This window comes from Pilimelia terevasa (assembly GCF_014647915.1).
GTDB classification, from domain to species: domain Bacteria; phylum Actinomycetota; class Actinomycetes; order Mycobacteriales; family Micromonosporaceae; genus Pilimelia; species Pilimelia terevasa.
The window spans coordinates 1-56,075 of record NZ_BMQC01000012.1; the positions used below are offsets into that span (position 1 = coordinate 1).

Annotated in this window: 55 protein-coding genes, 1 tRNA gene, 1 rRNA gene and 2 pseudogenes (1 of these 59 running past the window's edge); 44 read left to right on the plus strand and 15 right to left on the minus strand. The window is 75.4% G+C overall.

Annotation, left to right across the window (positions count from 1 at the left end; translation table 11 throughout):
- The first annotated feature begins 8 nt into the window (after positions 1-8).
- A 5S ribosomal RNA gene (rrf, locus tag IEY75_RS15840) occupies positions 9-125 on the plus strand.
- A gap of 66 nt (positions 126-191) precedes the next feature.
- Here rrf and IEY75_RS15845 read toward each other — a convergent pair.
- Positions 192-1,943: a hypothetical protein gene (locus IEY75_RS15845; protein ID WP_189115143.1), complete on the minus strand. Its 1,752-nt coding sequence runs from the start codon at positions 1,941-1,943 to the stop codon at positions 192-194.
- A gap of 165 nt (positions 1,944-2,108) precedes the next feature.
- Here IEY75_RS15845 and IEY75_RS15850 point away from each other — a divergent pair.
- The 26 genes and pseudogenes from IEY75_RS15850 to IEY75_RS15980 all read left to right on the plus strand — a co-directional run.
- Positions 2,109-2,975: pseudogene (locus IEY75_RS15850) on the plus strand (hypothetical protein); the annotation flags it as partial.
- Between the two features lie 245 nt (positions 2,976-3,220).
- Positions 3,221-4,024: pseudogene (locus tag IEY75_RS15855) on the plus strand (HAD-IIA family hydrolase); the annotation flags it as partial.
- A 123-nt stretch (positions 4,025-4,147) separates the two neighbouring features.
- Complete coding sequence (locus IEY75_RS15860) at positions 4,148-4,645, plus strand: phasin family protein (protein ID WP_229789777.1); 498 nt, start codon at positions 4,148-4,150, stop codon at positions 4,643-4,645.
- The gene (locus IEY75_RS15865) at positions 4,645-4,824 is read left to right on the plus strand and encodes a hypothetical protein (RefSeq protein ID WP_189115145.1); all 180 of its coding nucleotides are present in this window, start codon (positions 4,645-4,647) and stop codon (positions 4,822-4,824) included. The genes IEY75_RS15860 and IEY75_RS15865 overlap by 1 nt, the downstream gene beginning before the upstream one ends.
- A gap of 19 nt (positions 4,825-4,843) precedes the next feature.
- The gene (locus IEY75_RS15870) at positions 4,844-5,665 is read left to right on the plus strand and encodes a TlyA family RNA methyltransferase (protein ID WP_189115146.1); all 822 of its coding nucleotides are present in this window, start codon (positions 4,844-4,846) and stop codon (positions 5,663-5,665) included.
- Positions 5,662-6,549, plus strand: coding sequence for an NAD kinase (locus tag IEY75_RS15875; RefSeq protein WP_189115147.1), 888 nt, complete (start codon positions 5,662-5,664; stop codon positions 6,547-6,549). Before IEY75_RS15870 ends, IEY75_RS15875 begins: the two co-directional genes overlap by 4 nt.
- A gap of 57 nt (positions 6,550-6,606) precedes the next feature.
- Positions 6,607-8,382, plus strand: a complete 1,776-nt coding sequence (gene recN, locus IEY75_RS15880) for a DNA repair protein RecN (protein WP_189115148.1) — start codon at positions 6,607-6,609, stop codon at positions 8,380-8,382.
- 71 nt (positions 8,383-8,453) lie between these two features.
- Positions 8,454-9,632, plus strand: coding sequence for a putative cytokinetic ring protein SteA (gene steA / locus IEY75_RS15885; protein WP_189115149.1), 1,179 nt, complete (start codon positions 8,454-8,456; stop codon positions 9,630-9,632).
- Between the two features lie 38 nt (positions 9,633-9,670).
- Positions 9,671-10,600 carry a copper transporter gene (locus tag IEY75_RS15890; protein WP_189115150.1) on the plus strand — a complete coding sequence of 310 codons (930 nt, stop codon included), beginning with the start codon at positions 9,671-9,673 and terminating at the stop codon, positions 10,598-10,600.
- A 31-nt stretch (positions 10,601-10,631) separates the two neighbouring features.
- Entirely contained in the window at positions 10,632-11,489 is an 858-nt protein-coding gene (locus tag IEY75_RS15895; RefSeq protein ID WP_189115151.1) for a hypothetical protein, read from the plus strand.
- A 1-nt stretch (position 11,490) separates the two neighbouring features.
- Positions 11,491-13,110 (plus strand): lipid II flippase MurJ, encoded by a 1,620-nt coding sequence (locus IEY75_RS15900; RefSeq protein ID WP_189115152.1) that lies wholly within the window; start codon positions 11,491-11,493, stop codon positions 13,108-13,110.
- 47 nt (positions 13,111-13,157) lie between these two features.
- Entirely contained in the window at positions 13,158-14,258 is a 1,101-nt protein-coding gene (locus IEY75_RS15905) for a glycosyltransferase family 4 protein (RefSeq protein WP_189115153.1), read from the plus strand.
- Positions 14,255-16,363: a hypothetical protein gene (locus IEY75_RS15910; RefSeq protein WP_189115154.1), complete on the plus strand. Its 2,109-nt coding sequence runs from the start codon at positions 14,255-14,257 to the stop codon at positions 16,361-16,363. The genes IEY75_RS15905 and IEY75_RS15910 overlap by 4 nt, the downstream gene beginning before the upstream one ends.
- A 175-nt stretch (positions 16,364-16,538) precedes the next feature.
- Positions 16,539-18,272: a CTP synthase gene (gene pyrG, locus IEY75_RS15915; protein ID WP_189115155.1), complete on the plus strand. Its 1,734-nt coding sequence runs from the start codon at positions 16,539-16,541 to the stop codon at positions 18,270-18,272.
- Entirely contained in the window at positions 18,269-18,862 is a 594-nt protein-coding gene (locus tag IEY75_RS15920) for an NUDIX domain-containing protein (RefSeq protein ID WP_229789758.1), read from the plus strand. The genes pyrG and IEY75_RS15920 overlap by 4 nt, the downstream gene beginning before the upstream one ends.
- Before the next feature lie 58 nt (positions 18,863-18,920).
- Complete coding sequence (locus IEY75_RS15925; RefSeq protein ID WP_189115156.1) at positions 18,921-20,327, plus strand: S28 family serine protease; 1,407 nt, start codon at positions 18,921-18,923, stop codon at positions 20,325-20,327.
- A 122-nt stretch (positions 20,328-20,449) separates the two neighbouring features.
- The gene (ald, locus tag IEY75_RS15930) at positions 20,450-21,568 is read left to right on the plus strand and encodes an alanine dehydrogenase (RefSeq protein WP_189115157.1); all 1,119 of its coding nucleotides are present in this window, start codon (positions 20,450-20,452) and stop codon (positions 21,566-21,568) included.
- 147 nt (positions 21,569-21,715) lie between these two features.
- Positions 21,716-22,645: a ParA family protein gene (locus IEY75_RS15935; protein WP_189115158.1), complete on the plus strand. Its 930-nt coding sequence runs from the start codon at positions 21,716-21,718 to the stop codon at positions 22,643-22,645.
- Positions 22,646-22,652: 7 nt separating this feature from the next.
- The gene (locus IEY75_RS15940) at positions 22,653-23,303 is read left to right on the plus strand and encodes a hypothetical protein (RefSeq protein ID WP_189115159.1); all 651 of its coding nucleotides are present in this window, start codon (positions 22,653-22,655) and stop codon (positions 23,301-23,303) included.
- The gene (locus IEY75_RS15945) at positions 23,300-24,166 is read left to right on the plus strand and encodes a segregation and condensation protein A (protein ID WP_229789760.1); all 867 of its coding nucleotides are present in this window, start codon (positions 23,300-23,302) and stop codon (positions 24,164-24,166) included. The genes IEY75_RS15940 and IEY75_RS15945 overlap by 4 nt, the downstream gene beginning before the upstream one ends.
- Positions 24,159-24,965 (plus strand): SMC-Scp complex subunit ScpB, encoded by an 807-nt coding sequence (gene scpB, locus IEY75_RS15950; RefSeq protein ID WP_189115160.1) that lies wholly within the window; start codon positions 24,159-24,161, stop codon positions 24,963-24,965. The genes IEY75_RS15945 and scpB overlap by 8 nt, the downstream gene beginning before the upstream one ends.
- Complete coding sequence (locus tag IEY75_RS15955; RefSeq protein WP_229789762.1) at positions 24,958-25,698, plus strand: pseudouridine synthase; 741 nt, start codon at positions 24,958-24,960, stop codon at positions 25,696-25,698. The genes scpB and IEY75_RS15955 overlap by 8 nt, the downstream gene beginning before the upstream one ends.
- Before the next feature lie 173 nt (positions 25,699-25,871).
- Positions 25,872-26,552: a (d)CMP kinase gene (cmk, locus tag IEY75_RS15960; RefSeq protein WP_189115162.1), complete on the plus strand. Its 681-nt coding sequence runs from the start codon at positions 25,872-25,874 to the stop codon at positions 26,550-26,552.
- A complete protein-coding gene (gene der / locus IEY75_RS15965) occupies positions 26,549-27,934 on the plus strand; it encodes a ribosome biogenesis GTPase Der (protein WP_189115163.1) in 1,386 nt (461 codons plus the stop codon). The genes cmk and der overlap by 4 nt, the downstream gene beginning before the upstream one ends.
- A 290-nt stretch (positions 27,935-28,224) precedes the next feature.
- Positions 28,225-29,391, plus strand: coding sequence for a glycosyltransferase family 2 protein (locus IEY75_RS15975; RefSeq protein WP_189115164.1), 1,167 nt, complete (start codon positions 28,225-28,227; stop codon positions 29,389-29,391).
- A 17-nt stretch (positions 29,392-29,408) separates the two neighbouring features.
- Positions 29,409-29,549, plus strand: coding sequence for an LPXTG cell wall anchor domain-containing protein (locus IEY75_RS15980; RefSeq protein ID WP_189115165.1), 141 nt, complete (start codon positions 29,409-29,411; stop codon positions 29,547-29,549).
- Between the two features lie 61 nt (positions 29,550-29,610).
- Here IEY75_RS15980 and IEY75_RS15985 read toward each other — a convergent pair whose 3' ends face one another.
- Both IEY75_RS15985 and IEY75_RS15990 read right to left on the minus strand, forming a co-directional pair.
- Positions 29,611-29,880, minus strand: coding sequence for a hypothetical protein (locus IEY75_RS15985; RefSeq protein ID WP_189115166.1), 270 nt, complete (start codon positions 29,878-29,880; stop codon positions 29,611-29,613).
- Positions 29,881-29,908: 28 nt separating this feature from the next.
- Positions 29,909-30,847 carry a calcium-binding protein gene (locus IEY75_RS15990; RefSeq protein WP_189115167.1) on the minus strand — a complete coding sequence of 313 codons (939 nt, stop codon included), beginning with the start codon at positions 30,845-30,847 and terminating at the stop codon, positions 29,909-29,911.
- Positions 30,848-31,030: 183 nt separating this feature from the next.
- Between IEY75_RS15990 and IEY75_RS15995 the strand changes: the two genes are divergently transcribed.
- Positions 31,031-32,299 carry an FAD-dependent oxidoreductase gene (locus IEY75_RS15995; protein WP_189115168.1) on the plus strand — a complete coding sequence of 423 codons (1,269 nt, stop codon included), beginning with the start codon at positions 31,031-31,033 and terminating at the stop codon, positions 32,297-32,299.
- 135 nt (positions 32,300-32,434) lie between these two features.
- Here the strand turns inward: IEY75_RS15995 and IEY75_RS16000 are convergent, their stop codons facing one another.
- The 5 genes from IEY75_RS16000 to IEY75_RS16020 all read right to left on the minus strand — a co-directional run bounded on the left by IEY75_RS16000 (position 32,435) and on the right by IEY75_RS16020 (position 36,294).
- Positions 32,435-34,105 carry a monocarboxylic acid transporter gene (locus IEY75_RS16000; RefSeq protein ID WP_189115169.1) on the minus strand — a complete coding sequence of 557 codons (1,671 nt, stop codon included), beginning with the start codon at positions 34,103-34,105 and terminating at the stop codon, positions 32,435-32,437.
- A complete protein-coding gene (locus IEY75_RS16005; protein WP_189115170.1) occupies positions 34,102-34,464 on the minus strand; it encodes a DUF485 domain-containing protein in 363 nt (120 codons plus the stop codon). The genes IEY75_RS16000 and IEY75_RS16005 overlap by 4 nt, the downstream gene beginning before the upstream one ends.
- A gap of 329 nt (positions 34,465-34,793) precedes the next feature.
- A tRNA-Pro gene (locus tag IEY75_RS16010) sits at positions 34,794-34,867 on the minus strand.
- A 147-nt stretch (positions 34,868-35,014) separates the two neighbouring features.
- Positions 35,015-35,341, minus strand: a complete 327-nt coding sequence (locus IEY75_RS16015) for a hypothetical protein (RefSeq protein WP_189115171.1) — start codon at positions 35,339-35,341, stop codon at positions 35,015-35,017.
- 254 nt (positions 35,342-35,595) lie between these two features.
- Positions 35,596-36,294, minus strand: coding sequence for a hypothetical protein (locus tag IEY75_RS16020; RefSeq protein ID WP_189115172.1), 699 nt, complete (start codon positions 36,292-36,294; stop codon positions 35,596-35,598).
- A gap of 535 nt (positions 36,295-36,829) precedes the next feature.
- Here IEY75_RS16020 and IEY75_RS16025 point away from each other — a divergent pair.
- Entirely contained in the window at positions 36,830-37,549 is a 720-nt protein-coding gene (locus IEY75_RS16025) for a trypsin-like serine protease (protein WP_189115173.1), read from the plus strand.
- A gap of 185 nt (positions 37,550-37,734) precedes the next feature.
- Positions 37,735-38,511 (plus strand): YaaA family protein, encoded by a 777-nt coding sequence (locus IEY75_RS16030; RefSeq protein ID WP_189115225.1) that lies wholly within the window; start codon positions 37,735-37,737, stop codon positions 38,509-38,511.
- 85 nt (positions 38,512-38,596) lie between these two features.
- Here the strand turns inward: IEY75_RS16030 and IEY75_RS16035 are convergent, their stop codons facing one another.
- The 5 genes from IEY75_RS16035 to IEY75_RS16055 all read right to left on the minus strand — a co-directional run bounded on the left by IEY75_RS16035 (position 38,597) and on the right by IEY75_RS16055 (position 42,210).
- Complete coding sequence (locus IEY75_RS16035) at positions 38,597-38,872, minus strand: hypothetical protein (protein ID WP_189115174.1); 276 nt, start codon at positions 38,870-38,872, stop codon at positions 38,597-38,599.
- Between the two features lie 89 nt (positions 38,873-38,961).
- Positions 38,962-39,234 (minus strand): hypothetical protein, encoded by a 273-nt coding sequence (locus tag IEY75_RS16040; RefSeq protein ID WP_189115175.1) that lies wholly within the window; start codon positions 39,232-39,234, stop codon positions 38,962-38,964.
- Positions 39,235-39,447: 213 nt separating this feature from the next.
- A complete protein-coding gene (locus IEY75_RS16045) occupies positions 39,448-40,680 on the minus strand; it encodes a DUF418 domain-containing protein (protein WP_189115176.1) in 1,233 nt (410 codons plus the stop codon).
- Between the two features lie 497 nt (positions 40,681-41,177).
- Positions 41,178-41,831 (minus strand): hypothetical protein, encoded by a 654-nt coding sequence (locus IEY75_RS16050; RefSeq protein ID WP_189115177.1) that lies wholly within the window; start codon positions 41,829-41,831, stop codon positions 41,178-41,180.
- A 178-nt stretch (positions 41,832-42,009) separates the two neighbouring features.
- A complete protein-coding gene (locus tag IEY75_RS16055; RefSeq protein WP_189115178.1) occupies positions 42,010-42,210 on the minus strand; it encodes a hypothetical protein in 201 nt (66 codons plus the stop codon).
- Between the two features lie 192 nt (positions 42,211-42,402).
- Here IEY75_RS16055 and IEY75_RS16060 point away from each other — a divergent pair, with 192 nt between their 5' ends.
- From IEY75_RS16060 to fabG, 6 genes are all read left to right on the plus strand, one after another.
- On the plus strand, positions 42,403-43,365 hold the full coding sequence (locus IEY75_RS16060) for a pirin family protein (RefSeq protein ID WP_189115179.1): 963 nt from the start codon (positions 42,403-42,405) through the stop codon (positions 43,363-43,365).
- A gap of 97 nt (positions 43,366-43,462) precedes the next feature.
- Entirely contained in the window at positions 43,463-44,914 is a 1,452-nt protein-coding gene (gene gnd, locus IEY75_RS16065; RefSeq protein WP_189115180.1) for an NADP-dependent phosphogluconate dehydrogenase, read from the plus strand.
- Positions 44,915-45,247: 333 nt separating this feature from the next.
- Positions 45,248-45,961, plus strand: coding sequence for a PP2C family protein-serine/threonine phosphatase (locus IEY75_RS16070; RefSeq protein ID WP_189115181.1), 714 nt, complete (start codon positions 45,248-45,250; stop codon positions 45,959-45,961).
- A 212-nt stretch (positions 45,962-46,173) separates the two neighbouring features.
- Positions 46,174-46,914: a hypothetical protein gene (locus IEY75_RS16075; RefSeq protein ID WP_189115182.1), complete on the plus strand. Its 741-nt coding sequence runs from the start codon at positions 46,174-46,176 to the stop codon at positions 46,912-46,914.
- A 61-nt stretch (positions 46,915-46,975) separates the two neighbouring features.
- On the plus strand, positions 46,976-48,163 hold the full coding sequence (locus IEY75_RS16080) for a thiolase family protein (RefSeq protein WP_189115183.1): 1,188 nt from the start codon (positions 46,976-46,978) through the stop codon (positions 48,161-48,163).
- 64 nt (positions 48,164-48,227) lie between these two features.
- The gene (fabG, locus tag IEY75_RS16085) at positions 48,228-48,986 is read left to right on the plus strand and encodes a 3-oxoacyl-ACP reductase FabG (protein WP_189115184.1); all 759 of its coding nucleotides are present in this window, start codon (positions 48,228-48,230) and stop codon (positions 48,984-48,986) included.
- A gap of 13 nt (positions 48,987-48,999) precedes the next feature.
- Here the strand turns inward: fabG and IEY75_RS16090 are convergent, their stop codons facing one another.
- Together IEY75_RS16090 and IEY75_RS16095 are read right to left on the minus strand one after the other, a co-directional pair.
- The gene (locus IEY75_RS16090; RefSeq protein WP_189115185.1) at positions 49,000-50,007 is read right to left on the minus strand and encodes a coiled-coil domain-containing protein; all 1,008 of its coding nucleotides are present in this window, start codon (positions 50,005-50,007) and stop codon (positions 49,000-49,002) included.
- A 265-nt stretch (positions 50,008-50,272) separates the two neighbouring features.
- Entirely contained in the window at positions 50,273-51,112 is an 840-nt protein-coding gene (locus IEY75_RS16095) for a sigma-70 family RNA polymerase sigma factor (RefSeq protein WP_189115186.1), read from the minus strand.
- A gap of 193 nt (positions 51,113-51,305) precedes the next feature.
- Here IEY75_RS16095 and IEY75_RS21315 point away from each other — a divergent pair, with 193 nt between their 5' ends.
- The 8 genes from IEY75_RS21315 to ftsR form a co-directional block, all read left to right on the plus strand.
- Positions 51,306-51,926 carry a M23 family metallopeptidase gene (locus tag IEY75_RS21315; RefSeq protein WP_268244362.1) on the plus strand — a complete coding sequence of 207 codons (621 nt, stop codon included), beginning with the start codon at positions 51,306-51,308 and terminating at the stop codon, positions 51,924-51,926.
- A gap of 160 nt (positions 51,927-52,086) precedes the next feature.
- Entirely contained in the window at positions 52,087-52,662 is a 576-nt protein-coding gene (clsA, locus tag IEY75_RS16105; RefSeq protein WP_189115187.1) for a cardiolipin synthase ClsA, read from the plus strand.
- On the plus strand, positions 52,659-53,648 hold the full coding sequence (locus IEY75_RS16110; RefSeq protein WP_189115188.1) for a DUF881 domain-containing protein: 990 nt from the start codon (positions 52,659-52,661) through the stop codon (positions 53,646-53,648). The genes clsA and IEY75_RS16110 overlap by 4 nt, the downstream gene beginning before the upstream one ends.
- Entirely contained in the window at positions 53,645-53,977 is a 333-nt protein-coding gene (locus IEY75_RS16115; protein WP_189115189.1) for a small basic family protein, read from the plus strand. Before IEY75_RS16110 ends, IEY75_RS16115 begins: the two co-directional genes overlap by 4 nt.
- Positions 53,978-53,987: 10 nt before the next feature.
- Positions 53,988-54,851: a DUF881 domain-containing protein gene (locus IEY75_RS16120; protein WP_189115190.1), complete on the plus strand. Its 864-nt coding sequence runs from the start codon at positions 53,988-53,990 to the stop codon at positions 54,849-54,851.
- Positions 54,852-54,940: 89 nt separating this feature from the next.
- A complete protein-coding gene (gene gcvH, locus IEY75_RS16125; RefSeq protein WP_189115191.1) occupies positions 54,941-55,318 on the plus strand; it encodes a glycine cleavage system protein GcvH in 378 nt (125 codons plus the stop codon).
- A gap of 234 nt (positions 55,319-55,552) precedes the next feature.
- The gene (gene odhI / locus IEY75_RS16130; protein WP_189115192.1) at positions 55,553-56,002 is read left to right on the plus strand and encodes an oxoglutarate dehydrogenase inhibitor Odhl; all 450 of its coding nucleotides are present in this window, start codon (positions 55,553-55,555) and stop codon (positions 56,000-56,002) included.
- Between the two features lie 53 nt (positions 56,003-56,055).
- Positions 56,056-56,075: the 5' portion of a transcriptional regulator FtsR gene (gene ftsR / locus IEY75_RS16135; protein WP_189115227.1), read on the plus strand. The gene runs 646 nt beyond the window's last position; the window shows 20 of its 666 coding nt (coding positions 1-20); it begins with the start codon at positions 56,056-56,058; its stop codon lies off the right edge, out of view.

The window sequence follows — 56,075 nt, forward strand, 5'->3', positions numbered from 1 at the left end:
CATAGAGTTACGGCGGCAATAGCGGAGGGGAAACGCCCGGTAACATTCCGAACCCGGAAGCTAAGCCCTCCAGCGCCGATGGTACTGCACTCGTGAGGGTGTGGGAGAGTAGGACGCCGCCGGACATCTTTTCTGATCGAGGGCCACTCCGGTGACGGAGTCGGCCCTCGATCTGTTTTTACGTCTCCATTTTACGATTTCATGTCAGCACCCGGATTCACCCCGGTGCTTCTGGGAAGGAACTCGCCGTGAACGCAGGACCAGAGGATCGCGGACGACGCGACGACGACCGGACGGGCGGTCGCTCCGACGGTCCCCGCGACGGCGCACGCCGCGACGACCGCGGGCACCAGGGCCGGGACAGCGGCCGGGGGAGTTCCCCCGGCGGCTACACGGGTCGCGGGCGGGCGGACGACCGCGGCGGGTCCGGCGACGACCGGCGCGCTGGCGGCTTCCGAGGTGGCGACCGCAACGCCGACCGTGACGGAGGCCGAGGCGGTTTCCGCGGCGGCGACCGGTCCGGCCAGCGGCCAGGGGAGGACCGGGGCGGCTTCCGCAGCGGCGGTGGTGACCGCGGCGGCTTCCAGGGCCGGGGTGGCAGCCAGGGCGGCGGCTTCCGCAGCGGCGGGGGCACCGGCGGCGGTTTCCGGCGGGACGACCGGGGCGGATCCGGCGGCGGTTTCCGCGGCCGGGACGACAGCCGTACCGGCGGCTACCGGGACGGCGGAAGCGGTGGCGACCGCGGCGGCTACCGGCCCGGTGGCGACCGGCCCCAGCGCAGCGACGGCGGTTTCCGCGGACGCGACGACCGCACTGGCGGTTTCCGTGGTGCCGGCGGCGACCGCGGCGGTTTCGGGGACCGCGGGGGCCCCGCCAGCCGCGGCGGCTACTCGGGCGGGCAGGACGGCGACCGCGGCGGTTTCCGCCGGCAGGACCGCCCGGCCGGCGACCGGGGCGGTTTCCGCGGGGGTGCCGGCGGCGACCGTTCGTATGGTGACCGCGACAGCGCGCGCGGCGGCTACCGCCGCGACGACCGCAGCGGCACCGGCGGCGACCGCGGCGGCTTCCGCGGCCGCGAAGGCGGTGGTTTCCGGGGCGGCGACGACCGGGGGACCGGTGGTTTCCGCGGGCGCGACGACCGTGGCGCTGGTGGTTTCCGCGGGCGCGACGACCGTGGGGCCGGTGGATTCGGTGGCCGCGACGACCGGGGGACCGGTGGTTTCCGCGGGCGCGACGACCGGGGCGCGGGCGGCTTCGGTGGCCGTGATGACCGTGGCGGCTCCGCGGGGCGTGGCGAGCGCCCGAGCGGCGCGTCTGGTGGTTTCCGTGGCCGGGACGAGCGTCCGGGCGGTTTCCGTGGCCGCGACGGCGACGCGCGTGGCGGGTCTCCGCGCGGAGACGACCGCGGTGCGCGGCCGTACGGCGACCGGGACAGCGGCGCGGGCGGCCACGGCCGTGCGGGTGAGCGGGGCGGCTTCCGCGGGTCGCCGCCGGACCGGGGCGGTTTCCGGGGCCGCGACGACGACCGCGGCGGGTACCGGCCGCGCGACGATCGCGCGGCCGGCCCCCGTGGTGACGACCGGCCCCGAAGTGACGACCGGCAGGGCGGTTTCCGCGGGCGCGACGACCGGGGCGGCTTCGCGGGGCGCGGCGGCGACTCCCGCGGTGACCGCGGTGGCTTCCGCCGGGACGACAGCCGGCCCGGCGGTGACCGCGGCGGGTTCCGCAGCGACCGGGGCGTCTCCCGGGACCGCGACGACCGGGGTGACCGCGGCGGTTTCCGTCGGGACGACCGGCCGGTCAGGCGGGAGGGCGGCTTCCGCGACGACCGCGGCGGCGACTCCCGCGGCGGCTTCCGGGGCCCGCGCGAAGGCGGCTTCGGCGCCGGGCGGGCGGGCGACTCGCGCGGCGGGTACCAGGGCGACCGCGGCGGCGATCGGCACTCCGACGGTCGCGGCGGCCCGCGGTTCGACGACCGGCGCTCCGACCGCGCCGACGACGGCGCGCGTGTCGCCGGCCCGGAGTTGACGGAGGACTTCAGCGCCGAGGACCTGGACAGCAACGTCCGGGCCGAGTTGCTCTCCCTCACCCGCCCAGTCGCCGAGACCGTGGCCCGCCACCTGGTGGCCGCGGGCCGGCTCGTCGACGAGGACCCGGCGGAGGCGCTGGCCCACGCAACCGCCGCGCGGCGGTTGGCGTCGCGGATCGCGGTCGTGCGCGAGGCGGTGGGGGTGGCGGCGTACCACGCGGACGAGTGGCAGACCGCGATCGCCGAGCTGCGTACGTACCACCGGATGTCCGGGCGGCAGACCCACCTCGCCGTCCTCGCCGACTGCGAGCGCGCGCTGGGCCGGCCGGAACGGGCGGTGGATCTGTACCGGACCGCCGACCGCGAGTCCCTGGATCCGGCGGTGGCGGTCGAGTTGCTCATCGTGGCGGCCGGTGCCCGGGGTGACCTGGCGCAGCGGGACGCGGCGGTGACGATGCTGCAGGTACGCGAGCTGACCAGTGAGGGCGAGCCGTGGACGGCGCGGCTGCGCTACGCCTACGCCGACGCGCTGCTGGCGGCAGACCGGCGGGAGGAGGCGCGGGAGTGGTTCGCGCGGACCGCGGCGGTGGACGAGGAGCTGGAGACCGACGCGGCCGAGCGGCTGCTGGAGCTCGACGGCGTCGCGCTCACCGAGCCCGAGGAGCCGGACGACGAGTCCGCGGCCGACACTGACCCCGCCGACGCCGACGCCGACGCCGACGCCGACGCCGACGCCGACGCCGACGCCGACGCCGACGCCGACGCCGAGTCGGACTGGGCTGACCGGGGCGACGACGTGGATGAGGAAGGTGCCGCCGGGGACGCCGCCGACGAGCACGACGCCGTCGCAGCGTCCGGTGGCGACGAGCACGACGGGGACGCCTCCGCGGCGCCGGTTGCAGCGTCGGGCAGCTCCGCCGACGCCGACCGCGACGGGTCCGCACGGGCGACCACGTCCGACGCGCCCGGCGTCAAGGTGACCGACCTCGACGACGGCGACGCCGACACGAGCACCGACCCCGACACGAGCACCGACCCCGACGACGGTGACGCCGCCGACACGGGCGCTGCCGACACGGGCACCGGTGCCGTGGGCAGCGATGTCCGGGACCTCGATGCCCGGGACAGCGGGGACGGCGACGCTCGGGACACGGGTCGGGCGACCGACGGCGGGGACGCCGCCGCGGGGCGCTGACCGTGGCGCTGGTCGACGGGTACGACCTGGTCATCTTCGATCTCGACGGGGTCGTCATCGAGGGTGCGGCGGCCGTGCCCGGCGCCCCCGCGGCCCTGGGGCGCCTGCGGGCGGCCGGCAGGGCCGTGGCGTTCGCGACGAACAACGCGTCGCGGCGCCCGGCCGACGTGGCCGCGCTGCTGACCGGGTTGGGTGTCGCGGCCGCTGCGGCCGAGGTGCAGACCTCGGCCCGCGCCGCCGCCCAGCGGCTCGCCGCCGATCTTCCGGCCGCCGCCCCGGTGCTGGCGGTCGGGGCGCCGGGGCTGCGCGCGGAACTCGCCGACGCGGGGCTCACCGTCGTGGCCGGCGCCGCGGACGGGCCGGTCGCCGTGGTCCAGGGGTACGGGCCGCAGGTGGGGTGGGCGGACCTGGCCGAGGCGTGCGTCGCGGTACGCGCCGGTGCACGCTGGGTCGCCACCAACACCGACCGCACGCTGCCCTCGGAGCGGGGGCCGCTGCCCGGCAACGGTGCCCTGGTGGCGGCGCTGGCGACGGCGCTGGGCCGGCAGCCGGACCTCGTCGTCGGCAAGCCGGCGCCGGAGTTGTTCCAGGCCGCGGCCCGTCGGGCGGGCGCCCGGCGGGCGCTGGTGGTGGGGGACCGGCTCGACACCGACATCGCCGGGGCGGTCCGCGCCGGCATGGACAGCCTGCTGGTCCTCACCGGTGTGTCGACGCGCCGCGAGGCGGCGCAGGCGCAGCCGGCGTGCCGGCCGACGTTCGTCGCCCCCGACCTCGATGCCCTGTTCGACGCCCCGCCGGTGCCGTGAGGACGGCCGGCGGGCGGTGAAGATGTCCGGCGCGCTCGCGCGGTCGGTACCGCCGCGGTCGGCGGCGGACGGGTAGCGTGAACGCGTGATGTCCGGTACCGGGATGGGGTGGTGACGATGCAGGAGACGTGGCAGGCGTACTTCGAGCTGCTCACGGGGGCCACCGAGGCCACCCGCAAGCGGGCGCAGGAGGTGGCGTCCAAGCTCGTCGGCTCGGGCGTGGCCACCGCGGCGCAGCTGCAGGGCCTCACGGAGGACCTGATGAGCAACGGCGCCGCGAACCGCGCCGCCCTCGAACGCACGGTGCGCACCGAGATCGAGCGCGCGCTGGAGCGGGTCGGCCTGGCGCGGGCCGAGCAGGTCGACGCGCTGTCGGCGCGGGTGGACGCCCTGGCGGCGGAGCTTGCGGCCGTGACCGGCGCGACTGCCGGTACCCGCACCGCGAAGGCCGCCCCCCGCACGGCCGCGAAGAAGGCCGCGCCGTCGACGCCGGCCGCCGCGTCGACCCCGGGCGGCCCGGCGCGGCCCGCGGCCGGGCCGGCGAAGAAGACTGCCAGCAAGGCCGCGAAGAAGGTCGTCAAGAAGGCGGCCGGCGCGAGTCCGGCCGGGTCCTGATGAGCGAGTCGTACGCGCCGCCGCGCGCGGCGGCGGAGCCGACGGGCCACCCGGCGGTCGACGCCGCCGTCCAGGCCATGGCCAACGCGGCGCCGCTGCCACTGCCCGCGCAGATCGCCCAGTACGAGGCGGCGCACCGCACGCTCGGTGAGACCCTCGCCACCATCGACGAGGCATGAGGGTGCGGGGAGTACGCCGATGGCCCGACGCATCCGACTCGACGCCGAGCTGGTCCGCCGCGGGCTGGCGCGCTCCCGGGAGCAGGCGACCACGCTGATCCAGGACGGCCGCGTCCGGGTCGGCGGCGTCGCGGCGCGCAAGCCGGCGGCGATGGTGGACCCGGCGGCCGCCGTCCGGGTGCTGGGCGAGGACCCGGGGGCGGCGTTCGTCTCCCGCGGCGGCCACAAGCTGGCCGGCGCGCTCGCGGCGTTCGGGCCGGCCGGCCTGGTCGTGGCCGGCCGCCGCTGCCTGGACGCGGGTGCCTCCACCGGCGGCTTCACCGACGTCCTGCTGCGGGCCGGCGCCGCCCGGGTGGTGGCGGTCGACGTGGGGTACGGCCAGTTGGCGTGGGTGCTGCGCAACGATCCGCGGGTGGCGGTCCTGGAGCGCACCAACGTGCGCACGCTCACGCCCGGGGCCATCGGCGGGCCGGTGGCACTGACGGTCGCCGACCTGTCCTTCATCTCGCTGCGGCTGGTGCTGCCCGCGCTGGCGGCGTGCACCGACCCGGACGGGGACCTGGCGCTGATGGTGAAGCCGCAGTTCGAGGTGGGCAAGGGGCGCGTCGGCGCCGACGGGGTGGTCCGGGATCCGGCCCTGCGCGCCGAGGCGGTCTGCGACGTCGCGGCGGCCGCCGCCGCGCTCGGCCTGGGTGTCGCCGCGGTCGCGGCCAGCCCGCTGCCGGGGCCCAGCGGCAATGTCGAGTTCTTCGCGTGGTTCCGCCGGGGCGCGCCGCCGGTGGACCCCGAGCGGGTGCGCGCCGTCGTCGAGGCGGGACCGCGGCCGGAGGTGGTCCCGTGACCCGCGCCGCCCTGCTGGTCACCCACACCGGGCGGCGGATGAACACCGCGCACGCCCGCACCGTCGCCGCGGACCTGCTGGACGCGGGTTTCGAGGTGCGGGTGGTGGCGCAGGAGGCCGGGGAGATCGACCTGCCCGGCGTGGTGCCGGTCGACGACCCGGCCGCGGCCGACGGCGTCGAGATCGTGTTCGCGCTGGGCGGCGACGGTACCCTGCTGCGGGCCGCCGAGCTGGCCCGTCCGGCGAAGGCGCCGCTGCTGGGCATCAACCTCGGCAAGGTGGGCTTCCTCGCCGAGGCCGAGAGCGACGACCTGGACCACGTGGTCCGGGACGTGGCGGCGCGCGCGTACACGGTGGACGAGCGGCTGACCCTGGACGTGACGGCGACGGTCGAGGGCCGGGAGGTCGCGTCGTGCTGGGCGCTCAACGAGATCACCGTGGAGAAGGCGTCGCGCGCCCACATGCTGGAGGTCCGGGTCGACGTGGACGGGCGGCCGCTGTCGCGGTACGGGTGCGACGGCGTCGTGTGCGCCACGCCGACGGGGTCCACGGCGTACGCCTTCTCGGCCGGCGGGCCGGTGGTGTGGCCCGAGGTGGAGGCGCTGCTGGTCGTACCGATCAGTGCCCACGCCCTGTTCAGCCGCCCGGTCGTCACCGCGCCGACGTCGACGGTCGAGTTGACGCTCGACCCGTTCGCGTCCCGCGAGGCGGTGCTGTGCGCCGACGGGCGCCGGGTGTACCCCCTGCCGGCCGGCGCCGTGGTGCGGGTCGTGCGCGGGCACCTGCCGGTGCGGGTGGTCCGGCTGCGGCCGCGCCCGTTCACCGACCGGCTGGTCGCCAAGTTCGGGCTGCCGGTCTCGGGATGGCGCGGGCACCGCTGGTGACCTGCGACGCACCGGTGCGGCTGGCGGCGGTCGTACCGCGCGGCTAACCTCTGGCACGTGCTGGAGGAGCTGCGGATCGCGGGACTGGGTGTCATCGAGGACACCACGCTGCCGTTGACGGGCGGGATGAACGTCATCACCGGCGAGACCGGCGCCGGCAAGACGATGGTGGTGACCGGCCTGGGCCTGCTGTTCGGCGGGCGCGGGGACGCGGGCAAGGTGCGGGCGGCGCCCGGCCGGGCCGTCGTGGAGGGCCGGCTGCGGCTGTCCGCGGCCGCCGCCGACCGCGTCGCCGCCCGGGTGGCGGAGGCCGGGGGCGAACTCGACGGCGACGGCGCGCTGCTGCTCAGCCGCACCGTGCTGGCCGAGGGCCGCTCGCGTGCCCACGTCGGCGGGCGGTCGGCGCCGATCGGCCTGCTCGGCGAGCTCGGCGAGCAGCTACTGGCGGTACACGGGCAGTCCGACCAGCTCCGGCTGCTGCGGCCCGCGGACCAGCGGGCGGCGCTGGACCGGTTCGCCGGCCCCGCGCACGAGGCGGTGCTCGCCCGGTACCGCGCGTGCCACCAGCGGTGGCGGGCCGGTACCGCCGACCTGGCCGACCGCCGCGCGCACGCCCGCGAGCGCAACCGCGAGGCCGACCTGCTGCGGCTGGGGCTGGCGGAGATCGCGCAGGTGGATCCCCAGCCGGGCGAGGACGCGGCCCTGCGCGCGGAGGCGCAGCGGCTGGAGCACGCCGAGGGCCTGCGCGAGGCGGCCCAGGCCGCCTACCTGGCCCTGGGCGGCGGCGCGGAGGCCGGCGACGGCGACGCGGTGGCGCTGCTGGGCACTGCGCGGCGGGCGCTGGGCGGGCAGTCCGGTGTGGACGTCGCGCTGGACGCGGTCGGCGACCGGCTGGCGGAGGCCGGCGCGCTGCTGGGGGACGCGGTGGCGGAGCTGTCGGCGTACCTGGACCAGCTCGACGCCGACCCGGCGCGGCTGCAGGCCCTGCACGAGCGGCGGGCGACGCTGCGGGGGCTGACGCGCAAGTACGCCGACACGGTGGACGGGGTACGCGACTGGGCGGCGCGGGCCGCGGTCCGGCTGACGGAGCTGGACGCCTCCGACGACACCCTGGCGGCGCTGGCGCAGCGGTGCGCGGAGACCGGCCGGGAGCTGGCCGGGCTGGCCGCGACGGTGTCGGCGGCCCGGCGGTCGGCGGCCGCGCGGTTCGCCGCGCAGGTCAGCGCCGAGCTGGCGGGCCTGGCGATGCCGCACGCGCGGGTGGAGGTGGCGGTCCTGCCGCGCCCGGCCGCGGGGGAGGCGACGCTGCCGGTGGACGGCGTGGAGCGGGGGATCGGACCGGACGGCGCCGACGAGGTGGAGCTGCGGCTGGCCGCGCACCCGGGCGCGCCCGCGCTGCCGCTGGGCCGGGGTGCCTCCGGCGGCGAGCTGTCCCGGGTGATGCTGGCGGTCGAGGTGGTCTTCGCCGGTGCCGGCGGGCCGGACACGCTGGTGTTCGACGAGGTGGACGCGGGCGTGGGCGGCACGGCGGCGGTGGAGATCGGGCGGCGCCTGGCCCGGCTCGCCCGGCACCACCAGGTGCTGGTGGTGACCCACCTGCCGCAGGTGGCGGCGTTCGCCGACCGGCACCTGGTCGTGGCCAAGGGTACGGCCGGCGCGGTCACCACCAGCGGCGTGGCGGTGGTCGAGGACGCCGACCGGGCCCGCGAGCTGGCCCGGATGCTGGCCGGCCTGCCCGACTCCGACCTGGGCGTGGCGCACGCCCAGGAGTTGCTCGACGTCGCCGCCCGGGACCGTGCCACGCATCAGGACCCGTCGTTAACTCCGTCTTAACCAGGGCCAATGCCGCAGTTCAGGCATGTCGTGTCCGCGTTGCGGGCGGGGGCGTGTCAGGATGGGGCGCGATGCGTCTTCCCACCTTGCGCCGGACCCGCCCACCCGAGCTGGGCGCGATCGCCGGCACCGCCCGCCTCGACCGCCGGACCAAGCGTCTGGTCGGTCGCCTGCGCCCCGGTGACATCGCCGTGATCGACCACGTCGACCTCGACCGGGTCGCGGCCGACTCGCTGGTCGCCGTCGGCGTCGCCGCGGTCCTCAACGCCCGGCCCTCCAGCTCCGGCCGGTACCCCAACCTTGGGCCGCAGGTCCTGGTGGAGGCCGGCGTGCCGCTGCTGGACGACCTCGGCGAGGCGCTGTTCCAGCGGCTGCGCGAGGGCGACCCGATCCGGGTGGACGGCGCCGGGGTCCTCGTCGGCGACGAGGTCGTGGCGAAGGGGGTGCGGCAGGACGCCGAGTCCGTGGCCCGGGCGATGGCCGACGCGCGCGAGGGCCTGTCGGTCCAGTTGGAGGCCTTCGCGGCCAACACGATGGAGTACCTCAAGCAGGAGCGCGACCTGCTCCTGGACGGCGTCGGCGTCCCCGAGGTGGTCACCCGGTTCGCCGGGCGGCACTGCCTGATCGTGGTCCGCGGCTACGACTACCAGGCCGACCTCGACGTGCTGCGGCCGTACGTGCGCGAGTTCAAGCCGGTGCTCGTCGGCGTGGACGGCGGCGCGGACGCCCTGGTCGAGGCCGGCTACACCCCCGACATGATCATCGGGGACATGGACTCGGTCTCCGACGACGTCCTGCGCTGCGGCGCCGAGATCGTCGTGCACGCGTACCCCGACGGGCGCGCGCCGGGCATGGCCCGGATGGTGCAGCTCAACGTGCCGGCGCTCACCTTCCCCGCGGCGGCCACCAGCGAGGACCTGGCGATGCTGCTGGCCGACGAGAAGGGCGCCTCCCTCATCGTGGCGGTGGGTACCCACGCGACGCTGGTCGAGTTCCTGGACAAGGGCCGCGGCGGCATGGCGTCCACGTTCCTGACCCGGCTCAAGGTCGGCGGCAAGCTCGTCGACGCCAAGGGCGTGAGCCGGCTGTACCGGTCGAACATCTCGGGGTCGTCGCTGCTGCTGCTGATCATGGCCGCGGTCGCGGCGATGGGCGCGGCGGTCGCCGTCTCCACCGTCGGCAAGGCGTACCTGGCGGTGGTCGCCGAATGGTGGGACAACCTGTTCTTCCAGCTCGGCCAGCTGTTCTGACCTGACTTGAGGCGAGACATGACGACGAGGCGCAAGCAGTGATCAATTTCCGGTACCACGTCGTGTCGCTGACGGCGGTGTTCCTCGCGCTGGCGATCGGGCTGGTGGTCGGGACGGCGGCGCTCAACGGCCCGGTCGCCGACTCCCTCAACGACCAGATCAACACCCTCGGCCGGACCAACGGCGACCTGCGCGAGCAGGTCGACCACCTGACCACGGAGGCCAGCGGCAAGGAGGACTTCCTGCGGCAGGCCGCCCCCCGCGTGATCGGCGGGACCCTGACCAACCGGCGGGTGCTGCTGCTGACCCTGCCGGGCGGCCGCGACCACGTCGACGGCGTCCGCGCGCTGCTGGCCGTCGCCGGGGCGAAGGTCACCGGGCGGGTGGACCTGCAGGAGAAGTTCACCGACCCGGCCAACAGCGTCGAGCTGCTCGACCTCGCCGACCGGGCGCTGGTGCCCAGCATCCCGGCGGCGACGCTGCCCGGCAACAGCGACGGCGTGGAGAAGTCCGGGGCGCTGCTCAGCGGGGTCCTGCTGGACCGGACGCCGCCGGTACCGGCGGTGGACCTGCGGGCGGTGCTCAGCGCCTACCAGACCGCCGGCTACCTGAGCGTCGTCGGCCAGGTCACCGGGCCGGCCGAAGTTGTCGTGCTCGTGACCGGCCTGCAGTACACCGACAAGGACGCCGCGGCCCGCAACAAGAACGTCCTGACCACGGCCGCCCAGCTCGACCGGGCCGGCCGCATCGTCCTGGGCGCCCCCGGCATCGCCGGGGACGGCAACGCGGTCGCCGCCGTGCGCGCCGACCCGACGCTGGCCCGGACCATCTCCACCGTGGACAACATCGGCACCGTCCAGGGGCAGCTCGTGACGTCCCTGGCCGTCGCCGGGCAGCTCGGCAACGTCGTGGGCCAGTACGGCGTCGGCTCCGGCGCCCAGGGGCTGCTGCCGCGCGCGGCGGCGTGAAGCGCCGCCCGGCGGCCAGTACCCTGACCCGATGACTTCGCGACGCCCCCCCGGCGCGGTTCGCCGCATCCTGCTCGCCGCTGTCGCCGCCGCCGCCGCGCCGGTGGCGCTCGACCGACTCGTGCGCAGCCGGTACGCCGCCGACTGGGAGCGCACCAACTTCGCCGGCCGGACGGTCAACCTGGCGGCCGGCCCGGCCCTGGCCACGGTCGCCAGCGGCGCCGCGGCGCTGGGCGCGGGCGGCCCGGCGGCCGCGGGGGCGGCGCTCGTGGCGGGGCTCGGCGCGGGCGCGGTCGGCCTGTACGACGACATCGTCGGCGCGCGCCCCGACCAGAAGGCCGACAAGGGGTTCCGCGGCCACCTCGCCGCGCTCGGCGAGGGCCGGGTCAGCGCCGGCCTGCTCAAGGTCGTCGGCGTCGGCGCCGCCGGCCTGGCCGCCGCCGCGCTGCTGTCCGCCGACCGGCCGGCGCGGCGGGGGCGGCGGGCGCTGGACGTGGCGCTGGGCGCCGGGGTCGTCGCCGGCACCGCCAACCTGGTGAACCTGCTCGACCTGCGGCCCGGCCGCGCGCTCAAGGCCAGCGCCCTGATCGGCGCCCCGCTGCTGGCCGGCCCGGCCGGCGGCACGGTCGCCGGCCCGCTGGGCGCCGCCGCCGGCCTGCTGCCGGCGGACCTCGACGAACGGGTGATGCTCGGCGACTGCGGCGCCAACGCCATGGGTGCCCTGCTGGGCACCGCGCTGGCCCGCCGGACCGGCCCGAGGGGCCGCGCGGTGCTGCTGGCCGGGCTGGCCGCGCTCACCCTCGCCAGCGAGAAGGTCAGCTTCACCAAGGTCATCGCGCGGACGGCGGGGCTCCGCGAGCTGGACGAGCTCGGCCGCCGTCAGCACTGACGTGACTCCGCCACCGGGCCGCGCGCCGGTCGCCCGCGGCCGGGTCGCGGCCGCGGCGGCGGGCATCGCCGTGCTGACCGTCCTCGCCCGGGTGGTGGGGTTCGGGCGCACCGTCGTGTTCGGCAACACCGTCGGCGACGGGCCGCTCGGCGACCTCTACCAGGCGGTCAACGCGCTGCCCAATGTGGTCTTCGAGATCGCCGCCGGCGGCGTCCTGGCCAGCGTCGTGGTGCCGCTGCTGGCGGGGGCGGTGGAGCGCGGCGCGCGCGCCGAGGTGTCCGCGATCGCCTCGGCGCTGCTGGTGCGGGTCCTGGCGCTGCTGGTGGCGGTGGCGGTGGCGGTGGCCGCGGCGGCTGGGCCGCTGCTGTCGGTACTGGCGGTCCCGGAGGCCGACCGGGACGTCGGCGTGCGGATGCTGTGGCTGTTCGCGCCGCAGATCCCCCTGTACGGGGTCGGGGTCGTGCTCGCCGGGGTGCTGCAGGCGCACCGGCGCTTCGCCTGGCCGGTGCTCGCGCCGCTGCTGTCCAGCGTGACGGTCACGGCCGCGTACCTGGCGTTCGCGGGCATGGTCGGGGTGCACCCGCCCGGTACCCGCGTCGGGCGGGCCGGCGAGCTGGTCCTCGCCGGGGGTACCACCGCCGGGGTCGTCGTGCTCAGCCTCTGCCTGGTGGTGCCGGTGCGGCGGCTGCGGCTGGACTGGCGGCCGCGGTACCGGCTGGCCCCCGCGGTCCGGCGGGCGGCCGGGGGGCTGGCGGCCGCCGGGCTGGTCGCGGTCGCCGGCCAGCAGGTCGCCCTGGTCGTGACCCTGAACCGGGCCCGCGCCGGGGCGCCCGCCGGCACGGTCACGCACATCACCTTCGCCCAGACGGTGTACCTGCTGCCGTGGGCGGTCCTCGCGGTGCCGCTGGCGACGGCGGCGTACCCGGCGCTGGCCGCCGCCTGGTCGCACGGGGACGCGGCGCGGTACGCCGGCACCCTCGCCGCCACCGGCCGCGCGGTGCTGCTGGCCAGCGGCCTCGGCGCGGCCCTGCTCGCGGCCGGCGCGCAGCCGGCGGCGGCCCTGCTCGCCCAGGGGTCCCCCGCGATGGCGGCGGCGGTGGCCGGCCTGGCCCCCGGCGTGCTCGGCTTCGGCGCCTTCGCCCTGTACTCCCGGGCGCTCTACGCCCGCGGCGCGGCCCTGCGCGCGGCTCTCGTCACCGCCGTCGGCTGGCTGGCGGTCGTGGTCGCCAGCCTGGCGCTGGCCGCGGCCCTTCCCGCTGCCGACCGGGCCCTGGCGTTGGCGCTGGGCCAGTCGGCGGGCATGCTGGTGCTGGCCGCGCTGCTCGTCGGCGCGGTCGCCCGGCTCGCCGGCCCGGCCGCCGTGGCGGGGCTGGCCCGCACGGCGCCGGCCGCGATCCTGGCCGGCGGCGCCGCGGCGGCGGTCGGCTGGGGGGCGGTGCGGCTGCTCGCCGCCCCCACCGCCGGGTGGCCGCCGCCGGCCGCCGGCGCCCTGCGCGGCGCGGCCGCCGCGGCGGCTGTCATCGTGGTGTACGCCGCGGCGGCGTACCTGCTCGACCGGGCGACCGTGCGCCCGCTGCTGGGCCGGCTCCGGGCGCGTGTGCCCGGCGCCGGCCGGCCGTGACGGGGCGGATCTAGGGGGCGGGACCATCCCGCCGGAGGGAGTACAGCGTGGAGACCGGCTGGCGCGGCCGGGTGCTGCTGCTGCTCGGATCGAGCACCGGCGGCATCGGCCAGCACGTGGCGGCCCTGGCCCGCGGCCTGGCCGCGGCGGGCGCGCGGGTGACCGTGTGCGCCCCGGCCGCCACCGCCGCGCGGCTGGACCTCGGCGGCGCGGCGGTCGTGCCGGTGGAGATCCCGGCCAGCCCGCGGCCGGCCGACCTGCGCGCGGTGGGCGCCCTGCGCGCCGCCGTCCGCGCCGCCCGGCCGCAGGTGCTGCACGCGCACGGCCTGCGCGCGGGCTTCGTGGCCGCCGCGGCCCGCACCGGCGTCCCGCTGGTCGTCACCTGGCACAACGCCGCCCTGTCCCGCGGCCCGCGGGCGCTGGCCCACGCCGCGATGGAGCGGGCCGTGGCCCGGTCCGCCGCGGTGACCCTCGGCGCGTCCGCCGACCTGGTCGCCCGCGCCCGCGCCTGCGGGGCCCGCGACGCCCGCCCCGGCCCGGTCGCCGCGCCCCCGCTGCCGCCCCCCGGCCGGCCGGCGGCCGCGGTCCGCGCCGCCTGCGGGGTGCCGGCCGACGCGCCGCTGCTGCTGTCGGTCGGGCGGCTGCACCCGCAGAAGCGGTACGACGTCCTCGTCGCCGCCGCCGCCCGCTGGCGGGACCTGCGGCCGGCGCCCGCGGTCCTGGTCGCCGGTGACGGCCCCAGCCTCGCCGACCTCACCGCCCGGATCGGCGCCGCCCAGGCGCCGGTCCACCTGCTCGGCCACCGCGGCGACGTCGCCGACCTGCTCGGAGCTGCGGACCTCGCCGTGGTGACCAGCGCCTGGGAGGCGCGGCAACTGTTCGCGCAGGAGGCGCTGCGGGTCGGGCTGCCGCTGGTCGCCACGGACGTCGGCGGCATCCCCGAACTCGTGGGCGACGCCGCGGTCCTGGTACCGCCCGGCGACGTCGACGCGCTCGACACCGCCGTCCGCGACCTGCTCGCCGACCCCGCGCGCCGCGCGGCGCTCGCCGCCGCCGGCCGCGCCCGCGCCGCGACCTGGCCCACCCAGGCGCAGATGCTCGCCCAGGTCGTCGGGGTCTACGCCGCGCTGGCCGCGGGGCGCCCGTGACGGCCCGCCGGATCGCCGCCGCCTGCGGCGCGCTGCTGCTCGCCGTCCTCTCCGGCGCGGGCTTCGTCGCCGGGCCGACCGCAGCCGCGCGACCGGCCACCGTGGACTACGTCGTGGTGGTGGGCGCGGCCGGCCTGCGCTGGTCCGACGTCGACCCGATCCGCACGCCGACGCTGTGGCGGATGGCCGAGCGCGGCTCCATCGCGTCGCTGGCGGCCCGCTCCGCACACACGCCCACCTGCCCGCAGGACGGCTGGCTGACCCTGGGCGCCGGCAACTACGCCGCCTGGACCCCGGGCAGCGCCGGCCCGTGCCGGACGACGCCGGTGCGCCTGGACCGGCCCGACCGGCTCGGCGCCCACCTGCCCGACCAGCGCGACCTGGTCGCCCGCAACTCCGAGGCGCTGCCCTGGGGGGCGGTACCGGGTGCGCTGGCCGAGTCGCTGCGCTGCACGGTCGCCGTGGGTCCCGGCGCCGCCCTGGCCGGCGCCCGCCCGTACGGCCGCGTCGACCGGTACGTGCCCGCGCTGCCCGCCGCGCCGGGTGAGCTGCTGGCCTCCTGCGTGCTGAGCATCGTCGACGGCGGGGCCCTGACCGGCGACGGCACCGCCCGCCGCGCCGCCGCCGAGAAGCTCGACGCCACCGTCGCCACCGTCCTGAACCACCGCCCGCCCCAGTCGCTGGTCCTCGTCGCCGGGGTCGCCGACAGCACCGAGGCGCAGCGGCTGCACGTCGCCATCGCCGACGGCCCCGGCTGGGAGGGCGGCTGGCTCACGTCGGCGACCACGGGCCGCGACGGCTACCTCCAGCTCATCGACCTGGCGCCGACGGTCCTGGCGGCGCTGGACCGGCCGGTCCCCGCCCGGCTGTTCCTGGGCCGCGAGGCCATCCCCGTGGCGGGCCGACCGGCCAACCTGGGCGAGGCCATCGCCGCGCCGGTCGACGCCGACCGCGGCGCCCGCGCCCAGCGGCGCGCCGCCGGCTGGTTCTTCGGCGCCCTGACCGTCGGCCAGGTGGCGCTGCTGCTGGGTACCGTGCCGCTGCTGCGCCGGGCGCGCGCCCACGCCGGCCCCGGCGGCCCGGCCGGCGTACCGGAGCCGGTCCGGGCCGCCGCCGAGCTGGCGCTGGTGGCCGCCGCCCTGGCCATCCCCGCCGCGCTGCTCGCCGACGTACTGCCGTGGTGGCGCTGGCCGCACGGATCGTGGATCTTCCTCGCCGCGGTGGCGGCCGTCCTGACCGTCCTGACCGTCGGCGTGCGCTACCTGCCGATCTACCGGCAGACCTGGGGACCGGTGGCCGCGGTCGCCGCCGTGGCGGCGGTGACCGTCGCGCTGGACGTCCTCACCGGGGCGTCCCTCCAGCTCAACGGCGTCGCCGGCTACTCCGCGCTGGAGGGCGGCCGGTACGCCGGGATCGGCATCGTCGGGCTCGGCGTGCTGTCGGCGGGCCTGCTGCTGGCCGCGGGCTGCCTCGCCCAGCGCCTGCCGCGGGAGCGGCGCACCGCGGCCACCGCCGCCGTCGGCGGCCTCGGGGTCCTGCTCGTGGGCAGCCCGTACCTGGGCGGCGACGCCGTCGGCGCCATCGCCCTGACCGCCGGTGTCTGCGTCACGGTCGCGCTGGTCACCGGCGGCTGGCTCACCTTCGCCCGGCTCGCCTGGTCGCTGGTGGCCGGCGTCGCGGTCGCCGTCGGCTTCGCCGCGCTGGACCTGCGCCGCCCGCCGGAGGACCAGGGCAGCCTCGGCCGGTTCCTCACCCGTTGGAGTGAGGGGACCGGCGGCCTGACCGTCCACCGCACGGGTGTGGCCAACGTCATCGCGTTCGCCACCAGCCCGCTGACGCTGCTGGCGATCGCCGGGACGCTGTTCGTCTGGCTGGCCCTGCTGCGGCACTGGGGCGGCCTCAAGCGGCTGTACGGCATCTACCCCGGCATCCGGGCGGCCCTCATCGGCGTGGCGGTGGCGGCCGTGCTGGCCGGCGCGGTCGGCGGCGCGGCCCTGAACGTCGCGGGCGCGGCCGCCGCCACGGCGGTACCGCTGGCGACCCTCGCCGCCCTGCGGGTCCTCGACCACGCCACCGACCGGACCCCCGCCCAGCCCAACGCCTGAGCACCCCGCGGCCGGCCCGCGCCGGCGGTGGTACGTCGCGGCCCCCGAACCGGGTTTGTTACCGTCGAGTCCCGTGGGTTGCCGCCAAACCGGCCCCGCATCCTCGGCGGAGACCCCGCCGACGGACCGCCGCCGACGGACCGCCGCCGGCAACCAGCAACCACGGGAGCAGGCCTTGGCCGCAACTGCACGTTCCACCCGGCACATCTTCGTCACCGGGGGAGTCGCGTCGTCCCTGGGCAAGGGCCTGACGGCGTCCAGCCTCGGCAACCTGCTCACCGCCCGTGGCCTGCGGGTCGTCATGCAGAAGCTCGACCCGTACCTCAACGTCGACCCGGGCACGATGAACCCGTTCCAGCACGGCGAGGTCTTCGTCACCGAGGACGGCGCCGAGACCGACCTGGACGTCGGCCACTACGAGCGGTTCCTCGACCGCGACCTGGGCGCCGCCGCCAACGTCACCACCGGCCAGATCTACTCCGCCGTCATCGCCAAGGAGCGCCGCGGCGAGTACCTCGGCGACACCGTGCAGGTGATCCCGCACATCACCAACGAGATCAAGGCCCGGATCTTCGCCATGGCCGCGCCCGACGAGTCCGGCCGCGCCCCCGACGTCGTGATCACCGAGGTCGGCGGCACCGTCGGCGACATCGAGTCGCTGCCGTTCCTGGAGGCGATCCGGCAGGTCCGCCACGAGATCGGCCGCGACCACTGCTTCTACCTGCACGTGTCGCTGGTCCCGTACCTGGCGCCCTCGGGCGAGCTGAAGACCAAGCCCACGCAGCACTCGGTCGCCGCCCTGCGCAACATCGGCATCCAGCCCGACGCGCTGGTCTGCCGGTCCGACCGGGAGATCCCGGAGACGGTCAAGCGCAAGCTGTCGCTGTACTGCGACGTCGACCAGGACGCCGTCATCGCCGCCCCCGACGCGCCCAGCATCTACGACATCCCCAAGGTCCTGCACCGCGAGGGCCTCGACGCGTACGTCGTGCGCCGCCTCGGCCTGTCCTTCCGCGACGTCGACTGGCGCTCCTGGAACGACCTGCTGGAGCGCGTGCACAACCCCAAGCACACGGTCACCATCGCGATGGTCGGCAAGTACGTCGACCTGCCCGACGCCTACCTGTCGGTGTCCGAGGCGCTGCGCGCGGCCGGCTTCGCCCACCGCACCCGGGTCCAGATCCGCTGGGTACCCAGTGACGAACTGATCACCCCCGCCGGTGCCGCCGCCGCCCTCGACGGCGTGGACGGCGTCCTCGTCCCCGGCGGCTTCGGCGTGCGCGGGATCGAGGGCAAGGTCGGCGCCGCGACCTACGCGCGGGTCAACCGCATCCCCATCCTGGGCCTGTGCCTGGGCCTCCAGTGCATGACGATCGAGGTCGCCCGCAACCTGGCCGGCCTCGACGGCGCCAACTCGCTGGAGTTCGCCGAGAACGCCGCCCACCCGGTGATCTCCACGATGGCCGACCAGGCCGACATCGTCGCTGGCCGCGGCGACCTGGGCGGCACGATGCGGCTGGGCGCGTACCCGGCGGCGCTGGCCGAGGGCTCGCTGGTGGCCCGGGCGTACGGCGCGACGGACATCGCCGAGCGGCACCGCCACCGGTTCGAGGTCAACAACGCGTACCGGGACAAACTCTCCGGGGCCGGCCTGCGCTTCACCGGCACCTCCCCGGACGGCCGGCTCGTCGAGTTCGTCGAGCTGGACCAGGCGCTGCACCCGTTCTTCGTCGCCACCCAGGCCCACCCGGAGCTCAAGAGCCGGCCGACCCGCCCGCACCCGCTGTTCGCCGCGTTCGTCCGGGCGGCCCTGACCTACCACGCGGGCGAGCCGGCCGAGCCCGAGGCGGCCGAGGCCGACGCCGACGAGGCCGCCCCGGTCCCCGCGGCGCCGCGCAAGCGCCGGTGAGCGACCGGGACGCGCCGCCGGGGTACGCCGTGGCGGGCAGCCGCGCCCGGTACGCCGGGCCGGTCTTCACGGTCGTCACCGAGGACGTGCGGATGCCCGGCGGCGAGGTCGCGGCCCGCGACGTCGTCCGGCACCCGGGGGCGGCGGGCGTGGTCGCCCTGGACGCCGCCGGAGCGGTCACGCTGGTGCGCCAGTACCGGCACCCGCTGGGCGCGCGGCTGTGGGAGGTCCCGGCCGGCCTGTGCGACACCGCCGACGAGGCGCCCGCGCAGGTGGCCCGCCGCGAGCTGGCCGAGGAGGCCGACCTGCGCGCCGGCCGGCTGGACCTGCTGCTCACCCTGCACACCTCGCCGGGCTTCTCGACCGAGACGTTCCACCTGTACCTGGCGCGGGACCTGGCGGCGGTGCCGGCCGGCGCGCGGTTCGCCCGCCGGCACGAGGAGGCCGACCTGGAGGTCGCGGCGGTACCGCTGGACGCGGCGGTGGCGATGGTGCTGGCAGGCGAGATCACCAGCGCCCCGACGGTCGCCGGCCTGCTCGCCGCCGGGCGGTCGCGCGACGCCGGCTGGACGGGCCTGCGCCCGGCCTGAACTCGCCCTGCCCGGCCTGACCTCGCCCCGGCCCGGCCGCTCCGTTAGCGTGTGTCGAATGAGAACTGTCGATGTACGGCGCCTCGCCGCCGCCGTCCTGTGCGCGGGGCTGCTGGGCCCGGCCGCCCCCGCCGCGGCCGCGCCGGCCGGCGCGCAGGACATCCTGACCCAACTCGCCGACATCCCGGGGATGACCGTCACCGAGGGGGTGGGCGAGGCCGGCTACCGCTCCTTCCAACTCGTCTACCGCCAGCCGGTCGACCACGGCGACCCGAGCCGCGGCACCTTCGGCCAGCGCGCCACCCTGCTGCACCGCGACGTCGCCCGGCCGATGGTGCTGCACACCACCGGCTACTGGCTGGGCGGCTCCAAGCGCTCCGAACCCGCGCAGTTGATCGAGGGCAACCAGCTCTCGACCGAGCAGCGCTTCTTCCGCGACTCGACGCCGGCTCCGGCGGACTGGTCCGCGCTGACCATCGCCCAGGCCGCCGCCGACCACCACCGGTTCGTCACCGCCCTGCGGCCGCTCTACCAGGCCAAATGGCTGTCGACGGGAGCGAGCAAGGGCGGCATGACCTCGGTCTACCACCGCCGCTTCTACCCCGGTGACGTGGACGCGACCGTCGCCTACGTGGCGCCCAACGACGTCGACAACGACGAGGACTCCGCCTACACCCGCTTCTTCGCCACCGTCGGCGACACCGACTGCCGGGCGCGGATCTCCGCCCTGCAGCGGGAGGTGCTCGGCAGCCGCCGGGCCGCCCTGACCGCGCGCGTGGCCGCCGCGGCCGCCGCCGCGGGCCAGACCTTCGACCGGACCGTGGGCACCGCCGACGGCTCCCTGGAGGTGGCGACGGTCGACGCGCTGTACGCCTTCTGGCAGTACGAGCCCGCCGCCACCTGCGACAAGGTACCGCCGGCCACCGCCACGGACGACGAGATCTACGGCTGGATCGACAAGGTGGCCGGCTTCGCCGGCTACACCGACCAGGGCAGCGCCCAGTTCGTCCCGTACTACTACCAGGCGAGCGCCCAGCTCGGGTACCCGACCTTCGACCTGCCGGCGCTCGCCGGCCTGCTGCGCCACCCCGAGCTCGCCCACCCGCGCGCGTTCGTCCCGCGGTCGATCCCGCTGCCGGCGTTCGACACGGCCGCGATGCGCGACGTCGACTCCTGGGTGCGGGACCAGGGTGAGCGGATGATGTTCGTCAATGGCCAGTTCGACCCGTGGAGTGCGGAGCCGTTCCGCGTCGGCGCGGGCCGCGACTCCTTCGTCTACGAGGTCCGGGGCGGCAACCACGGCGCCACCGTCGGCGCCCTCAGCCCGGCCGACCGCGCCGCCGCCCAGGCCACGCTGCGCCGGTGGGCCGGCGTGGGCAAGGTCGCCGTCCGGCGCATCCCGGGACTGGACGGCTGGACGCCGCTGACGGACCAGCCGCGCCGCGCGCGCGCCGGTCTCGGGTGAGACAGACCACCAGTTGAAGATCAGGTGCGCCGCCGGCCGTAGACTTCCCGGCGGCGCACCGACAATCCGGTGACAACTCGGTCATCGGCCGCGAGACCGCGCGGCGAGATAAGGGGCAAATCATGGTCAAGGTCGGGGTTCCCCGCGAGGTGAAGAACCACGAGTACCGCGTGGCGATCACTCCCGCGGGCGTCCAGGAGTTCGTCCGCAGCGGCCACCAGGTGGTCATCGAGACCGGCGCGGGCCTCGGCTCCTCGATCACCGACGACGAGTTCGTCGCCGCGGGCGCGACGATCCTGCCCTCGGCGGACGCCGTCTGGGGCGAGGCCGAGCTGGTACTGAAGGTCAAGGAGCCGATCGCCGAGGAGTACGACCGGATGCGCCCCGGTCAGACCCTGTTCACCTACCTGCACCTGGCCGCCTCCAAGGCCTGCACCGACGCGCTCATCGACCGCAGGGTCACGGCGATCGCGTACGAGACCGTCGAGCTGCCCGACCGCTCGCTGCCGCTGCTGGCGCCGATGTCCGAGGTCGCCGGCCGGCTCGCCCCGCAGGTGGGCGCGTACCACCTGATGCGCTCGGGCGGCGGCCGCGGCGTGCTCATCGGCGGCGTCTCCGGCGTGTACGCGGCCAAGGTCGTCGTCATCGGCGCGGGCGTCTCCGGCATGAACGCCGCCGCCATCGCCCTCGGGATGCAGGCCGAGGTGCTGCTGCTGGACAACAACGTCAACAAGCTGCGCCAGGCCGACGCGATCTACCAGGGCCACATGCAGACCGTGATGTCGAACTCCTACGAGATCGAGCACGCCGTCACCGACGCCGACATGGTCATCGGCGCGGTGCTGGTCCCCGGGGCCAAGGCCCCCACCCTGATCTCGAATAGCCTGGTGGCGAAGATGAAGCCGGGCGCCGTGCTCGTCGACATCGCCATCGACCAGGGCGGCTGCTTCGAGGACTCGCGTCCGACCACCCACGCCGACCCGACGTACCGGGTGCACGACACCGTCTTCTACTGCGTCGCGAACATGCCGGGCGCGGTACCGCACACGAGCACCTTCGCGCTGACCAACGTGACGGTGCCGTACGCGCTGGCGCTGGCCAACCACGGCTGGCGGGAGGCCCTGCGCCGGGACCCGGCGCTGGCGCTGGGTCTGAACACCCACGACGGTCACGTCACCTATGGTCCCGTGGCGGACGCGCACGGTATGCCGGCGGTGGCGCTGGCGGACGTGCTGGCCTGACGCGGTCGCCGCAGCGACGAACGGCACAGGGATCAGGCGGGGCCGCCCGGTCCCTGTGCCGTAGGGTCGACACGCCGGCCGCAGCGGTACGGCGGAGCAGGCCGGTGGCGTACAGTCGCCGCATCGAGGTAAGCGTGTGAGGCGGGTATGGCGGGCAACGGCGAGCAGGCAGAGGCGTGGACGACGGCGCTGCGCGCCGAGCAGTCCTCGCTGAATCTGAGCGCCGAGCTGGGCCCCGCCGACCCCACCGCGTACACGACCCGCCGGCCGATTCCCGAGCCGATGCCGACCGACCGCCACGGCCCGGCGCGGATCATCGCGATGGCCAACCAGAAGGGCGGCGTCGGCAAGACCACGACGACGATCAACCTGGGCGCGGCGCTGGCCGAGTACGGCCGCCGGGTCCTGCTCGTGGACTTCGACCCGCAGGGTGCTCTCTCCGTCGGCCTCGGCGTCAACCCGCACGACCTGGACCTGTCGGTCTACAACCTGCTGATGCAGGACGACGTCAGCGTCGAGGAAGTCATCATCAAGACCGACGTGGCGGGCCTGCACCTGCTGCCGGCCAACATCGACCTGTCGGCCGCCGAGATCCAGCTCGTCAACGAGGTCGCCCGGGAGATGGCGCTGGCCCGCGTGCTGCGCGCGGTCTTCAAGGACTACGACTTCATCCTGATCGACTGCCAGCCCTCGCTCGGCCTGCTGGCGATCAACGCGCTGACGGTGGCGCACGGGGTCCTCGTGCCGCTGGAGTGCGAGTTCTTCAGCCTGCGCGGCGTCGCCCTGCTCCTGGACACGATCGACAAGGTCCGCGAGCGCCTCAACTTCAACCTGGAGTTGGAGGGGATCCTCGCCACGATGTACGACAGCCGCACGACGCACTGCCGGCAGGTGCTCCAGCGCGTCGTGGAGGCGTTCGGCGACAAGGTGTACCAGACGGTGATCACCAAGACCGTCAAGTTCCCGGAGTCCACCGTGGCCGGCGCGCCGATCACCACTCTCGACCCGGCGTCCTCCGGCGCCCGCAACTACCGCCAGCTCGCGCGCGAGGTGATCGCCGCGCACGCCGACGGGTAGCCGGCCGGTGCTGTTCGCGCTGGGCGACCCCGCGTCGTTCGTGGGTCTGCTGCTCGGGTTCCTCGCCGCCCTGTTCGCGCGCGCCTGGGCGGTGCGGGCCGCGCGGTCGGCGCTGCGGCTGCCGCGCGCGCCGCGGCCGACCCTGCGCTCGGTGGTCGACCCGTTCGGCGCCGTCGCCGCGGCGGTGGCGGGCACGGGCTGGGGGCGGCACGCCGACCTGGACCTGCGGGCGACCCGCGGGCGGCGGGTCGCGGTGGTCGCGGCGGGCCTGTGCGCGCCCCTGCTGCTGGGGCTGCTGGTCCTGGTCGGCCTGCGACTGGCCTACGGCGGCGGCGCGGGGCCGGTCGGCGCGACGCTCCTGCACGGTTTCCGCACCGGGCTGGGGCCGGCGGCCGACGCCGGTGCCGGCCTCGCGGTCGCGCTGCTGTGCTTCTCGCTGCTCAACCTGCTGCCGCTGCCGCCGCTGGACGGGTTCTCGCTGCTGTGGGTGGCGATGCGCCGCCCCGGCGCGCACGCCGCCCGGATCCGGCACACGCTCGTTGAGCAGAACGTGGGGCCGCTGATCCTGATGATCCTGTCGTTCTTCCCGATCGGGGGGCCGTACCTGCTGCTGCCCGCGGAGCTGCTGGCGTCGCTGCTGCTGCTGGCGCTCTGGTGACCGCCCCCGCACCGCAGGCCGGCGCCGAGCCGGCCGGACCGGCCGAGACCGCCACCGGGTTCACCGTGCGGCTGACGAACTTCACCGGCCCCTTCGACCTGCTCCTGCAGCTCATCAGCCGGCACAAGCTCGACGTCACCGAGGTGGCGCTGTCGACGGTCACCGACGAGTTCATCGCCTACATCCGGTCCGGCGGCGAGACGTGGGACCTGGACGAGGCCAGCGAGTTCCTCGTCATCGCCGCGACGCTGCTGGACCTGAAGGCGGCGCGGCTGCTGCCCTCGGCGGACGTGGAGAACGAGGAGGACCTGGCGCTGCTGGAGGCGCGGGACCTGCTGTTCGCGCGGCTGCTCCAGTACAAGGCGTTCAAGGAGGCCGCGGCGCACATCGCCGTCCGCGAGGCCGAGGGCGCCCGGCGCTGGCCGCGGGCGGTGCCGCTGGAGCCGCGGTACGCCGCGGCGCTGCCCGAGCTGGTGCTGACCGTCGGCCCGCAGCGGCTGGCGGAGCTGGCGGTCCGGGCGATGACGCCGAAGGAGGCGCCGGTGGTGTCGTTGGCGCACGTCCACCAGGTGCGGGTGAGTGTCCGCGAGCACGCAGGGATCCTGCGCGACCGGCTGCGGCGGCAGCAGGTGGCGACGTTCCGGTCGCTGTGCGCGGACTGCCAGAACACGCTGGAGATCGTGGCCCGGTTCCTGGCCCTGCTGGAGCTGTACCGGGAGGGTTTGGTGAGTTTCGTGCAGGCCGAGGCGCTGGGGGATCTGACGGTCCGCTGGTCCGGCGGCGACGCCGCCGCCGACATCGAGGTGGACGAGTACGCCGGCAGCCCGCCGGTCCCGGCGGGGGAGAGGAGCCAGGGTGACTGAGGACCGTTCCCTCGCCGAGCAGGTGGCCTCGTGGGTGCCGCCGTGGGAGCGCCCCGCCGACGCGCCGCCGGCCGTCGCGGCCGCGTCCGTCGAGGTCAGCGAGCCGCCGCCCGCGAACCCTCCACCTCTACCTGAGCCTCCACCTGAGGTCGAGGTCGAGACCCGGCCGACGGCGACCGGGACCGCGCAGGCGGCGCCCGCGGCGGCGTCGCCCGCGGCGGCGTCGCCCGGGCCGGCAGTACCGCCGCCGGCCCCGCTGGCGGACGACGTCCTGCGCGGCGCCCTGGAGTCGATCCTGCTCGTGGTGGACGAACCGGTCGCCGACGACACCCTGGCCGGGGTGCTGGGGGAGCCGCTGGAGCGGATCGCCTTCGCGCTGGCCGAGCTGTCGGCGGAGTACACCGCGGCGGGGCGGGGGATCGACGTCCGCCGGGTCGCGGGCGGGTGGCGGCTGTACACGCGGCCCGAGTACGCCGACTACGTGCAGCGCTTCGTCCTGGACGGGCAGCAGGCCCGGCTCAGCCAGGCCGCCCTGGAAACACTCGCCGTGGTTGCGTACAAGCAGCCAGTGACCAGGTCGCGCATCTCGGCCATCCGCGGTGTCAACTGCGACGGCGTTACCCGTACCCTGGTCACCCGCGGCCTCATCGCCGAGTGTGGGACCGAGTCCGATTCCGGCGCCTACCTCTACCGGACGACGCCGCTCTTCCTGGAGAAGCTGGGGCTGGAGTCGGTGGAGCAGTTGCCGGCGCTGGCCCCGTTCCTGCCCGACGATGTCGAGGAGATCGTGGATGTCTGACCCCGGGTCCGGTCCCGCGCGGCTGCAGAAGATCCTGGCCGCGGCGGGGGTGGGCTCGCGGCGCGCCTGCGAGGATCTGATCTTCCGCGGCCGGGTGACGGTGGACGGCCGGGTGGCCTCCCTCGGCGACAAGGCTGACGCCACCACCGCCGAGATCTACGTCGACGGCCAGCGGGTCGTCGTCGACACCCGGCTGGTGTACCTGGCGATGAACAAGCCCCGCGGCGTCGTGGCGACGATGGCCGACGAGAAGGGCCGGGCGGCCGTGGCCGACTTCGTCGGCAACCTGGAGAGCCGGGTCTACCACGTCGGCCGGCTCGACGCCGACAGCGAGGGCCTGCTGCTGCTCACCAACGACGGCGCGCTGGCCCACCAGCTCATGCACCCGTCGTTCGGCGTGGCCAAGACCTACCAGTGCGAGATCCCCGGACCGCTGCCGCGCAGCGCCGGGCGCCAGCTCCTGGCGGGCATCGAGCTGGAGGACGGGCCGGCGCGCGCCGACGAGTTCCGCGTGATCGACGCGTTCGGCCGCAGCGCCCTGGTGGAGATCGTGCTGCACGAGGGGCGCAAGCACATCGTGCGGCGCCTGTTCGAGGCTGTCGGGCACCCCGTCCAGCGGCTGGTCCGCACGGCGATCGGCCCGGTCCGGCTGGGCGACCTGAAGGCGGGGCGGACCCGCCGGCTGTCGCCGGCCGAGGTGGCCGCGCTGTTCCGGGCCTCCGTGAAGGACTGACCGCGGGCGGTGCACCGGCCCCCGGATGCAGGCCACCCTCTGCCCACCCCGGACCGCGCCTGCGGTGCGCCGCGGGCCACCGGGCACAATGGGTCCGGCGCGCCGCCGGCCCGCGGCCGGCGCGCGACACCTTTCCGTTTTGTGACAGCACGTTGTGGAAGCAGGGAGCCTCCGTGAGCGACCAGACGCGCGCACCCCGGTGCGTGGTGGCGGTGGACGGGCCGTCGGGCTCGGGCAAGTCGACCGTCTCCCGTCGGCTCGCCCGCGCCCTCGACGCCCGCTACCTGGACACCGGCGCCATGTACCGCGGGGTGACCTGGGCGGTGCTGCGCTCCGGCGTCGCGCTGGCCGACGCCGCGGCCGTCGCCAAGGTGGCCGAGGCGGCCCGGCTGGAGTCCGGCACCGACCCCGACGCACCGACGATGACCGTCGACGGCGTGGCTGTGGACGCCCCGATCCGGGGACCGGAGGTCACCGCGGCGGTGTCCGCGGTCGCGGCGGTGCCGGCGGTGCGCCGGCTCCTCGTCGCCCGCCAGCGTGACCTCATCGCCGCGGCCGGCCGGGTCGTCGTGGAGGGCCGCGACATCGGCACCGTCGTCGCCCCCGACGCCGCGCTGAAGGTGTACCTGACGGCCTCGCCCGCCGAGCGCGCCCGCCGCCGCAGCGCCGAGGACGCCGCCGACGAGGCGGCCACCGCCGCGGACCTGGCCCGCCGGGACACCGCGGACTCCACCCGCGCCGCCGACCCGCTCCAGCAGGCGGCCGACGCGGTGGTGCTGGACACCACCGGGCTCGGCATCGACGAGGTCGTCGCGGAGCTGCGCGCGCTCCTGGCGGCGCGGGGCATCCGGTGAGCGGGGACGACCGGGCGGACGGGCCCGCGGGCGCCGACGCCGGGCCGCTGCCCGTGGTGGCCGTGGTCGGCCGCCCGAACGTCGGCAAGTCGACCCTGGTCAACCGGATCATCGGCCGCCGCCAGGCGGTGGTCGAGGACGTACCCGGCGTGACCCGCGACCGGGTGGCGTACGACGCGAACTGGACCGGGCGGGCCTTCACCGTCGTGGACACCGGCGGCTGGGAGCCCGACGCCCGGGACCGCGCCGCGGCGATCGCGGCGCAGGCCGAGGCGGCCGTCGCCACCGCCGACGTGGTCGTGTTCGTCGTCGACGCCGTCGTCGGCCCGACCGACGTCGACGAGGCGGCGGTGAAGATGCTGCGCCGCAGCGCCAAGCCGGTCCTGCTGGTCGGCAACAAGGTCGACAACACGGCGCTGGAGTCCGAGGTCGCCGCGCTGTGGGCGCTGGGGCTGGGGGAGCCGTGGCCGGTGTCGGCCCTGCACGGCCGCGGCTCGGGCGACCTGCTCGACGCCATCCTGGCCGCGTTCCCGGCGCCCGCCCCGGCGGAGGCCGAGGGCCCGCGCGGCCCGCACCGGATCGCGCTGGTCGGCCGCCCCAACGTCGGCAAGTCCAGCCTGCTCAACCGGCTCGCCCGCGAGGAGCGCGCCGTGGTGGACCCGGTGGCCGGGACGACCGTCGACCCGGTCGACAGCCTGGTCGAGATCGGCGGGGAGACCTGGCAGCTCGTGGACACCGCCGGCCTGCGCAAGCGGGTCGGCCGGGCCAGCGGCACCGAGTACTACGCGAGCCTGCGGACCGCGGCCGCGATCGAGGCCGCGGAGGTGGCGGTCGTGCTGCTGGACGCCAGCGAGCCGATCAGCGAGCAGGACCAGCGGATCCTGTCGATGGTCGACGAGGCCGGCCGCGCGATGGTCATCGCCTTCAACAAGTGGGACCTGATGGACCCTGACCGGCGGTACTACCTGGACAAGGAGATCGACCGGGAACTCAAGCGCATCCCGTGGGCGCTGCGGGTCAACATCTCCGCCAAGACCGGCCGGGCCGTCGACAGGCTGGCGCCCGCGCTGCGCACGGCGCTGGCCTCCTGGGAGCAGCGCATCCCGACCGGCGTGCTCAACCAGTGGCTAACGGCCCTGGTCCAGGAGACGCCGCACCCGGTGCGGGGCGGCCGCGCGCCCCGGGTCCTGTTCGCCACCCAGGCGGGGACCCGGCCGCCCAAGTTCGTGCTGTTCACCACGGGTCCGATCGACGCCGGGTACCAGCGGTTCGTCGCGCGCAAGCTCCGGGAGGAGTTCGGGTTCGCCGGTTCGCCGATCGAGGTGGCCGTCAAGGCCAAGAAGTCCGTCGGTCCGGGGGGCCGCGGCAAGGCCCACGGCTGAGTCCGGCACCTTTCCGGTACCCGCGCCGCACCATTCTCCGCTGACCGGCGGACTGTTCGTCGTGCCCATTTCCGGCGGCCGTACCGAGTGGGGCAACGGGGATTCCGCAGCGGTGCGCGCCTTGCGCCGCGGGCAACTCAACCTTTTGACCAGGGATGACTAGGGCTATCGCGCGATAGTGAATGACTTTCGCGATCCATAGGCTGCGGTACAGCTTCGCCGCAATTCGCCCCGCGCCAGGTCCCCTCGCCGCAATTCCCTCCCCCCTCAGGTTGACCATGCCGCTGATTATGGAAGTGCTCAGTGCGCTTTCCCTCGCCCTGCTCGGCATTCTCGTCGTGGGCTTCGTGTACGGCCTCGTCAAGCCCGACGGCCAACGCCGGGTCCGCCGTCGCCTGCACGACTACGCCCCGGTCTCCCACGACGAGGTGGCCGTGCTGATCGCCTGCCACAACGGCGAGGCGACGATCGCCCGCGCCGTCGCCGCCGCGGTCGCCAACGGGGTCCCCGTGTACGTGGTGTCCGACGCCTCCACCGACGACACCGTCGCCCGCGCCGAGGCCGCCGGGGCGACGGTGTTCGCCCAGCCGGTCAACGTCGGCAAGCCCGCCGCGCTGCACGCCGCCTACGCGCACTTCGCCCTCGGCACCCGCTACCGGGCCGTCGCCATCCTCGACGACGACGTCGTGGTCGCCCCCGACTTCGTCGTGCAGAGCCGTGCCCTGATGTCCGCCGAGGTGGCGATCGTCGTCGGCCACAACGTGACCTGGTGGCCGTCCGAGCGGCGCTGGAACCCCTGGCTGGCCGCCCGCGCGTACAGCTACTGGAACTACCAGCTCGTCATCCGCCGGCTGCAGAGCGCGGCCAACGTCATGAACTGCATCTCCGGCTCCAACTCGCTGTACCGCACCGAGCTGCTGGACCGGATCCTGCCCGAGCGCCCGCCGTACATCGTGGACGACACGTACTGGGTGCTGGAGACGCACCGGCGCGAGCTGGGCCGGGTCCGGTACGCCCCGCGGGCCACCGCGCTGCTCCAGGACCCGACGACGTTCGCCGACTGGTACAGCCAGAACCTGCGCTGGATGTGGGGCACCTTCCAGGGCGTGATCGGCCACCGGGTGGGCCGGCGGGCGACCCGCTTCGACCTGGCGTACGTGCTGCTGATGCTGCACTGGCTCGTCTACGTCGTCTCCGGCCCGGCCACCGTCTGGATCATCCTGGCGGCCGGCGGGCTGACCCCCACGGGCGCGCTCGTCCTGGTCGCCGGACACGGGGTCTGGATGTGCTGCGCGTCCGTCCATCTGCGCCGACCGCGACTGGTGCTGTTCATCCCGGCGCTGGCGGTGATTGACCTGATCTACCGGGTCGTCCTCGTCCACGCGCTGGTGAAGGCCATCCGCCAGCCGGTCGTCGAACGATGCGTGTGGAAATCCCCCGCGCGTCTGGTCACCTAGGAGAGGAGATCGTATTCATGTCAGGTCATCAGGAACTACCGGTCACCGGCGCCTCCGGGCTCGTCCTCGGCGCGGTCGGCGTGGTGATGGTGGCGCTCGGCGCGCTGCTGACGTTCGCGGCCCGGGCGGGCGCCCGCGTGCGCGGCGCCCTGCGCTGAGCCGGTGGCTTCCGGCAGGGGGCTGGCGCCAGCCGCGCCGCCTGCCGGGCCGCTCCGGTCCTTAGATCGGGCTCGGCCCCACGCCGTCGACGTCGCCGGTGCCGGCCGCGGCGTCGCAGCGCAGCACCGTGACCCGACCCTCCTCGCCGATGTCCAGCCGTAGCGCGACGGTGTCGCCCACCACGCGCAGCAGCGCCCCGCCGTCGGCGGCGTGCAGCGTACCGCCCCACACCCGCCGCTCGCCGTCGCGGCGCGAGCGCAGGTCGACGGTGACAGGCACGGTGTCGCCGTCGGCGAGCGCGAGGGTACCGGTTCCACGGAAGCTGGCCATGGGGCCAAGGTAGCGCCCGGCGGTCTGCTCAGGGCAGGACGGTCCCCTCGGGAAGCAGCGCGTCGCCCTCGGCGGGCCGGTAGTCCAGCGGCCGTGTACCGCCGCCGAGCAGGAACCGGTCGGCCCCCGGTCCGCCGGTCTGGAGGTCGGCGCCGCCGCCGGGCCGCATCAGGTCGTTGCCCGCCTCCCCGTACAGCCGGTCGAGGCCCTCCTCCCCGCGCAGGTCGTCATTGCCCGGCCCGCCCCAGACCGTGTCGTCGTCGGTCCCGGCCCAGATCCGGTCGTCGCCGAGTCCGCCGCGCAGCGTGTCAGTGCCGCGGCCGGCGCTGATCAGGTCGTCGCCCGCGCCGCCGTCCACGGTGTCGTCGCCCGAGAAGTCGCCGATCGAGTCGTTGCCCGGCCCGCCGAGGATGTGGTCGGAGCCGCTGGACCCGTCGATCAGGTCCCGGCCGGCGCCGCCGTCGACGTGGTCGTCGCCGTGGTTGCCGCACAGGATGTCGTCCCCGCCCAGCCCGGTGATCGTGTTGGCCTGCTGGCCGCCCACGACGACGTCGGTGCGGGGGCCGCCGCTGAGGGTCCCGGCACCGGCACGCACCGTGAACGGAAAGCGCCTGGTCTGGCGGTCGGCGTCGGTCACGGCGACGACGAGGTCCGCGGAGCCCTGGGCCGCCGGCCGCAGGTCGACGGTGAGCCGGTGCTGTACGCCGACGCGCCGCCAGGGCAGGCCGGCGAACAGTCCGGGGTTGCTGTTGGCGACGATGCCGTAGCGCAGCGCCCCGACCGCCGTGCGGTCGTCCCAGAACCGGAACGCCACCGCGGCGCGGGCGGGCCCGCCGCACTGCCCGCCCACGACGTACACCGCGGGCGCCACCCCGGCTGCCGCGGCGGGCGCCGGGCCGGCGGCCCCGCCGCCCGCGGCGCCCAGCACGGCGGCGCCGACGAGGACGAACTGCCGGGCGACTCGCATGACGGGGCTCCGATCGCGGGGCGGTGGCGGGAATCCAGGGATCCAACCACCGCGGCCCGCGGCGGACAAAACCCTCTCACCCGTTCGGGTGGCCCGCCTGTCGGGCCGGTTCTCCCGACCGGGTAGATATTCATCAAGCGATGAAATAGGCTGCCGGCACGACCCTACCTGAGGCGGTGGCTCATGGACGAGCGCACAACCTGCATCGTGGCCGGCGGCGGCCCGGCCGGCATGGTGCTGGGACTTCTCCTCGCCCGCGCGGGCGTCGAGGTCACGGTGCTGGAGAAGCACGGCGACTTCCTCCGCGACTTCCGGGGTGACACGGTGCACCCCTCGACCATCCAGCTCCTCGACGAACTCGGCCTGGGCGAGCGGTTCGCCCGCCTGCCCCAGAGCCGGATCCAGGAGATCGCCTTCCCGGTCCCCGACGACCGCCGCGTCGTCGTCGGCGACCTGCGCCGGCTCCGCGTCCCCCACCCGTACATCGCGATGGTCCCGCAGTGGGACCTGCTCAACCTGCTCGCCGAGGCCGGCGCCGCCGAGCCCACGTTCACCCTGCGGATGAACACCGAGGTCACCGGCCTGCTGCACCGCGGCGGCCGGGTCGCCGGGGTGCGCTACCGCACCGCTGACGGCGCCGACGGCGCCCTGCGCGCCGACCTCACCGTCGCCTGCGACGGCCGCTGGTCCACCGTCCGCCGCGCCGCCGGCCTCGTCCCCGAGGAGTTCCCGGTACCGATCGACGCCTGGTGGTTCCGGCTCCCGCGGCGCGCCGACGACGGCCTCGACGGCCTGGCCCCGGCCGCCGCGCCCGGCCGCTTCGCCGTGGCCATCCCGCGCACCGGCTATTACCAGATCGCGTACATCGCCGGGAAGGGCACCGACCCGGCCATCCGCGCCCGCGGGGTCGAGGCGTTCCGCCGGGACGTGGCGGCCCTCATCCCCCCACTCGCCGACCGCGTGGACGCCATCGGCTCCCTGGACGACGTCAAGCACCTCGACGTACGCCTCAACCGGCTGCGGCGCTGGCACGCCGACGGCCTGCTGTGCATCGGCGACGCCGCCCACGCCATGTCGCCCGTCGGCGGCGTCGGCATCAACCTCGCCGTGCAGGACGCGGTCGCCGCCGCGACCCTGCTGGCCGGACCCCTGCGCCGGGGCGCGGTCACGCCGGGGGCGCTCGCCCGCGTCCACGACCGGCGGCTGCTGCCCACCGTCCTCGTGCAGCGGCTCCAGCGCCTCCTGCACCGGACCATGATCATGCCCATTCTGGAGGGCCGCCGCTCCGGCCCGCCGTGGCCGCTGCTCGGCCTGCTCCGCCGGGTACCCCCGCTGTCCGCCGTGCCGGCCTACCTGATCGGCGTCGGCCTGCGACCCGAACACGCCCCGCCGTTCGCCCGCCGCCCCGCCGGCGCACACACGGAACCCCGCCGCGCGCCGACGGCCGGTTGACTCGGCCGGTCGCCGTCCGCTCCGCCCGGTGGCCCGGCAGGTTCTCCGTCCGCGGCGTGGCGACGGCGCCGCCGCGCCGCGGGGGCGTCCGCGCGGCACCGGGTGGGGCACCGTGCGCGCCCCACCCGGTGATCTTCAGTGCGCCCCGACGCCGGTGAGCGCGCGGTGCTCCAGCGCGGTGAACGCGGCGTCGTCGTCGGCGTCCCGGCGCCGCCGGCCGGTCAGCGCGCCGACCGCGGCCAGCGCGAACCCGGCCGGAATCGACACCAGGCCCGGGTTCTCCAGCGGCACCGGCGCCACGGTCGTACAACTGAACAGCGCGGTCGGATTGCCGACGGACTTCGCCGCCGCGTCCACGCCGCAGGTCGCCGCCTGCTTCGCCGTCAGGGTGACCGCCGGCTTCGTGGCCGACGCCCCGCCCCAGCAGATCGGGCTCAGCAGCACCACCCCGATGGCCGCGACGAGGCCCCCGACGATGCCCCACACCGCGCCGCGAGTGGTGAACCGCCGCCAGAACAGCGTGAACAGGATGACCGGCAGGTTCGCCGACGCCGCGATCGCGAACGCCAGCGCCACCAGGAACGCGACGTTGAGGTCGCGGGCGAACGCCGACAGCCCGATCGACAGCCCGCCGATGGCGACGGCGGCGAGCCGCGCGACCCGCATCTCCTGCCGCTCGTCGGAGCGCCCCCGGCGGACCACGTTGGCGTACAGGTCGTGCGCCACCGACGAGGACGCCGCCAGCGTCAGGCCCGCGACGACCGCCAGGATCGTGGCGAACGCCACCGCGGCGATGAACGCGAGCATCAGCGACCCGCCGGTGCTGCCCGCGCCGCCGCCGAGGGTCTCGGCGAGCAGCGTCGCGGCCGTGTTGCCGCTGGGGTCCGACTTCTTGATCGCCGCCCCGCCCACCAGCGCCGCCGCGCCGAACCCGAGCACCAGCGTCATCAGGTAGAACGCCCCGATGATGCCGATGGCCCAGATGACGCTGCGCCGGGCGGCGCGGGCACTGGGGACGGTGTAGAAGCGGATGAGGATGTGCGGCAGCCCGGCGGTGCCGAGCACGAGCGCGAGCCCCAGCGAGATCAGGTCCAACTTGCTCCACGCGTCGGTGGCGCCGTACTTGAGCCCCGGTTCGAGGAACGCCAGCCCCTTGCCCGACTGCGCGGCGGCCACGCCCAGCAGTTCGGAGACGTTGAAGTGGTACCTGGCCAGGACCAGTACGGTCATCAGCGCGGCACCGGCCATGAGCAGGACCGCCTTGACGATCTGCACCCAGGTGGTGCCCTTCATGCCGCCGACGGTGACGTAGAAGATCATGAGGGCGCCCACCCCGGCGATCACCCAGACCTTGGCGGCATCGCCGGTCACGCCGAGCAGCAGCGACACCACCGACGCCGCGCCGACCATCTGCGCGACCAGGTAGAACGTGGACACCACGACCGTCGACACCCCGGCCGCGGTCCGCACCGGGCGCTCCCGCAGCCGCGCCGCCAGGACGTCGGCCATGGTGTACCGGCCGCTGTTGCGCATCAGTTCCGCGACCAGCAGCAGCGCCACGAGCCAGGCGACGAGGAAGCCGATCGAGTACAGGAACCCGTCGTACCCGTTCAGCGCGATCAGCCCGGCGATGCCGAGGAAGCTGGCCGCGGACATGTAGTCGCCGCCGATGGCGACGCCGTTCTGCAGCGGCGAGAAGGACCGGCCGCCGGCGTAGAAGTCGGCGGCGCTGCGGGTCTGCCGGCTGGCCCAGACGGTGATGCCGAGGGTGAGGGCGACGAAGGCGAGGAACAGGGCGATGGTCATCGGGTGGCCTCCCCGGCGGAGTCGGACGCGCCGGCACCGGACGTGGCGCCTGCCGGCCCGGTGTCGGCCGCACCGGCGGTGCGGTGGTCGGCGGCGGTACGCAGGCGGTCGGCGAGCGGGTCGAGTCGGCGCCGGGCGTAGGCGGCGTACCAGGCCGCGATGCCGAACGTCGACGCGAACTGGCCGATGCCCAGCAGGAGCGCGACGTTGACGTTTCCGAACACGCGCACGCCCATGAGGTCGCGCGCGTACGCCGACAGCAGCACGTACAGCAGGTACCAGGCGAGGAACGCCGCGGTCATCGGGAACGCGAACCGGCGGAACCGGCGGCGCAGCACCTCGATGTCGGAGTCGGACACGACAGCTCCTCCGCGTGGTCGTGGCAGCGGTGCCGCCGGCCGGCCTGGTCCGGGCTCCGGCGGGGGCGCTGCGGACTGCCCCTCGGCAGGGGCGACAGCAGGTTCTGGGGGAAAATTCACTGTGGAGACACTAGTGCCGGGGCAGGCCCGGCGGTGGCCGCGCGGGCGCGGGGACAGCGGGAGCACGCAGGGCGGTGGTAGCGTGTTACGCCGTTCGGGCGTCGTCCATCGCCATCTTCGACGACACCGGCAGTGTTCAGCCACCCGGTGAGTAACGCGGATAGCAAGAGAGGTCATTTCCCACAGTGGGAAATGACCTCTGACCTGCGTCGGGCTGGCCGGATTCGAACCGACGACCCCTTGACCCCCAGTCAAGTGCGCTACCAAACTGCGCCACAGCCCGCGATCGCCCGGCAAGCCTAGCAAACCTCGCACCCGCCCTACGGCAGCCCCCGCAGCGGCAGCGGGCGCTCCGAGAGGACCGGGTGCGGTGACGCGCTCCGGCCCGCCCCGGGAGGGGCGGGCCGGACGAATCCTGCGGTAACTGCGCCTAGCAGTGCCCGACTCGCGGCTGCGCCGTGACGCGGTCGGCGACCACCCACACGTGCGACTGGTAGCCGTTGTTGGTGCCGGCGCTGACCTTGAAGTAACGGGTCCACCAGTAGTCGTCGTAGCACCAGACCGGCGCCCACTGTCCGTAGGCGACGCCGCGGGTGCGGCAGGCGGAGAAGTTCATGCATCCGTGGACGCCGGTGTCGTTCAGGATCCAGCCGCGGTCGCCATTGGCGGCGGCGGCCGGCTGGGCGGCGAGGGTGAGTCCGGTGGCGGCGAGGGTGGCGGCGGTGAGGGCGGCGGCGAACGTGGCGCGGATGCTCATGCTTCCCCTTCGGTTTCGGCGTGCTGACCGGTGCCCGGCTGAGCTTTCCACCGCTTCAGGGGACACGCCCGAGGGTGACACGATCGTGTACGGGGGTGAGCGTGGCGGCTCGGGCTGGCCGGGTGTCGCGGCCACCTTTGCCGACGGCGCTGGCCCGTACGCGGGAAACAATTCTGAATGCTCCGAAATTACCCTCGAAGGCTGACGGCACAGACGACACATCGACGGCCTGGATCTGCCAATGCGACAGGCGGCTACCGGCGTTGGGGAGTGCCGTTCGCGGGCCAGATCTGGGGCGTCCCGAGGGCGACCAGGCGGAACTGGCGTACCTGCGGGGCGTACCAGCGATGCGTGGGGATCCTGCCGGCGGCGTTGGTCCGGTAGGTCGACAGCGTGACCCAGGCTCCGCCGGCCGCCGGCCGGGACTCCAGGCGCACCATGGCGGCCGGCCAGTCGGTGAACTGGTTGGCCGCGGGACTGTAGGCGCGGGCCAGACCCCCGGTGGTCACGTGGGATCCCGAGCGCTGGGCGGTCAGGGCGACGCCGGAGGCGCGCTTGACGAGGAACGACATCGACTGCTGGGTATAGACGTTCTCCGTGAGGTCCGACGTGCCGGCACCGGTGGCCTCGTAGGTGCCGAACCCCTCGCTGTCGTCGAAGGTGATACCCGCGGGTTGGGGCCAGTGCATACCGCTGAAGTGCAGCGTCCTGGTGCTGGCGTCGGGGCGGGTGATCAACCAGGTGGAGTCGGGGTGGTACCGGTCGCAGGCGGCGTGCTCGTCGACCCACAGGAACACCGAGGGCTTGTTGATCCGGACATCGGGCATGTCCAGGTGCACCACGCACGGCGGGTCCGCCGCCGCCGCCGCACCGGGCGCCCCGGCCAGAAGCGCGCTGGCGAGCAGGGCCGTGGTTGCCCAAGCTGTCTTCTTCTCCATGGTTTCCCCCGGCATGGGAATGGCAGATGGATAGACCGCCCGTGCCGATGCTACTCCCAAATCGAACAAATAGGGGCAGACAGTTGGGCGATCGAGTCCAGAGCTGGTGTGGCGTGGGCGGTCTGGTGGCTGCCAGCAACCGCTACGAGCGGCACAGCCCAGCCAGTTGGCCCGGACCTGTCCACCGCTGCTGCCGCTCGCGGCCACCAGCCGCCGGACCGCCGGTCGTGATCGCCCGACCCCGAACCGCCTCGCACGTCGACACCGGTCGAATTGACATTTGTACAATTGCGCTGCTCCGTCATTGCCGCTGCGCGGGTCGTTCGCGGGAAGCGCTGGATTAAAGCGATCGCCGCTGATCTTCGGGTCCGGTCGCGGATTACCTCGCACCCGGGCGCCGAGAACCACGCAGGTATCGCCATCGCATTGTTTTGCATCGATGTCGTGGTTAGTGTGGGACACGCCTTCATCCGGGTGCGCGCACCGCCAGGTGCGCTTTGCGCACCCCACGGCTCCACCCACCCCCGCAACCCACCGAAGGAGACACGTGATGCGTCGCGTCATGACCCTCACCCTCGCGGCCGCGGTCGCCGCCACCGCTTTCGTCGCCCCAGCGGCGGCCGCCGACCCCGGCCAGAGCCGCATCGACAAGGGCAAGTTCTCCACTGACGCCCCGTGGGGCGCCCAGTTCATCCGGGTCGACGGCAGCCGACCCAACGCCATCGTCTGCAGCGCCTCCGTCATCGCGCCGGACTGGATCCTCACCGCCGACCACTGCCTGACCTACCAGAACACCGGGCGCAAGTTCGCCGTCCTGGTGGGCAGCCTCAAGCGGGGCGAGGGCACGCGGTACGAGGTCGCCTCGCACATGAGCAAGTACGACGTGACCCTCATGAAGCTGGCGACGCCGATCCCGGAGGCGGCCGTCGCGCCGGTCGCCGACGCCGTACCGGCCATGCCCAGTGCCGACATCGAGATCTACGGCTGGGGCCTGGAGTGCCCCGCGCAGACGAACGGCTGCAAGCCGGCGCCCGCGCTGAAGCAGGCCACGCTCACGTACAACCGCAAGGCGCGCGACCACAAGGGAGGCCCGGCCCTGGGCCTGCAGCGCGGTACGGGCAACGCCTCCAACGGCGACTCCGGCGGCCCGGCCTGGGCTGGCGGCAAGATCGTGGGCGTCGCCTCCACCGCGGTGCGGGACACCGCCGAGTACTCCAGCGTCGGCGAGCCCGAGATCCGTCGGTGGATCAGGGATAACGCCGGCGTCTGACGGCACCCGGGGGGCCGTCGCCGTGCGCCACGCGCGCCCGTCCGGAGGCCCGCAACGACCGAAACATTGAAAGAAAACGCTGGGGACTCTTCCCGTCCCCAGCGTTTTCTTTCATGGACGAAACGCCAGTCGAATTCGTGGTCGACCCCCACCGCCCGCGGCCGGGCCACGGCAGAATCGTCGGCGTGATGATCCTGCTGCACTCCTCCAAGGCGATGCGCGTACCCGCCCCGGCCGGCGGACCGGCCCGCGCGACCGGCACCCCGGCACTGGTCGCCGACGCCGTCACCCTGATGCGGGAGCTGCGCGCGCTGACGCCGGCCGGGACGGCCCGGGTGATGGCGGTCTCGGCGGACCTCGCCGCGCGGACCCGGGCCCTGCACGACGCCTGGGACCCGGCCGGCGTGTCGGCGGCCGCGGACACGTTCGTCGGCGACATCTACAGCGGCCTGCGCGCCCGCGACCTGTCCCCGGCCGACCGCGACCGCGCCCAGGACCGGCTGCGCATCCTGTCCGGCCTCTACGGCATCCTGCGCCCGGACGACCTGATCTGCCCGTACCGGCTCGAGATGGGGTACCGGCTGCCCTCGGGCACGCTGTACGCCTACTGGGGCGACCGGATCGCGGCGCAGTTGCCGGCCGAGGGCGGCATCGTCGACCTGACCGCCGCCGAGTACGGCCGGACGGTGACCCGCCACGTGGCGGCGGACCGGCTCGTGACCCCGAAGTTCCTGACCGTCGACGCCAGGACCGGGGAGCCGGGCTTCGTCACGGTGCACGCCAAGATCGCGCGCGGGGTGTACGCCCGGTGGCTGGTCACCGCGCGGGTGGAGTCGGCGGCGCGGCTGCCGGAGTTCGCCGAGATCGGCTACCGGTACGACGGGGCGCGCAGCCGGCCCGCCGCCCCCGTCTACGTGTGCCGGGAGTTCGGCGGGAAGGGCCTCAGCGTGCGCCTGACCTGACGGCGCGCGCCCGCCGGGTCAGGCGCGCGCCCGGCCGCCCGCGGCGACCGGTGCCGCGGTCTCCACCCGGGACCGCGGCACCGGGTCAGCGCCGGGACTCGTCGACGAGGGCGGCGGCGACGTCGTCGAGCTGGTCCTCGTCGGGGACGAACCCGGCGGCGATGTCCGGGTGCAGGCCCTCCCGGGTCTCGGCGAGCAGTTCGTCGGCCACCTCGTCGACGCTCTCGCCGTGGTAGCGCTCCCCGACCCGGTCGACCGCGTTGCGCAGGGCGGAGGTGAGCTGGTCCTGCAGCGGGCCCCGGAGCTTGCGCTGGACCGGGTCCATCGAGGTGGGATCGAGGGTGACCTGAGCGTCGACCATGGCGTACTCCCGGACGGTGTGGCGGGGAAGGTGCGCCCCACATACCCAGGGTGACCGGCAGCTAACCCGGCTGCCGCCCGACCGGCGCCTCAGGCCGGCGCGGTCCAGTCGTTGTCGGCGGTCAGGCCGCGGGCGGCGAGTTCGCTGAAGCCCGCCTCCGTCGGCGTGAGGTCGGTGTGGTGCACCCCGAGCACGCTGTACTGCCGGCCGCGCGTCAACAGGTTGCGGTGCATCAGCCCGGAGGTGGTCGCGGTGACCGGCCGGTAGCTGCCCTCCATGAAGGCGCTGCCCTGCTGGTCGATGAAGACCTTCTCCCGGGCGGCCGCGGTGAGGACGGTGAGCTGGGTGTCGTTGAGGCGCATGGCCGGTCGGTCCTTCTGGTGGTGTGTGCCTGCGGTGGGCAGCGGTGGCGGACGGCGACCGGGGGACGGGCGCGGGTGGCGTGGCGGGCTGCGGTGCAGGTCGGTGGACGGGTTACCGCCCAGTCTTCCACCAGCGGTGCGCGGGCCGGGACGACGGTACGGGCAAGCCACCCCCGCGGCGGTCGCCCCCGCGGGGGAGGCGGCCCGGCGCGCCTAGCGCGGGGCCGCCGGCACGGCCCACACGGGCGGGCGTCGCCAGCGGGGGATCTCCAGGTAGCTGAATCCGCGCAGCGCCCACTCGGCCGGCCCGTACTGGTGGGCCTGGAGCCAGTACGCGCTCCACGCAAGCTGGACGGCGAACAGCGCCACGGCGATGCCGAACACCGGCAGCGGCGCCAGTTCGCCGGTGAGTCCGAGTCCGTAGCCGGTGAACACGAACGCGCAGAACACCGACTGGCTCAGGTAGTTGGTCAGCGCCATCCGGCCGGCCGGGGCGAACGCCCGGGCCAGCGCCGGCAGCCGGTGGAACAGCAGGACGGCGCCGGCCAGGTAGGAGGCCGCGAGCACCGGCGAGGCCAGGAAGTCGAGGGCACCGGCGAAGTACTGCAGCGCGGTGTCGGCGTAGTAGTTGCCGGCGAACGCGTACAGGACGCCGCCGGGCAGGCCGACGACGGCGCCGGCCACGAGCAGCCAGCGCAGGCCGGCGCGGTACCGCATCGGGTCGGCCAGCAGGCGCAGCTTGCCGGCGGCCAGGCCGAACAGGAACATCGCCAGCGCCGCCGGCCCCTGGAAGTCGAGCAGGATCGCGGCCATGCCCCGGACGTCGTCCAGGCGCTGGGCGATGATCTCGCTGAAGCTGCCCTGGTAGGCGGCCTCGACGTAGCTGATGGTGTCGCTGGTCTCCACCGGGTCGGTCCCGTCGGGGTCGCCGGTGTGCCAGACGAGCACGCCCCGCCAGAACCACACCTCGGTGGCCAGGACCAGCAGCGCGGCGCCGAGGATGGCCGCGGTGCGGGGCCGCAGGTGGCGCAGCGGGAGCAGGAGCAGCCCGAGCGCCGCGTACAGCATCAGGATGTCGCCGTGGAACAGGAACACGGCGTGCGCCGCCCCGATCGCGAACAGGCCGAGGACCCGGCGCAGGAAGCGCGGCGTGAAGGCCGCGCCGCGGCGGCTGGCGGCGGTGATCTGGAGGGTGAAGCTGTAGCCGAACAGGAAGGAGAACAGCAGGTAGAACTTCGTCTCGAACAGCGCGTCGGTCAGCAGGTAGGTCCAGCGGTCGACGGTGCCCTCGAAGCGTGCGTCGAGGACGCCGGTGCCGCGGTACTGCGACGCGAAGTAGGTGATGTTGACGGCGAGGATGCCGAACAGGGCGAGGCCGCGCAGGGCGTCGACGGTGGCGATGCGCCGCGTGCCGGCGTCGCCGGGGGAGGTGTCGGGTGTGCTCATTCACCTGGTCCACGACATGGTGGTGGGCCACCGGCGGGAGTGGCGCGGGGCAGGACGCGCGCGGACCGGCGCGGCGGCGGGGGTCGCAGCCACGCTAGCCGGTGGGCGCGCGCACGGCCAGGTGACGTTGTCCGGGTCACGGCAATCTTGCCGGGACGTCCCTCTCGGGCGGGGGGAATCGTCGGCCGGCGGTGGCCGTTGACGGAAATCCGGTGGTATGGCGCCCGGTCCGGCAGGGGCGCGCCGAGACGCGGGGACGCGCGGAGCTGTCGTCTCCGCACGTCCCCGCGGCGCCGCCTGGCGGCACTACCGGCGGCGACAGCCACCCACTGCGCCGCCGGTCTTCTCGTCGAGCCAGGTCACGGCCGGCGTCTGCCGGGGCGGTACCCGTTCAATGACTTAGAGCATTCACTAGTTTCATTTTTAGTCAAGAGGTGTGAACGCGCTGGTCGTGTCCGTTTGTACGCAACTCGCGGAGCCGCCGCGGACCCGCGTGGTCAGCCGCGTTTCTCGATCGCGGCGCGGATGGCCGGGAACTCGGCACGGGCTCTGGCCACGTCTTGGTGGTAGGCGAACACCAGGCCGCCGCTGCCGTGGTCGACCCAGCCGCAGACGACGACGGGCTGGCCCTCGACCGACCCCGCGCCGCAGCGGGCGGCGCCGCCGAGCGGGCCGGCGGCGACGTCGGCGGCCGGGGCCACCGACAGCGACCCGGTCGCCCCGGTGAACAGCGTGTCCAGGTCGCCGTGCGGGTTCAGGCTGGCCAGCCTCGCCGCGGCGATCATGATGACGTCCTGCTTCCCGGGCTCGCCGTAGACCCCGGTGACGGGCGCCGCGGCGGGCAGGGTCCGCATCACCGTCGCCAGCTCCGCGGCGGCGGCCCGGAGCTGCGGGTCCGTCGTCGGCCTGCGGGCGCCGAGGGCGGCCGGGACGACGACCTCGGTGCCGACCGCGTCGGCGACCTTCCCCACGTCGTCCTTGACGAGCAGCCACACCGCACCGCCCCCGGCGCAGCACAGCAGCGCGAGCCCGAGCAGGACGAACAGAATGATCTTCCCGGTCCGGCGCGCGCGGGGCGGGGCGGGCGGCGGCGGTACCGCCAGGACGCCGTCGTAGGGGCCGGCGGGCGGCGGGGCGGGGTACTGCGACATCGGGGGGACTCCGTCGGCTGAGGGAGCGCGGGTGCGCGCGCCGGCCGGGCGGCCGGTGCCGCAGGAGCCTAGGAGCGGTGGCGCCGCCGCACGACGGGTCAGTCCGGTAGCCGACAGCGATCCGCCCGCCGCCCACGTCCAGCGCCGAGGCGGTTCGCGGCGGTCCGGCGAGTCGGCTTCAGGAGGCGAGCAGGTGCCACGCGGCCAGGCCGCCGCCGACGCACAGCACGGCCAGCAGGAGAACGGCCAGCGCGGCCCGGCCCCGCCACGGTTCCCGCGCGGGCACCGCGGGCGGCAGCAGGGTGCCGCTGACGACGTACGCGGCGCCGGTGTCGGGCGTGGGGCCGGACTGCGGCCGGGTCGGCGTGGCGTCGGGCATCGGGGCTCCGCAGGTTGACGGGTGGGGTGCCGAGGCTGCGGATCCCGGCCGGTACCGGTCGACCCTAGCGGCCGGCATCGACCGCCGTCGCCGGCCAACCGGCCGGGCGGCCGCGCCGACCGGCCCCGCCCGCCCCGCCCCGCCGCGGCATCCCGCCGCCGGCCGCCTGGCCGGCGGCGCACACTGGTACCTGTGAGCAACCTCGACCCGCACCCGGCCGAAGTGACCTGCGGCGCCGACGCCGCGCACCGGCCCACCCACGTCCTGGTCACCGGACACGAGGTGGCCCTCGGGGGGCCGCGCGGCCTGCGGGTGACCCGGACCCTGCCCACGCGCACCCGGCGGATGGTGGGTGCCTGGTGCTTCGTCGACCACTACGGCCCGCACCCGGTCGCCGACGGCGGCGCGATGCGGGTGGCTCCGCACCCGCACATCGGCCTCCAGACCGTCTCCTGGCTGCTCGACGGCGCCGTCCGGCACCGGGACAGCCTCGGCTGCGACCAGGTCGTGCGCCCCGGCCAGCTCAACCTGATGACGGCCGGCGCCGGGATCGCCCACGCCGAGGAGACCCCGCCGGACGCCCCGCCCCGGCTGCACGGGGTGCAGCTCTGGGTCGCCCTGCCGCCCTCGGCCCGGTCGGCCCCGCCGGCCTTCGCCCACCACGCCGACCTGCCCCGGTACACCGACGCGGGGCTGACCGCCACGGTCCTGGTCGGCGACCTCGCCGGTGCGGTCTCGCCCGCCGCGGCCTTCACCCCGCTGGTCGGCGCCGAGCTGGCCCTGGCCCCGGGCACCGAGGCCCGGGTGCCGCTGGACCCCGGCTTCGAGTACGCCGTACTCAGCCTCGACGGCACCCCGCGGCTGGACGGCGCCGCGCCGCCGCGCGGGACCCTGCTGTACCTCGGCACCGGCCGGCGCGAGCTGCGGGTCGGCGCCGACGGGCCGGCGCGCGCCCTGCTGCTCGGCGGAGCGCCCTACCCGGACACGCTGGTCATGTGGTGGAACTTCGTCGCCGGCAGCCACGAGGAGATCGTGGAGGCGCGCCGAGGCTGGACGGCGCAGACCCTCGGCGGCCCCGTCCCGGGCTACGCCGACCGGCTGGCCGCCCCGCCCATGCCCACCACCCGGCTCCTCCCGCGGTCCGCCGCGGGCTGACCCGCCCTGCCGCGGTTTTTTCCAGCTCCGCCGGATTCAACCGTTGCCGCGTCCGGCCCGTACCTCCAGGCACCCCACCGCCTCAGAGGAGCCTGGAATGCCGCAACCCCACCCCCTTGCGCAGATCGGCGTGACCGGCCTGGCCGTCATGGGCCGCAACCTCGCCCGCAACCTCGCCCGCCACGGATACGCCGTGGCCGTGCACAACCGCTCGTCCGCCCGCACCCACGCCCTGGTGGCCGAGTGCGGGGACGAGGGCACCTTCATCCCCGCCGACACCCTCGCCGACTTCGTCGCCTCGCTGAGCCGCCCGCGCGCGGTCATCGTGATGGTGCAGGCGGGCGCGGCCACCGACGCCGTGATCGACGAGTTGGTCCCGCTGCTGGACGCCGACGACGTCGTCGTGGACTGCGGCAACGCCCACTACGCCGACACCCGCCGCCGGGAGCAGCGGCTGCGCACCCACGGCCTGCACTTCGTCGGCTGCGGCGTCTCCGGCGGCGAGGAGGGCGCCCTGCACGGTCCGTCGATCATGCCCGGCGGGTCCGTGGAGTCCTACGCCCGGCTCGGCCCGATCCTGTCGGCCATCGCGGCCCGGGTCGACGGCGAGCCCTGCGTCACCCATGCCGGCCCCGACGGCGCCGGCCACTTCGTCAAGATGGTGCACAACGGCATCGAGTACGCCGACATGCAGCTCATCGCCGAGGCCTACGAGCTGCTGCGGGAGGGCCTGTGGGCCTCGCCCCGGCAGATCGCCGAGATCTTCCGGCGCTGGAACACCGGGCCGCTGGAGTCCTTCCTCATCGAGATCACCGCGGACGTCCTGGAGCACATGGACACCGCCACCGGCCGCCCGTTCGTCGACATCGTCGCCGACGTCGCCGAGCAGAAGGGCACCGGCCGCTGGACCGTGCAGAGCGCCCTGGACCTGGGGGTACCGGTCACCGGCATCGCCGAGGCGACCTTCGCCCGCGCCCTGTCCGGCAGCGTGGTGGCCCGCCGGGCCGCCGCCGAGACGTTCGCCCACGCGGGCGGCAACTTCGCGCTGACCGTCCCGGACACCGAGGCGTTCGTCGAGGACGTCCGCCGCGCGCTGTACGCCTCGAAGATCGTCGCCTACGCGCAGGGCTTCGACCAGATCGCCGCCGGCAGCGAGGAGCACGGCTGGAAGATCGACCGCGGGGCGGTCGCCGGGATCTGGCGCGGCGGCTGCATCATCCGCGCCCGGTTCCTCGACCGGATCCGCGCCGCCTACGCCGTCGACCCGGCCCTGCCGACGATGCTGGTGGACCCGTACTTCGCGGGCGCGGTCACCGACGGCGTGGCGAGCTGGCGCCGGATCGTCGCCGAGGCCGCCCAGGCCGGCGTCCCGGTACCGGCCTTCGCCTCGTCCCTGGCCTACTACGACGGGCTGCGCCGCGACCGCCTGCCGGCCGCGCTCGTCCAGGGGATGCGCGACCACTTCGGCGCCCACACCTACCGGCGGGTGGACCGGCCCGGCAGCTTCCACACCCGCTGGTCCGGCGACCGGTCCGAGCATCCGGCGTGAGGTCGCCGCGGCGCGTCTGCACCGCCACGGGGCGCTGGCTGCGCTCGCCGACCGCGGTACGCCCGCTGGGTCGCCCGCGCAGCAGCCGGCTCGTGGGCTGCCCGGCACGCCCCCGCGGCGTGCCGGGGGACCACGGGTGACCAGGTGATTACCCGTACGCGGTGAGCCCGATCTCCGGCGCTGGCATCATGGCCCTACCATATGAGCAGTTCATGCCACGTCCGGTGCGCGCGTCCGGGCGGTCGCGCGGGTGCCCGGCCCCCGCCCGGCCGGCCCGCCGCGGATCCCGGGCGCGGCCCGCGGAAGGGGCGGTAGCGTGGCAGCCTGCAAGGAATGGGCCTGAGCTTGCGTACGGCGATGGTGTCCGACCTGGGCCGGCGGCGGGGCAACAACGAGGATGCCGCGTACGCCGGGCACCGCCTGCTCGCGGTCGCCGACGGCATGGGCGGCCTGCCCGCCGGGGAGTTGGCCAGCGACATCGCCATCCGCTCGCTGCGCGATGCCGACGACCTGCACGGCACCGACGCGGACCTGACCGGCGCCCTGCGGGTGCGCATCGATGCGGCCAACGAGGCGATCCGGGCCGCGGTGAGCGCCGACCCGATGCGCCACGGCATGGGTACGACGGTCACCGCGCTGCTGATCGACGGCCCGCGGGCGGGCCTGCTGCACATCGGCGACTCCCGCTGCTACCAGTGGCGCGACGGCAACCTGCGCCAGCTCACGCCCGACCACACCTACGTCCAGGCCCTGGTCGACCAGGGGGTGCTGACCCGGGAGCAGGCGCGCGAACACCCCCAGAAGGCGCTGGTCACCCAGGCGCTGCAGGGCGAGGTGATCGCCCCGTTCATCGGGGAGTTCGACGTGTACGTCGGCGACCGGTACCTGCTGTGCAGCGACGGCCTGACCGACGTGGTGGAGGACGCCCGGATCGCCTCGGCGCTGGAGGAGATCGCCGATCCGGCGGACTGCGCCGCCCACCTGGTCGAGCTGGCACTGGCCGGCGGCGGCCCGGACAACATCACCATCGTGATCGCCGACCTGTAGCGCGCCCCGGTCGTTGTCGGCCACTAACGATCCGGTAACGCGGCGGCGCCACCCTGTCGGTATTGGTACGCATTTGCTGTCGTGAATACCAATCAACGGCCGGTCGATTAGCACCGGATTCACGACCGCCGCCCCAACTGGTCCGTTTGGCGGATCTCCACACATCGAAAACGGCGAACGCGGCGGCCGCCGGTACGTGTTTATAGTCGCTCATGACTTTCGATCGGTCGCGCGGATCGGCCGGGGTCGACGACGCCGGCCTGGCACTGCTCTGGCAGGTCGCCGGCGAGGTCGACGCCCCCTCGACCCCGGGTCTGCGCAGCTACGCCCGCACCCTGGCCGGAGCCGTCGCGCGGCCGGGCGGCCGCGGCCGGGTACTCGGCGCCGCCGCCGGCGGCTTGGCGCTGGCCTATGCCGTCCTCGCCGGCCCCTACCTGATCGGCGTGGGCGCGCTGTTCCGCACGCCGCCGCCGTCCGCCGTCGGACTGGCCGACGACGGCGATTTCCGGCCGTCCGCCGAGTCGGGTGAGTCCGCCCGCGAAAGGGCCCGCGCCGGCACCGCCGGCCTTCTTCCCCCGATCCGCCAGGACGCCATTCCGGCCTACGTCCGCGAACTGGTCGCCGAGGCGGACAAGCAGGCGCGGCGCCCGGCGCCGGCCCGCGTCCTCGCCGCCCCGCGGCCCCGGCAGGCGCCGCCGGCCGAGCCGGAGGTCCGCACCCGGCCGGATCCCGACCCGGTCCCGGAGTCCACCGCCCCGGCGCCCCGCCCGGTGCCCGCGCCGTCGGCTCCCGTGCCCGCGCCGGTACCCACGGACCGCACCGGCCCGGACGAGGGCGGGGCCGAGGCGACACCCACGCCGACCCCGACGCCGACCCCCACCCCGGCGGCGCTGCTGCGGGAGTCGCCCTCGCCGAGCGCCGCCGGCCCCTCCGCGGCCGCCGCCCCCGACTGACCGCCGCGCCGTCCGGGAACTAGGCTCGCCTGCGACCCACCCGTTCGGACGAGGAGCCCCCATGCGCCCGGTCTGGTTCGCCGCCGCCCGCCGCACCCCGATCGGCCGGCTCCGGGGCGCGCTGTCCGCGGTCCGCCCCGACGACCTGGCCGCCACCGCCGTCCGCGGCCTGCTCGACGGCGTCCCCGCGCTGGACCCGGCGCGGATCGACGACATCTACTGGGGCGCGGCCAACCAGGCCGGCGAGGACAACCGCAACGTCGCCCGGATGGCCGCGATCCTCGCGGGCCTGCCCGCCGAGGTCCCGGGCGCGACCGTGAACCGCCTCTGCGCCTCGGGCCTGGAGGCGGTCACCAGCGCCGCCCGCGCCATCGCCGCCGGGGACGCCGACATCGTCGTGGCCGGGGGCAGCGAGTCGATGAGCCGGGCGCCGTTCGTGCTCCCGCGGCCCGACGAGGCGCTGCCGCACCGGCTCGGCCTGGTCGACACCCGCCTCGGCTGGCGGCTGACCCACCCGCGGATGCCGGACCTGCACGGCGTGCTGAGCATGGGGGAGACGGCCGAGGAGGTCGCCCGCCGCTGCGGGATCGACCGGGACCGCCAGGACGCCTTCGCCCTGCGCAGCCACCAGCGCGCCGCGGCGGCCCGCGACGCCGGCCACTTCGCCGACGAGCTGCTGCCGGTACCGCTGCCCGACGGCGGCGCGGTCGTCGCCGACGAGGGGATCCGCGCCGACACCTCCCGGGAGAAGCTGGCCGCGCTCCGGCCGGTGTTCCGGCCCGACGGCTCGGTGACCGCCGGCAACTCCTCCCCGATGAACGACGGCGCCGCCGCCCTGCTGCTGGTCGGCGACGAGGCGCTGCGGGACCTCGGCCTGACCCCGCTGGGCCGCTACGTCGGCGGCAACAGCGTCGGCGTGGACCCGGACGTGATGGGCCTAGGCCCGGTGCCGGCCACCCGCAAGGTCCTGGACCGCGCCGGCTGGAAGCGCGACGACGTGGACACCGCCGAGCTGAACGAGGCGTTCGCCGCCCAGGCGCTGGCGGTGGTCGACCAGCTCGGCATCGACCCGGAGCGGGTCAACCCCGACGGCGGGGCGATCGCCCTGGGCCACCCGCTGGGCTGCTCCGGCGCCCGGATCCTGACCACGCTGCTGCACCGGATGCGCCGCACCGGCGCGCAGCGCGGCCTGGCCTCGATGTGCGTGGGCGTCGGCCAGGGCACCTCGGTGCTCGTCGCCGCGTCCTGACCGGCGGGCGCCGCCCGCACCCGTACCGCCGACCCTTCCGCCTGACCCCGTTCAAGGAGAGACCGTGACCCACTTCGCCGGCCGGGTGGCCATCGTGACCGGAGCGGCCCAGGGCATCGGCGCGGCCACCGCGCACCTGCTGGCGGCCCGCGGGGCCCGCGTGGCCGTCGTCGACCTCGACCCCGAGGGCGCGGCGGCGACCGCCGCGCGGATCGTCGCCGAGGGCGGCGCGGCGACGGCCGTCGCCGCGGACGTGACCGACGCCGACGCGGTCGAGGCCATGGTGGCGCGCACGGTGCAGGAGTACGGCCAGCTCGACATCCTGGTCAACAACGCGGGGATCACCCGCGACAACATGCTGTTCAAGATGCCGCGCGCGGACTGGGACGCCGTCCTGTCCACCAACCTGACCAGCATCTTCCTGTGCTGCCAGGCCGCGCAGAAGGTCATGGTGCCGGCCCGGTACGGCAAGATCGTCAACCTGTCGAGCCGGTCGGCGCTGGGCAACCGGGGCCAGGTCAACTACGCGGCGGCCAAGGCCGGCGTGCAGGGGCTGACGGCGACGCTGGCCCTGGAGCTGGGGCCGTTCCAGATCAACGTCAACGCCGTCGCCCCCGGCTACATCGCCACGGCGATGACGGCCGCGACCGCCGCCCGGGTGGGGTCGACGGCGCAGGAGCACCAGAAGCTGGCCGCCGAGCGCACCCCGCTGGGCCGGGTGGGCCAGCCCGCCGAGGTCGCCTCGGTGATCGCGTTCCTGGCCAGCGACGACGCGGCGTACGTCAGCGGCCAGACCCTCTACGTCAACGGCGGCGCCCGGTAGCTGGCGCCGGCCCTCACAGCATCGACAGGTGCACGTGGTTGGTGTGGTCGCTGGAGGGGTCCCCGTTGGCCTCGGTGTACGCCTTCCAGCCGACCGCGGGCAGCCACACCCGCCGGTACCAGATCACGTACATCACGCCGAGCCGGTCGGCGTTGCTGACCAGGAACGCCGCCAGGTTGCTGCCGTACACCTTGTCGCCGCCGACGGCGTCCCCGCCGAACCCCTCGCCCTTCTGGACCGAGAAGTCGCACGCCCGGCCCTTGGGGTGCTCGAAGGGACCGCCGGGCCGGAAGCACGACACGAACCGCCGGAAGTTGACCTTCTTCGCCTCCTTCAGCGCGTGCAGGGTGCGCGGCGTGACGCAGCCGGCGGTGGTCGGATCCCCGACGCTGCACCCCTGGCCCGGCCAGTCGCCGTCGGCGCCGCCGGGCGCCCGGGCGGCCACGGGGATCTTGGCGGTCACCAGGTCGCCGAAGTCACTGCCGCCGGCCAGGCGGAACAGCCGCTGGGCGGCCTCCCGCTTGCGCGTCATCGTGTCGAGCTGGAGGCGCTGCTGCCGGGCCTCGGCGTCGATCTGCCGGCGGGCCCGCTCGACCTGGGCGCGCGCCCGGTTCAGGTCCCGCAGGCGCTGGTTCTCCCGCTCCGTCATGGTCTCCAGCGCCGCGGCGCGGTCCAGGAACGCGTCCGGTGTCGCGCTGCGCAGCAGCGCCGAGGCGATGTTGAGCCGACCGGCCCGGTACCCGGCCGCGGCCACACGGGTCACCTCGGCGGACATCGCGTCGCGCTGCCGCTCCAGGGCCACCAGTTCGCCGTCGAGCCGCTCCTGCGCCGTGCGGGAGCGCTGGTACGCCGCCCGCGCCTGCAGGAAGCCGCGGCTCGCCGACTCCATCACGTCCCGCACCAGCGGGGTCTCGCCCTCGCCGCCGGTACCGCCGGGAGCCGCCAGCACCGGCGCCGCGGCGCCGACCAGCAGCGCCAGGACGGTGGCGCCGGCCGCGGCGCGGCGCAGTACGGTCAGCACGACGGCACGCGGTCCTCTCTCTGCGCCGCCGCACCCGCTGCGCGTCGCCGCCGTTGCGGGGCGGCCGTCGGGCGGTACCCGGGTGGCGGCGGTGGCCCGCCGGACGCCGACGGGCGTCGTCGCGGCGGGAACCGGGGCGTAGCGTAACCAGCAGGACCAAGCCGACAGAACCCCTGGCCGGCCGCGATCTGCTGGCCGCCCGGACAGGCCGGCGGACCGGTCGGCCGGCCCCCGCGCATCGGGGCACCGAGTCGGCCCGCGGGAGTCAGGCGGCGGCGGGCAGCCCGTCCAGGTTCGTCAGGGCCAGCCGGCTGCTGACGGTGCCGGCGGCGGCGACCTGGCGGTAGTAGTGCACGCGGCGCCGGGCGACGCAGTTGTCGCGGCCCTCGGCCACCAGGTCGGGGTCGAGCTGGCTGTTCAGGCCGTCCCGGAGCAGGTTGAGCGCCTCGGCCCGGAGCTGGGACACCCGCGACTCGCTCACGCCCAGCTCGCGGGCGATCACCGACATGGGCTCCTCGCGCAGGAAGTAGCCGGTCACCACGGCCCGCAGCCGCTCCGGCAGCGCCTCGATCGCGTGGTGCAGGTAGCCGATGCGCTCGCGGTGCAGCAGCATCTCCTCGGGGCCGGCGGTCCGCTCGGTCACCATCTCCTCGGCGGCGCCGTAGGCGAAGCCGTGCAGGCTCAGCACCATCGCGCGGTGCACGTCGCACTCGACCGAGGCCAGGTCCTGCACCGGCACGCCGAGCCGGTCGGCGACCTCGCGGGGCAGCGGGCTGCGGCCCAGCGCCGCGGTCAGCTCCTGGCGGGCCGTGTCCGCCTGCCGCGCCCGGTGCCGGACCGAGCGGCTCGCCCAGTCCAGGCCGCGCAGCTCGTCGATCAGGGCGCCCCGGATCCGGGTGGCGGCGAACCGGGCGAACGTCGTGCCCCGCGCCGCGTCGAACCCGCGGGCGGCGCTGACCAGGGCGGCGAAGCCGGCCGAGGTCAGGTCGTCGCGGCTGACGTGGGCCGGCACCCGGGACATGACCTCCCGGACCAGGTGGCCCACCAGCGCCATGTGGTCGCGGACCAGGTCGTCGAGGTCGCGGATCGTGGTCTCGTTCGTCATCCCGGGGCTCCCTCAGGTCGGGCGGGCGGAGGAGGGCCGCGCTCACCGATGACAGAAGCTTCCGGCGCGCCGGGTGCCGGTCCGGGTGATCCCCGGTTGCCGAAAAGTTGCGATATCCGCCGAACCGTTCAGCCGCCCGTCCGCCCGCCGATCGTGGGGTCTGATCACCAACCGAGAGACCGGGAGGGCGCGGGTGTCGATCAACGAGGTGCAGGCCCGTATTGGCGCGATCCAGTCCCTGATGCTCGCCGCGCGGACCGCCCCCACCGGGAAGGCCACCAGCACCGGTGCCACCGCCTCCGGGGCGACCTCCGCCAGCCAGTTCGCCGCCGTGCTCCAGGGCGCGGTGGACCAGGCCGGCGGTACCGCCGCCACCACGCGGACCGCCGCCACCGCCGCCCCCAGCCGCACCGCCGGCACCACGACCACCGGCTGGACCCTGCCGGTGCGCGGGGCCAGCGTCTCCAGCGAGTTCGGCCACCGCTGGGGCACCGAGCACGAGGGCACCGACTTCGCCGCCGGCATGGGCACCCCGATCCGGGCCGCCACCGGCGGCGTGGTGAAGAAGGCGAGCTGGTACGGCGGCTACGGCAACGCCGTCATCGTCGACCACGGCAACGGCGTCCAGACCCTGTACGGGCACGCCTCCAAGCTGCTGGTCAAGGAGGGGCAGCGGGTCGCCGCCGGCCAGCAGATCGCCAAGGTCGGCAGCACCGGCGACTCCACCGGCCCCCACCTGCACTTCGAGGTCCACGTCAAGGACAAGCCGGTCGACCCGCGCCCCTGGCTGGCCAAGCACGGCGTCAAGCTCTAGCCGCGGCCCGCCCCCGAGCGGCGTCGTCGGGCCCGTCACCGGCTCTGGATATAGTGGCCCGGCGCGGGATCCGCCACGCCGGGGCCGCTCCCGCCCGCACGCACCGGCGACCGCCGACGGTCGCCGGTCGCCGGTCGCCGGTCGGGAGGAGGGCCAGCGGTTGAGCCAGTACACCGACCGCGTCCTCACCGGGCCCAACCTCATCAGCTTCGGCCGCCTGCTCGGGGTCCCCCTGTTCCTGTACCTGCTGCTCGTCCCGCACGCCGACATCGCCGCCACGGTGGTCCTGGCCCTCGGCGGCACCAGCGACTGGCTTGACGGCTGGCTCGCCCGCCGCACCGGCCAGGTCAGCCGGCTGGGGGAGCTGCTCGACCCGCTCGCCGACCGGCTGTACATCGCGGCGACCCTCGTGGCGTTCACGGTCCGCGACGTGGTGCCCTGGCAGTTCACCGCCGCCCTCGTCGCCCGCGACGTCGTGATGGCCGTCGTCCTGGCCGCCCTGCGCCGCCGCGGCTTCGCCCCGCCGCCGGTGCACTACCTCGGCAAGGCCGCCACGTTCGTCCTGCTCGCCGCCTTTCCGCTGCTCCTGCTCGCCGCGGCCGTCCCGGCCTGCGCCGCGGTCGCCGGGGCCGCCGGCTGGGGGCTGGCCTGGTGGGGCCTGGGCGCGTACTGGTGGGCGGCCGCCCTCTACCTCGGCCAGGCGGTCCGCGCGCTGCGCCCCCCGGCCACGGCATGACGACGCCCCGGCCCGCGGGCCCGGCCACCCCGAAGGCCCGGCCCGCCGACCGGGAGCACCCGCCCGCGCGCCCGGCGACCGGGGCGCCCCCGCCCGCCGGGCGGGCCGCCCGCGACCTGTTCGGGCCCGACTTCCTCACCACCCTGTTCCGCTTCCCGCTCGACCCCGGGTACGCCGACGCGGCCGCCGCCCGCGCCGCCCACGGACCGCGCCCGCCGGCCCGGCGGCACGCCGTGCGGGTCACCGCCGCCGTCGTGGCCTGCGCGATCGGCCTGCTGTTCGCTGTCGCCTACCGCAAGGCCGTCGACGACCAGCCCGGCCGCGCCCGGGTCCGCACCGGTCTCGTCGGCCAGATCGACAGCCTGCGCACCAAGACCGACACGATGCAGGAGCGCGCGACCGCGCTGCGCGCCGAGGTGGCCCGCCTGCGCCAGGCCCAGCTCGGCGGGGACCCGACGGCGCTCGCGGCCAACGAGGCCGCCGCGGCCCGCACCCGGGTGACCGGCCGCGGGGTGACGGTCGTGCTCGGCGATCCACAGCGGACCGCGGGCCCCACCGGCCAGCCGGATCCGGCCGGCCGGATCCAGGACCGCGACCTGCGCCAGCTCGTCAACGCCGTGTGGGCGGCGGGCGCCTCGGCGATCGAGGTCAACGACGTCCGGCTCACCGCGACGTCGACGATCCGGGTGGCCGGCCAGGCGATCCAGCTCGACGCGGTGCCGATCCACTCGCCGTACCGGCTGCGGGCGCTCGGGCCGGCGACGCTGCGCAGCCGGTACCTCGGCTCGACCGGCGGCCAGCTCATCCGTACGCTGGCCGCCCGGTACGGGATGGAGTACAGCGTCCGCGAGGCGCCGGAGCTGACGCTGGCGGCCGCGGGCGAGCCCACCCTGCGGCACGCGACGCCGCTGCGCACCACCTCGCCCTCGGGCGCCCCGCCCGGTACCGCCCCGTCGAGCGACCCGCCCCCAGGAGGCCGCCCATGATCCCGGTAATCGCGATGGTGGTGGGGGTGGCCCTCGGCCTGATCATCAACCCGACGGTCCCGATCTACCTCCAGCCGTACCTGCCGATCGCGGTCGTGGCGGCGCTGGACGCGGTGTTCGGCGCGATCCGCGCCCGGCTCGACGGCATCTTCGACGACAAGCAGTTCGTGGTGTCGTTCATCTCGAATGTGCTGGTGGCGGCGCTGATCGTGTACCTCGGCGACCAGCTCGGCGTCGGCGGGCAGCTCTCCACGGGCGTCGTGGTGGTCCTGGGTGTACGGATCTTCGGCAATGTGGCGGCGATCCGCCGGCACCTGTTCCGGGCGTAGGCTGGTGTCGATGAGCGCCACACCACCCCGCACGCCCCCGGACCCGACCGCCGCGCAGGATCCGGACCGGGCGTCCCCGGACGCCACCCCGGATGCCCCGGCCCCCGCCGCGGCGCGGTCCGCGGATGCCGCCGGACCGGCCGCGCCCGCGACCCTGCCGGCGCGGATCGGCGCGCGGCTGCGCCGGTTGTCGGCGGCGGGCGCGGCGATCGCCGTCCTGCTGGCCCTGCTCGGCTTCGGGCTGGTGGCGCAGTTCCGCAGCGTCGCCACCGACCAGTCGCTGGACACCGCGCGCGAGGACGACCTGGTGCGGATCCTGTCCGATCTGGAGGCCCGAGAGCAGCGGCTCAACACCGACATCCGGCGGCTGGAGGACAGCGAGCGGCAGCTCGGCTCCGGCGCCCAGCGGCGGGAGGCGGCCATCGCCGACGCCGCCCGGCGCGCCGACGCGCTCGGGATCCTGGCCGGCACGCTGCCGGCGGAGGGCCCGGGGATGCGGGTGCGGCTGGTGGGCAACGCCGACCAGGTCCACGCGCGCACCCTGCTGGACACTGTGCAGGAGCTGCGCAACTCGGGCGCCGAGGTGATGCAGCTCACGGGTTCGGGCGCGGATCCGATGCGGATCGTGGCGTCGAGCTACTTCGTGGCGGCCGAGGGCGGCGTGCGGGTCGACGGCAAGGTGGTGGCCGGCCCGTACACGATCGACGTCATCGGCGACGCCACGATCATGAAGTCGGCGCTGACGATCCCGGGCGGGGTGGTCGAGACGGTCGCCGATGACGGCGGTAGTGTGACGATGGAGCCTGCGGCGGTCGTGAAAGTGACCGCCCGTTACACCGGCTTCAACCTGCAGTACGCGCGGCCGGCCTCCTGAGGTCCGGCCGCGGCAGGTCAGGTCGGCCGGCCCGCGGCCGCCCGCAGTCACGTGTCGCGTGCGGCACCGGCGAGTAAGGATCGGTAGGCGTGGTCCCTGACGAGCTGCGGTACACCGCGGAGCACGAGTGGGTGGCTTCGGCCGAGGGCGGTGCCGTCCGGGTGGGCATCACCGCGTTCGCCCAGGACGCCCTGGGCGACATCGTCTACGTCGACATGAAGGAGCCGGGCACCGAGGTCGCTGTCGGCGACCCGCTCGGCGAGGTCGAGTCGACCAAGAGCGTCTCGGAGATCTACGCGCCGCTGGCCGGCACGGTGGTCAACCGCAACGAGCAGCTCGCCGACCAGCCGGAGCTGATCAACACGGACCCGTACGGCGAGGGCTGGCTCGTCGAGCTGGACGCCGGTACCGTCGACCTGGACAGCCTCATGTCGGCAGAGAGCTACCGCGAACTCACCAAGGGCTGAGCCGGCGCACGCCGGCACTGTCCATCTCTGTTCCGCGCGCCTGGTTGACCCCCTATTTGGGCGGTGACTAGGCTCGCACAGTCGATTGAGGCTCAGTATCCGAATTTCGGTGGCCGCCCCACGCTAGGGTGGTCATCCAGGGGCCGATCCGCCCGCGCGTCGGGGCGGGTCCCGGCGCCTGCGGCCCGGCCTCCCCACACGCCCGCTCGACGCTCAACTCCGTGAGGTGGTCCGATGACGCGCCCAGGCGACGAGTTCCCCCCGCTCGACGTCACCTCTACGTTGAACCTCGGTTCGCTCGACGAGGTTCTCGACGGCCCTGACGCCGAGGTGGTACCCAGCCGGATGGCCGGCTCCCTGCCGCCCGGCATGGCCCTGCTCGTCGTCCGCCGTGGCCCCAACGCCGGGGCCCGCTTCCTGCTGGACCACGACGTGACCACCAGCGGCCGGCACCCGGACAGCGACATCTTCCTCGACGACGTGACGGTGTCCCGCCGGCACGCGGAGTTCCACCGCGAGGGCGGCGCGTTCACGGTCCGCGACGTCGGCAGCCTCAACGGCACGTACGTCAACCGCGAGCGGGTCGAGGCCGCCACGCTGGGCAACGGCGACGAGGTGCAGGTCGGCAAGTTCCGGCTGGTCTTCATCGCGGGCCCGCGCCCGGAGGCCGAGGTCGCGCGCTAGTGGTGTCGTCGGGGGCGGCCGAGGCGCGCCCCGACCCGCGCGCCTCGGCGCTGATGAGCATCGGCGAGGTGCT

Excerpts from the sequence above, each read along its gene's own strand:
- IEY75_RS15990 (WP_189115167.1), bottom strand. The coding sequence starts at position 30,847 with ATGCGAGTCGCCCGGCAGTTCGTCCTCGTCGGCGCCGCCGTGCTGGGC.
- IEY75_RS16080 (WP_189115183.1), top strand. The coding sequence starts at position 46,976 with ATGCGCCCGGTCTGGTTCGCCGCCGCCCGCCGCACCCCGATCGGCCGG.
- IEY75_RS16120 (WP_189115190.1), top strand. The coding sequence starts at position 53,988 with ATGAGCGCCACACCACCCCGCACGCCCCCGGACCCGACCGCCGCGCAG.
- IEY75_RS16115 (WP_189115189.1), top strand. The coding sequence starts at position 53,645 with ATGATCCCGGTAATCGCGATGGTGGTGGGGGTGGCCCTCGGCCTGATC.
- IEY75_RS16035 (WP_189115174.1), bottom strand. The coding sequence starts at position 38,872 with ATGGTCGACGCTCAGGTCACCCTCGATCCCACCTCGATGGACCCGGTC.
- IEY75_RS16000 (WP_189115169.1), bottom strand. The coding sequence starts at position 34,105 with ATGACCATCGCCCTGTTCCTCGCCTTCGTCGCCCTCACCCTCGGCATC.
- IEY75_RS16040 (WP_189115175.1), bottom strand. The coding sequence starts at position 39,234 with ATGCGCCTCAACGACACCCAGCTCACCGTCCTCACCGCGGCCGCCCGG.
- IEY75_RS15980 (WP_189115165.1), top strand. The coding sequence starts at position 29,409 with ATGTCAGGTCATCAGGAACTACCGGTCACCGGCGCCTCCGGGCTCGTC.
- IEY75_RS16070 (WP_189115181.1), top strand. The coding sequence starts at position 45,248 with ATGGGCCTGAGCTTGCGTACGGCGATGGTGTCCGACCTGGGCCGGCGG.
- IEY75_RS15955 (WP_229789762.1), top strand. The coding sequence starts at position 24,958 with ATGTCTGACCCCGGGTCCGGTCCCGCGCGGCTGCAGAAGATCCTGGCC.
- IEY75_RS16095 (WP_189115186.1), bottom strand. The coding sequence starts at position 51,112 with ATGACGAACGAGACCACGATCCGCGACCTCGACGACCTGGTCCGCGAC.
- IEY75_RS15860 (WP_229789777.1), top strand. The coding sequence starts at position 4,148 with ATGCAGGAGACGTGGCAGGCGTACTTCGAGCTGCTCACGGGGGCCACC.
- IEY75_RS16025 (WP_189115173.1), top strand. The coding sequence starts at position 36,830 with ATGCGTCGCGTCATGACCCTCACCCTCGCGGCCGCGGTCGCCGCCACC.
- IEY75_RS15975 (WP_189115164.1), top strand. The coding sequence starts at position 28,225 with ATGGAAGTGCTCAGTGCGCTTTCCCTCGCCCTGCTCGGCATTCTCGTC.
- IEY75_RS15865 (WP_189115145.1), top strand. The coding sequence starts at position 4,645 with ATGAGCGAGTCGTACGCGCCGCCGCGCGCGGCGGCGGAGCCGACGGGC.
- IEY75_RS15925 (WP_189115156.1), top strand. The coding sequence starts at position 18,921 with ATGAGAACTGTCGATGTACGGCGCCTCGCCGCCGCCGTCCTGTGCGCG.
- ald (WP_189115157.1), top strand. The coding sequence starts at position 20,450 with ATGGTCAAGGTCGGGGTTCCCCGCGAGGTGAAGAACCACGAGTACCGC.
- IEY75_RS16055 (WP_189115178.1), bottom strand. The coding sequence starts at position 42,210 with ATGCCCGACGCCACGCCGACCCGGCCGCAGTCCGGCCCCACGCCCGAC.
- IEY75_RS16110 (WP_189115188.1), top strand. The coding sequence starts at position 52,659 with ATGACGACGCCCCGGCCCGCGGGCCCGGCCACCCCGAAGGCCCGGCCC.
- IEY75_RS16045 (WP_189115176.1), bottom strand. The coding sequence starts at position 40,680 with ATGAGCACACCCGACACCTCCCCCGGCGACGCCGGCACGCGGCGCATC.
- IEY75_RS16020 (WP_189115172.1), bottom strand. The coding sequence starts at position 36,294 with ATGCCGGGGGAAACCATGGAGAAGAAGACAGCTTGGGCAACCACGGCC.
- odhI (WP_189115192.1), top strand. The coding sequence starts at position 55,553 with ATGACGCGCCCAGGCGACGAGTTCCCCCCGCTCGACGTCACCTCTACG.
- IEY75_RS16075 (WP_189115182.1), top strand. The coding sequence starts at position 46,174 with ATGACTTTCGATCGGTCGCGCGGATCGGCCGGGGTCGACGACGCCGGC.
- IEY75_RS16050 (WP_189115177.1), bottom strand. The coding sequence starts at position 41,831 with ATGTCGCAGTACCCCGCCCCGCCGCCCGCCGGCCCCTACGACGGCGTC.
- steA (WP_189115149.1), top strand. The coding sequence starts at position 8,454 with ATGCGTCTTCCCACCTTGCGCCGGACCCGCCCACCCGAGCTGGGCGCG.
- IEY75_RS15870 (WP_189115146.1), top strand. The coding sequence starts at position 4,844 with ATGGCCCGACGCATCCGACTCGACGCCGAGCTGGTCCGCCGCGGGCTG.
- IEY75_RS15985 (WP_189115166.1), bottom strand. The coding sequence starts at position 29,880 with ATGGCCAGCTTCCGTGGAACCGGTACCCTCGCGCTCGCCGACGGCGAC.
- IEY75_RS15895 (WP_189115151.1), top strand. The coding sequence starts at position 10,632 with ATGACTTCGCGACGCCCCCCCGGCGCGGTTCGCCGCATCCTGCTCGCC.
- IEY75_RS15995 (WP_189115168.1), top strand. The coding sequence starts at position 31,031 with ATGGACGAGCGCACAACCTGCATCGTGGCCGGCGGCGGCCCGGCCGGC.
- gnd (WP_189115180.1), top strand. The coding sequence starts at position 43,463 with ATGCCGCAACCCCACCCCCTTGCGCAGATCGGCGTGACCGGCCTGGCC.
- IEY75_RS16015 (WP_189115171.1), bottom strand. The coding sequence starts at position 35,341 with ATGAGCATCCGCGCCACGTTCGCCGCCGCCCTCACCGCCGCCACCCTC.
- IEY75_RS15935 (WP_189115158.1), top strand. The coding sequence starts at position 21,716 with ATGGCGGGCAACGGCGAGCAGGCAGAGGCGTGGACGACGGCGCTGCGC.